Source organism: Bombilactobacillus sp. ESL1187 (genome assembly GCF_058107155.1).
This window is the reverse complement of the sequence record NZ_JBYLTZ010000001.1, coordinates 1,672,469-1,725,017: the sequence shown is the minus strand read 5'-3', so window position 1 is coordinate 1,725,017 and position 52,549 is coordinate 1,672,469. Positions and strand designations below refer to the sequence as shown.

General features: G+C 34.6%; 56 protein-coding genes, 3 pseudogenes and 2 riboswitches (1 of these 61 only partly in view). Of the genes and pseudogenes, 24 read left to right on the top strand and 35 right to left on the bottom strand.

Annotated features, from left to right (window positions below; translation table 11 throughout):
- Nucleotides 1-424: 424 nt before the first annotated feature.
- Nucleotides 425-1,153 (bottom strand): hypothetical protein, encoded by a 729-nt coding sequence (locus tag AC3B5B_RS08130; RefSeq protein ID WP_489758049.1) that lies wholly within the window; start codon nt 1,151-1,153, stop codon nt 425-427.
- 286 nt (nt 1,154-1,439) lie between these two features.
- Entirely contained in the window at nt 1,440-2,621 is a 1,182-nt protein-coding gene (gene cytX, locus AC3B5B_RS08125) for a putative hydroxymethylpyrimidine transporter CytX (protein ID WP_489758050.1), read from the bottom strand.
- 87 nt (nt 2,622-2,708) lie between these two features.
- Nucleotides 2,709-2,809: riboswitch (TPP riboswitch) on the bottom strand.
- A 1,666-nt stretch (nt 2,810-4,475) separates the two neighbouring features.
- Nucleotides 4,476-4,576, top strand: a riboswitch (TPP riboswitch).
- A gap of 87 nt (nt 4,577-4,663) precedes the next feature.
- Here cytX (AC3B5B_RS08125) and cytX (AC3B5B_RS08120) point away from each other — a divergent pair.
- A complete protein-coding gene (gene cytX / locus AC3B5B_RS08120; protein WP_489758050.1) occupies nt 4,664-5,845 on the top strand; it encodes a putative hydroxymethylpyrimidine transporter CytX in 1,182 nt (393 codons plus the stop codon).
- A 286-nt stretch (nt 5,846-6,131) separates the two neighbouring features.
- Nucleotides 6,132-6,860 (top strand): hypothetical protein, encoded by a 729-nt coding sequence (locus tag AC3B5B_RS08115; RefSeq protein ID WP_489758049.1) that lies wholly within the window; start codon nt 6,132-6,134, stop codon nt 6,858-6,860.
- Nucleotides 6,861-7,089: 229 nt separating this feature from the next.
- Here AC3B5B_RS08115 and AC3B5B_RS08110 read toward each other — a convergent pair whose 3' ends face one another.
- Nucleotides 7,090-7,257: a hypothetical protein gene (locus tag AC3B5B_RS08110; RefSeq protein ID WP_489758048.1), complete on the bottom strand. Its 168-nt coding sequence runs from the start codon at nt 7,255-7,257 to the stop codon at nt 7,090-7,092.
- Nucleotides 7,258-7,501: 244 nt separating this feature from the next.
- Here AC3B5B_RS08110 and AC3B5B_RS08105 point away from each other — a divergent pair, with 244 nt between their 5' ends.
- The 3 genes from AC3B5B_RS08105 (at nt 7,502) to AC3B5B_RS08095 (ending at nt 10,446) form a co-directional block, all read left to right on the top strand.
- Nucleotides 7,502-7,786, top strand: coding sequence for an ArsR/SmtB family transcription factor (locus AC3B5B_RS08105; protein WP_489758047.1), 285 nt, complete (start codon nt 7,502-7,504; stop codon nt 7,784-7,786).
- Nucleotides 7,787-7,864: 78 nt separating this feature from the next.
- Nucleotides 7,865-9,013 carry an MFS transporter gene (locus AC3B5B_RS08100; protein ID WP_489769837.1) on the top strand — a complete coding sequence of 383 codons (1,149 nt, stop codon included), beginning with the start codon at nt 7,865-7,867 and terminating at the stop codon, nt 9,011-9,013.
- Between the two features lie 326 nt (nt 9,014-9,339).
- Nucleotides 9,340-10,446: a hypothetical protein gene (locus tag AC3B5B_RS08095; RefSeq protein WP_489769836.1), complete on the top strand. Its 1,107-nt coding sequence runs from the start codon at nt 9,340-9,342 to the stop codon at nt 10,444-10,446.
- Between the two features lie 392 nt (nt 10,447-10,838).
- On the opposite strand, the gene AC3B5B_RS08090 is transcribed toward AC3B5B_RS08095, so the two are convergent.
- Together AC3B5B_RS08090 and AC3B5B_RS08085 are read right to left on the bottom strand one after the other, a co-directional pair.
- Nucleotides 10,839-11,333, bottom strand: coding sequence for a WYL domain-containing protein (locus tag AC3B5B_RS08090; RefSeq protein ID WP_489769860.1), 495 nt, complete (start codon nt 11,331-11,333; stop codon nt 10,839-10,841).
- A gap of 9 nt (nt 11,334-11,342) precedes the next feature.
- Nucleotides 11,343-11,750: a helix-turn-helix transcriptional regulator gene (locus AC3B5B_RS08085; RefSeq protein ID WP_489769835.1), complete on the bottom strand. Its 408-nt coding sequence runs from the start codon at nt 11,748-11,750 to the stop codon at nt 11,343-11,345.
- An 87-nt stretch (nt 11,751-11,837) separates the two neighbouring features.
- Between AC3B5B_RS08085 and AC3B5B_RS08080 the strand changes: the two genes are divergently transcribed.
- The 3 genes from AC3B5B_RS08080 to AC3B5B_RS08070 all read left to right on the top strand — a co-directional run bounded on the left by AC3B5B_RS08080 (nt 11,838) and on the right by AC3B5B_RS08070 (nt 13,116).
- On the top strand, nt 11,838-12,290 hold the full coding sequence (locus AC3B5B_RS08080; protein WP_489769834.1) for a VOC family protein: 453 nt from the start codon (nt 11,838-11,840) through the stop codon (nt 12,288-12,290).
- A 199-nt stretch (nt 12,291-12,489) separates the two neighbouring features.
- Nucleotides 12,490-12,831, top strand: coding sequence for a type II toxin-antitoxin system RelE/ParE family toxin (locus AC3B5B_RS08075; protein WP_489769833.1), 342 nt, complete (start codon nt 12,490-12,492; stop codon nt 12,829-12,831).
- Nucleotides 12,832-12,834: 3 nt separating this feature from the next.
- The gene (locus AC3B5B_RS08070) at nt 12,835-13,116 is read left to right on the top strand and encodes a helix-turn-helix domain-containing protein (RefSeq protein WP_489769832.1); all 282 of its coding nucleotides are present in this window, start codon (nt 12,835-12,837) and stop codon (nt 13,114-13,116) included.
- Between the two features lie 129 nt (nt 13,117-13,245).
- On the opposite strand, the gene AC3B5B_RS08065 is transcribed toward AC3B5B_RS08070, so the two are convergent.
- The 3 genes from AC3B5B_RS08065 to AC3B5B_RS08055 all read right to left on the bottom strand — a co-directional run bounded on the left by AC3B5B_RS08065 (nt 13,246) and on the right by AC3B5B_RS08055 (nt 15,218).
- Nucleotides 13,246-13,566, bottom strand: a complete 321-nt coding sequence (locus AC3B5B_RS08065; RefSeq protein ID WP_489769831.1) for a type II toxin-antitoxin system RelE/ParE family toxin — start codon at nt 13,564-13,566, stop codon at nt 13,246-13,248.
- Nucleotides 13,566-13,862, bottom strand: coding sequence for a type II toxin-antitoxin system RelB/DinJ family antitoxin (locus tag AC3B5B_RS08060; protein ID WP_489769830.1), 297 nt, complete (start codon nt 13,860-13,862; stop codon nt 13,566-13,568). Before AC3B5B_RS08060 ends, AC3B5B_RS08065 begins: the two co-directional genes overlap by 1 nt.
- Nucleotides 13,863-14,132: 270 nt before the next feature.
- Entirely contained in the window at nt 14,133-15,218 is a 1,086-nt protein-coding gene (locus AC3B5B_RS08055; RefSeq protein WP_489769829.1) for an MFS transporter, read from the bottom strand.
- 649 nt (nt 15,219-15,867) lie between these two features.
- On the opposite strand from AC3B5B_RS08055, the gene AC3B5B_RS08050 reads away from it, so the two are divergent.
- The 3 genes and pseudogenes from AC3B5B_RS08050 (at nt 15,868) to AC3B5B_RS08040 (ending at nt 19,026) form a co-directional block, all read left to right on the top strand.
- Nucleotides 15,868-16,614, top strand: a complete 747-nt coding sequence (locus AC3B5B_RS08050) for a hypothetical protein (protein WP_489769828.1) — start codon at nt 15,868-15,870, stop codon at nt 16,612-16,614.
- Between the two features lie 53 nt (nt 16,615-16,667).
- Nucleotides 16,668-17,384, top strand: a complete 717-nt coding sequence (locus AC3B5B_RS08045) for a hypothetical protein (RefSeq protein ID WP_489769827.1) — start codon at nt 16,668-16,670, stop codon at nt 17,382-17,384.
- A gap of 797 nt (nt 17,385-18,181) precedes the next feature.
- Nucleotides 18,182-19,026: pseudogene (locus AC3B5B_RS08040) on the top strand (PhzF family phenazine biosynthesis protein).
- A 23-nt stretch (nt 19,027-19,049) separates the two neighbouring features.
- On the opposite strand, the gene AC3B5B_RS08035 reads toward AC3B5B_RS08040, so the two are convergent.
- Together AC3B5B_RS08035 and AC3B5B_RS08030 are read right to left on the bottom strand one after the other, a co-directional pair.
- Nucleotides 19,050-19,547, bottom strand: coding sequence for a zeta toxin family protein (locus AC3B5B_RS08035; protein WP_489769826.1), 498 nt, complete (start codon nt 19,545-19,547; stop codon nt 19,050-19,052).
- 170 nt (nt 19,548-19,717) lie between these two features.
- Nucleotides 19,718-20,299 carry a PBECR4 domain-containing protein gene (locus tag AC3B5B_RS08030; protein ID WP_489769825.1) on the bottom strand — a complete coding sequence of 194 codons (582 nt, stop codon included), beginning with the start codon at nt 20,297-20,299 and terminating at the stop codon, nt 19,718-19,720.
- 225 nt (nt 20,300-20,524) lie between these two features.
- Between AC3B5B_RS08030 and AC3B5B_RS08025 the strand changes: the two are divergent.
- Nucleotides 20,525-20,608 (top strand): annotated as a pseudogene (locus tag AC3B5B_RS08025) (helix-turn-helix domain-containing protein); the annotation flags it as partial.
- A 388-nt stretch (nt 20,609-20,996) separates the two neighbouring features.
- Here AC3B5B_RS08025 and AC3B5B_RS08020 read toward each other — a convergent pair.
- From AC3B5B_RS08020 to AC3B5B_RS07990, 7 genes are all read right to left on the bottom strand, one after another.
- Nucleotides 20,997-21,269 carry a DUF5344 family protein gene (locus AC3B5B_RS08020; RefSeq protein WP_489769824.1) on the bottom strand — a complete coding sequence of 91 codons (273 nt, stop codon included), beginning with the start codon at nt 21,267-21,269 and terminating at the stop codon, nt 20,997-20,999.
- On the bottom strand, nt 21,269-21,604 hold the full coding sequence (locus AC3B5B_RS08015) for a hypothetical protein (RefSeq protein WP_489769823.1): 336 nt from the start codon (nt 21,602-21,604) through the stop codon (nt 21,269-21,271). Before AC3B5B_RS08015 ends, AC3B5B_RS08020 begins: the two co-directional genes overlap by 1 nt.
- 48 nt (nt 21,605-21,652) lie before the next feature.
- On the bottom strand, nt 21,653-22,513 hold the full coding sequence (locus tag AC3B5B_RS08010; protein ID WP_489769822.1) for a hypothetical protein: 861 nt from the start codon (nt 22,511-22,513) through the stop codon (nt 21,653-21,655).
- A 4-nt stretch (nt 22,514-22,517) separates the two neighbouring features.
- Nucleotides 22,518-23,237 (bottom strand): DUF3114 domain-containing protein, encoded by a 720-nt coding sequence (locus AC3B5B_RS08005; protein ID WP_489769821.1) that lies wholly within the window; start codon nt 23,235-23,237, stop codon nt 22,518-22,520.
- 37 nt (nt 23,238-23,274) lie between these two features.
- Nucleotides 23,275-24,150: a hypothetical protein gene (locus tag AC3B5B_RS08000; RefSeq protein WP_489769820.1), complete on the bottom strand. Its 876-nt coding sequence runs from the start codon at nt 24,148-24,150 to the stop codon at nt 23,275-23,277.
- A 4-nt stretch (nt 24,151-24,154) separates the two neighbouring features.
- Nucleotides 24,155-25,777: a DUF3114 domain-containing protein gene (locus AC3B5B_RS07995; protein ID WP_489769819.1), complete on the bottom strand. Its 1,623-nt coding sequence runs from the start codon at nt 25,775-25,777 to the stop codon at nt 24,155-24,157.
- A 239-nt stretch (nt 25,778-26,016) separates the two neighbouring features.
- The gene (locus AC3B5B_RS07990; protein ID WP_489769818.1) at nt 26,017-26,847 is read right to left on the bottom strand and encodes an Rgg family transcriptional regulator; all 831 of its coding nucleotides are present in this window, start codon (nt 26,845-26,847) and stop codon (nt 26,017-26,019) included.
- Between the two features lie 97 nt (nt 26,848-26,944).
- Here AC3B5B_RS07990 and AC3B5B_RS07985 point away from each other — a divergent pair, with 97 nt between their 5' ends.
- From AC3B5B_RS07985 to AC3B5B_RS07975, 3 genes are all read left to right on the top strand, one after another.
- Entirely contained in the window at nt 26,945-28,156 is a 1,212-nt protein-coding gene (locus AC3B5B_RS07985) for an MFS transporter (RefSeq protein ID WP_489758036.1), read from the top strand.
- 112 nt (nt 28,157-28,268) lie between these two features.
- Nucleotides 28,269-28,499, top strand: coding sequence for an AbrB/MazE/SpoVT family DNA-binding domain-containing protein (locus tag AC3B5B_RS07980; RefSeq protein WP_489758035.1), 231 nt, complete (start codon nt 28,269-28,271; stop codon nt 28,497-28,499).
- A gap of 26 nt (nt 28,500-28,525) precedes the next feature.
- Nucleotides 28,526-28,738, top strand: a complete 213-nt coding sequence (locus AC3B5B_RS07975) for a type II toxin-antitoxin system PemK/MazF family toxin (protein WP_489769817.1) — start codon at nt 28,526-28,528, stop codon at nt 28,736-28,738.
- A 187-nt stretch (nt 28,739-28,925) separates the two neighbouring features.
- On the opposite strand, the gene AC3B5B_RS07970 is transcribed toward AC3B5B_RS07975, so the two are convergent.
- The 6 genes and pseudogenes from AC3B5B_RS07970 to lpdD all read right to left on the bottom strand — a co-directional run bounded on the left by AC3B5B_RS07970 (nt 28,926) and on the right by lpdD (nt 32,808).
- On the bottom strand, nt 28,926-29,144 hold the full coding sequence (locus tag AC3B5B_RS07970) for a hypothetical protein (protein WP_489769816.1): 219 nt from the start codon (nt 29,142-29,144) through the stop codon (nt 28,926-28,928).
- Between the two features lie 427 nt (nt 29,145-29,571).
- Nucleotides 29,572-29,907 (bottom strand): annotated as a pseudogene (locus tag AC3B5B_RS07965) (hypothetical protein); the annotation flags it as partial.
- Nucleotides 29,897-30,178 (bottom strand): type II toxin-antitoxin system RelB/DinJ family antitoxin, encoded by a 282-nt coding sequence (locus AC3B5B_RS07960; protein WP_489769815.1) that lies wholly within the window; start codon nt 30,176-30,178, stop codon nt 29,897-29,899. The gene AC3B5B_RS07960 and the pseudogene AC3B5B_RS07965, both read right to left, overlap by 11 nt.
- A 329-nt stretch (nt 30,179-30,507) precedes the next feature.
- Complete coding sequence (locus AC3B5B_RS07955) at nt 30,508-31,359, bottom strand: Cof-type HAD-IIB family hydrolase (protein ID WP_489769814.1); 852 nt, start codon at nt 31,357-31,359, stop codon at nt 30,508-30,510.
- A 117-nt stretch (nt 31,360-31,476) separates the two neighbouring features.
- Nucleotides 31,477-32,148, bottom strand: coding sequence for an MBL fold metallo-hydrolase (locus tag AC3B5B_RS07950; protein WP_489769813.1), 672 nt, complete (start codon nt 32,146-32,148; stop codon nt 31,477-31,479).
- 240 nt (nt 32,149-32,388) lie between these two features.
- Nucleotides 32,389-32,808: a prenylated flavin chaperone LpdD gene (gene lpdD / locus AC3B5B_RS07945; protein WP_489769812.1), complete on the bottom strand. Its 420-nt coding sequence runs from the start codon at nt 32,806-32,808 to the stop codon at nt 32,389-32,391.
- A gap of 275 nt (nt 32,809-33,083) precedes the next feature.
- Here lpdD and AC3B5B_RS07940 point away from each other — a divergent pair, with 275 nt between their 5' ends.
- The 5 genes from AC3B5B_RS07940 to AC3B5B_RS07920 all read left to right on the top strand — a co-directional run bounded on the left by AC3B5B_RS07940 (nt 33,084) and on the right by AC3B5B_RS07920 (nt 36,634).
- Nucleotides 33,084-34,556: a UbiD family decarboxylase gene (locus AC3B5B_RS07940; protein ID WP_489769811.1), complete on the top strand. Its 1,473-nt coding sequence runs from the start codon at nt 33,084-33,086 to the stop codon at nt 34,554-34,556.
- Nucleotides 34,557-34,563: 7 nt separating this feature from the next.
- The gene (locus tag AC3B5B_RS07935; RefSeq protein ID WP_489758028.1) at nt 34,564-35,127 is read left to right on the top strand and encodes a UbiX family flavin prenyltransferase; all 564 of its coding nucleotides are present in this window, start codon (nt 34,564-34,566) and stop codon (nt 35,125-35,127) included.
- A gap of 175 nt (nt 35,128-35,302) precedes the next feature.
- Nucleotides 35,303-35,491: a helix-turn-helix domain-containing protein gene (locus AC3B5B_RS07930; protein ID WP_489758027.1), complete on the top strand. Its 189-nt coding sequence runs from the start codon at nt 35,303-35,305 to the stop codon at nt 35,489-35,491.
- Nucleotides 35,457-36,104: an XRE family transcriptional regulator gene (locus AC3B5B_RS07925; protein ID WP_489769810.1), complete on the top strand. Its 648-nt coding sequence runs from the start codon at nt 35,457-35,459 to the stop codon at nt 36,102-36,104. The genes AC3B5B_RS07930 and AC3B5B_RS07925 overlap by 35 nt, the downstream gene beginning before the upstream one ends.
- Before the next feature lie 98 nt (nt 36,105-36,202).
- Nucleotides 36,203-36,634 (top strand): SRPBCC family protein, encoded by a 432-nt coding sequence (locus AC3B5B_RS07920; protein ID WP_489769809.1) that lies wholly within the window; start codon nt 36,203-36,205, stop codon nt 36,632-36,634.
- A 141-nt stretch (nt 36,635-36,775) separates the two neighbouring features.
- On the opposite strand, the gene AC3B5B_RS07915 is transcribed toward AC3B5B_RS07920, so the two are convergent.
- The 6 genes from AC3B5B_RS07915 to AC3B5B_RS07890 form a co-directional block, all read right to left on the bottom strand.
- Nucleotides 36,776-37,648, bottom strand: a complete 873-nt coding sequence (locus AC3B5B_RS07915; protein WP_489758024.1) for a GNAT family N-acetyltransferase — start codon at nt 37,646-37,648, stop codon at nt 36,776-36,778.
- A 296-nt stretch (nt 37,649-37,944) separates the two neighbouring features.
- Nucleotides 37,945-38,244 carry an MTH1187 family thiamine-binding protein gene (locus AC3B5B_RS07910; RefSeq protein ID WP_489758023.1) on the bottom strand — a complete coding sequence of 100 codons (300 nt, stop codon included), beginning with the start codon at nt 38,242-38,244 and terminating at the stop codon, nt 37,945-37,947.
- A gap of 133 nt (nt 38,245-38,377) precedes the next feature.
- Nucleotides 38,378-39,037: a ribulose-phosphate 3-epimerase gene (gene rpe / locus AC3B5B_RS07905; protein ID WP_489758022.1), complete on the bottom strand. Its 660-nt coding sequence runs from the start codon at nt 39,035-39,037 to the stop codon at nt 38,378-38,380.
- A 42-nt stretch (nt 39,038-39,079) separates the two neighbouring features.
- Complete coding sequence (locus tag AC3B5B_RS07900; RefSeq protein ID WP_489758021.1) at nt 39,080-39,823, bottom strand: DeoR/GlpR family DNA-binding transcription regulator; 744 nt, start codon at nt 39,821-39,823, stop codon at nt 39,080-39,082.
- Nucleotides 39,824-39,896: 73 nt separating this feature from the next.
- A complete protein-coding gene (locus tag AC3B5B_RS07895) occupies nt 39,897-41,300 on the bottom strand; it encodes a PTS transporter subunit EIIC (RefSeq protein WP_489758020.1) in 1,404 nt (467 codons plus the stop codon).
- A gap of 17 nt (nt 41,301-41,317) precedes the next feature.
- A complete protein-coding gene (locus AC3B5B_RS07890) occupies nt 41,318-42,253 on the bottom strand; it encodes a sugar phosphate isomerase/epimerase family protein (RefSeq protein ID WP_489758019.1) in 936 nt (311 codons plus the stop codon).
- Between the two features lie 319 nt (nt 42,254-42,572).
- Here AC3B5B_RS07890 and rpiB point away from each other — a divergent pair, with 319 nt between their 5' ends.
- Together rpiB and AC3B5B_RS07880 are read left to right on the top strand one after the other, a co-directional pair.
- Nucleotides 42,573-43,070 carry a ribose 5-phosphate isomerase B gene (gene rpiB, locus AC3B5B_RS07885; protein ID WP_489758018.1) on the top strand — a complete coding sequence of 166 codons (498 nt, stop codon included), beginning with the start codon at nt 42,573-42,575 and terminating at the stop codon, nt 43,068-43,070.
- Between the two features lie 73 nt (nt 43,071-43,143).
- A complete protein-coding gene (locus AC3B5B_RS07880; protein ID WP_489758017.1) occupies nt 43,144-44,163 on the top strand; it encodes a LacI family DNA-binding transcriptional regulator in 1,020 nt (339 codons plus the stop codon).
- 12 nt (nt 44,164-44,175) lie between these two features.
- On the opposite strand, the gene AC3B5B_RS07875 is transcribed toward AC3B5B_RS07880, so the two are convergent.
- The 4 genes from AC3B5B_RS07875 to AC3B5B_RS07860 form a co-directional block, all read right to left on the bottom strand.
- Nucleotides 44,176-46,116: an FtsX-like permease family protein gene (locus AC3B5B_RS07875; protein WP_489758016.1), complete on the bottom strand. Its 1,941-nt coding sequence runs from the start codon at nt 46,114-46,116 to the stop codon at nt 44,176-44,178.
- Nucleotides 46,113-46,871 (bottom strand): ABC transporter ATP-binding protein, encoded by a 759-nt coding sequence (locus AC3B5B_RS07870; RefSeq protein WP_489758015.1) that lies wholly within the window; start codon nt 46,869-46,871, stop codon nt 46,113-46,115. The genes AC3B5B_RS07875 and AC3B5B_RS07870 overlap by 4 nt, the downstream gene beginning before the upstream one ends.
- An 82-nt stretch (nt 46,872-46,953) precedes the next feature.
- Nucleotides 46,954-47,955 carry a sensor histidine kinase gene (locus AC3B5B_RS07865; RefSeq protein WP_489769808.1) on the bottom strand — a complete coding sequence of 334 codons (1,002 nt, stop codon included), beginning with the start codon at nt 47,953-47,955 and terminating at the stop codon, nt 46,954-46,956.
- On the bottom strand, nt 47,948-48,634 hold the full coding sequence (locus AC3B5B_RS07860) for a response regulator transcription factor (protein ID WP_489758013.1): 687 nt from the start codon (nt 48,632-48,634) through the stop codon (nt 47,948-47,950). Before AC3B5B_RS07860 ends, AC3B5B_RS07865 begins: the two co-directional genes overlap by 8 nt.
- An 816-nt stretch (nt 48,635-49,450) precedes the next feature.
- Here AC3B5B_RS07860 and AC3B5B_RS07855 point away from each other — a divergent pair.
- Entirely contained in the window at nt 49,451-50,335 is an 885-nt protein-coding gene (locus tag AC3B5B_RS07855; RefSeq protein WP_489758012.1) for a LysR family transcriptional regulator, read from the top strand.
- 19 nt (nt 50,336-50,354) lie between these two features.
- Here the strand turns inward: AC3B5B_RS07855 and AC3B5B_RS07850 are convergent, their stop codons facing one another.
- Together AC3B5B_RS07850 and AC3B5B_RS07845 are read right to left on the bottom strand one after the other, a co-directional pair.
- On the bottom strand, nt 50,355-50,825 hold the full coding sequence (locus tag AC3B5B_RS07850) for a cyclophilin-like fold protein (RefSeq protein ID WP_489769807.1): 471 nt from the start codon (nt 50,823-50,825) through the stop codon (nt 50,355-50,357).
- 12 nt (nt 50,826-50,837) lie between these two features.
- On the bottom strand, nt 50,838-52,019 hold the full coding sequence (locus AC3B5B_RS07845) for an MFS transporter (RefSeq protein WP_489769806.1): 1,182 nt from the start codon (nt 52,017-52,019) through the stop codon (nt 50,838-50,840).
- 221 nt (nt 52,020-52,240) lie between these two features.
- Here AC3B5B_RS07845 and AC3B5B_RS07840 point away from each other — a divergent pair, with 221 nt between their 5' ends.
- Nucleotides 52,241-52,549 carry the 5' end (the start) of an SDR family oxidoreductase gene (locus AC3B5B_RS07840; RefSeq protein WP_489758009.1) on the top strand. The gene runs 444 nt beyond the window's last position, so only the first 309 of its 753 coding nucleotides appear in the window; it begins with the start codon at nt 52,241-52,243; its stop codon lies beyond the right edge, outside the window.

Sequence of the window (52,549 nt, the reverse complement as noted above, 5' to 3'; positions counted from 1 at the left end):
TGAGGTAGTTCACGGAAGGAAAGTAAAAAATGTTCAAGAAAATTTATGATTATGTCAAAGGAAACTATGAAGCTGGCAATTATGATGATGTGCAATTGGCATATATGGCTTGGCAGCAACAAAAGCCCACAAGAATAATGCATCAATGACAGATTTTGCCATGGGCGAACAGCAGGCTCAAAACGATTATCAGTAGCATGGATCTTTTAAAGTTATCCTCAATTAGCAGTTGATGTTTTAAACAAACTCTTTGATCATCGTGCGGATGATATTGCGGAGTTTATTATATTAAAGGTTATAATTCGTACAAATTAAAAATGAAGTAGTTTTAAAAGCCAAAAACAGTCTTACATATCAATATACTAACTTGATAATTCAAAGCGATATATTGATATATGATATATAAAGACTGTTTTTTACATAATTAGTTAGTGTGAGCTTCACTTAAGTTAGCCCATTGTTTGTTGGTTCCTAATTTGACATAATTTTGTCCGTTGATGTTTTTAATACCATAAACTTTGTAAAAGTCGTCAGCTTGGATTTTAGTCGTTGGTGTTCCAAACTGGTTAAACAGTTGAGTCCCCTTTTCAAAAATATATAGCGAACGCACGGCCACTACGTCATTAGTGGCATCCACCCATTGGTTAGCTCCTAAGTCCACCCGCGTAATGGGATTTCCGGTGGCACTGTTACTAGCATACTTACTGATTTTCCAATCAGCAATGTTGGAATTCAAATAACCGGTAATGTGCCAAAGTTGTGGCGAATCATAAATTGGCACCCGTTGGTAGTTAGAATAGGCTTCTAATAAGTTATTTGGCTTTTGATTTTTAACGACACCACCTAAAAAGACATCGCTACTTTTGACCCAGGCCTTGGCCCCTAGTTTATAAGATAAGCGCTGAGCATTGGCTGCTGGACTAGCTTGGCCAATGGCGAAGACTTGCCAATTGTTGATTTTAGTTGATAAAGTGGCCCCGGTTGGTTGCGTGCAATCAGCATCACTGTATAAGGGTACTGCAGTATTGCCGGAACTAACTTGTAAATTAGTAGCTGATGTCACGTAGTTTTTTGCTTGAACTGGTTGTACAGCTAACATTAAACAGCCGATTAGGGCAAGTAAGAAGCTGCTACTGGATAACTTTAGTTTCATTTTTAATTTTCATCCTTGTCAAATTAAATTTTATGTTGAAATCTTAACTTGGTTCTTTCAGTGTGTGATCTGGCTTTTAATGATATCAACTCCTTTAGCTTTGTTCATAAAGATTAATTTAAATATAGCATAAATCAGTACTAGTGATTGCAAATAATGACTATTATTTAATTAATTTTTAATAAAATTTAATAGATATCGCAACAACTAATCAAAAATTGAGATTAAATTTGATAGAAATCTTACTTTTGAAAAATGCTACTATTAATTAATGTAACAGCATTAATCATTTAAAATCATACTTTTTACTGAAAGTCGCCGTGATGAGCAGTGCGCTGGTGATGATCACCAGTAATAATAAGGTAGTGCCGCCAATGAAGTCTAATTTTTGCAGCAAGTAATATGCTACAACGCCCACTAACCACCACCAGAAATTCCAGAAAAAGTTGAGCCTTTGTTTAATTAAGAAGACACTGACAAATAAAATGGCAAATAATGGCGTAAAAATAGCACCGATAAAGTTTAAAAAGTTTTGGTAGTACTTTAAAGAAACATTGAGTGCAATTAATAAGCCTAAGATCGTAATACCAACAGCCCAATAATTGACATGGTTTAAATGCCAGATATTATCTAAACTGGTTGCTGCAGAGTAAGCATCCATAAAGGTTGTGGTAACGGTCGCGAAGATGATAATTAATAAAGCGATGATGCCCAAATTGGTTTGTGCTAGGGTTTGGTTAAAATTAGTTTGTCCAGACTTTAAAACGGCTAATAATCCTAGGACAAACATGGCACAGCTACCGAGAAAGTAACCCAGGACGCTCACTAAACTTTCCTTCACTGGCTGCTGTCCTTGATAGGTATAATCACCAATCAATGGTAGCCAAGATAAGACCATCGTCACGTTGAGTTCTACCGCACTGCCAAAACTGATCGGAGTGAGTTTTAGCTGCTGTGCATGAGGGAAAGAATGTGTCAGCAAAATTCCTGCTACTAAAAGCATCCCGATAGCTAAGAGAATAACTACTAAATTATTGATTCGAAAGAGCCATTGATGGTTCAATAATAGCCAAATAATAATTAATCCCGCTACAATTACTGCCATGACCACGGTATTATGATAATTAAATAACTTCTGTGCCAGACTATTTAAAGCCAATTGCGCATTGACGATCATCACTGCCGTCCAGCCGAGTAACTGTAACGCATTTAAACCAGAGAAAATTTCAACTCCAGCCTTACCAAAGATACTTTGCGTGACGGCAATAGCTGGTTGTTGTTTAATTGCTGAAAGATAAGCTGCAGGTAATAAAAATAAAAAACAGCCAATCAAGTGCCCGATAATAATGGCACTAATACCTTTTCCCCATCCTAGGGGAGCCATTAAGGTTCCAGTAACAATTTCAGCAATTGAGATTGCTGTTCCCAGCCACAATAAAAATAAACTACTCAACTTTGTTTGTTGCATTTTGCACACACTTTCCGAATAAATACTTGGTTGTGGCAATAAAAAAGTATTCTTTTACGATTCAGCAACAATTTCGCAAAAAGAATACTTTCAATTGATCACAATTCCTACGTTTGTCTTAACAAAACAGGTTCGAAGGGTCTGATTTTCATCATTCTCAGCACAGATAGGCTCCCCTTTGCGATAATTATATGTTTACAGATGCTAGTTTATAACGTTTACATAAAAAGTACAACATTTAATTGATATGTATTTGGGCATGAAACCAATGTTGGAAAAAGAATAGATATCCGCAACTTGCTTATCCTGTGTGAAAATTAAGCAAGAAGCTTCTGCTATGTATTTTTTAACAAAGAACGTGACTTTAAATATTAATAATTGGTTCACTGACTTTATTTGAATATTTAAATGGTGATAAAACTATATTTTTTAAATTATTATGCCTTATTATTTAATAATAGTATTTTTTGACCATATAGATCTACATAGATCTACGTTTAAAAGAACTTATATATATATATTTGGAATCTAATTTCTACAATAAGTAAAATACATTATAGTAATAAATGCTAATTAACTAAACAAAATAATTTGTTATCAAAGCCTTATATATTTAAGATATATTATTATTTTTAATGCTTAAAGAATTATTTCGATTTATAATAAAATAATCCATTTGATTAACTAATTGGTTTTAATAATTATAATTTGAAATGAAAATAATTTGTATTAATAAATAGTACTGATGTTTAATGATTAACATATTTAATACTTTCTTTAAAAATAAAAGGTAAACTTATAAGCATCTAAATAATTATTTATTTAGAGCCTTTTTTAACTTTGATAAGTATCAAACAATTTCAAAATTTAAATAACAACTAAAAATATGTTACGTGAAATTTAGATTATTAAACACTTAATCAGTTTTTTTACTGAACGTTAGCTCATAGGACTTGTACCTTTGGGTATCATTTTGATACCCAAAATACATTTGCCTAATTTTTTATAGAAACTGAACTTTAGTATTTTTCAAATTTATCTAAAGTATTTTTATTGCATTAACATTAAGTGAAAAATACATCCAAATATATAACCGTGTTCAACGTTCAGTAAAAAAACTGATTAAGTGTTTAATAATCTAAATTTCACGTAACATATTTTTAGTTGTTATTTAAATTTTGAAATTGTTTGATACTTATCAAAGTTAAAAAAGGCTCTAAATAAATAATTATTTAGATGCTTATAAGTTTACCTTTTATTTTTAAAGAAAGTATTAAATATGTTAATCATTAAACATCAGTACTATTTATTAATACAAATTATTTTCATTTCAAATTATAATTATTAAAACCAATTAGTTAATCAAATGGATTATTTTATTATAAATCGAAATAATTCTTTAAGCATTAAAAATAATAATATATCTTAAATATATAAGGCTTTGATAACAAATTATTTTGTTTAGTTAATTAGCATTTATTACTATAATGTATTTTACTTATTGTAGAAATTAGATTCCAAATATATATATATAAGTTCTTTTAAACGTAGATCTATGTAGATCTATATGGTCAAAAAATACTATTATTAAATAATAAGGCATAATAATTTAAAAAATATAGTTTTATCACCATTTAAATATTCAAATAAAGTCAGTGAACCAATTATTAATATTTAAAGTCACGTTCTTTGTTAAAAAATACATAGCAGAAGCTTCTTGCTTAATTTTCACACAGGATAAGCAAGTTGCGGATATCTATTCTTTTTCCAACATTGGTTTCATGCCCAAATACATATCAATTAAATGTTGTACTTTTTATGTAAACGTTATAAACTAGCATCTGTAAACATATAATTATCGCAAAGGGGAGCCTATCTGTGCTGAGAATGATGAAAATCAGACCCTTCGAACCTGTTTTGTTAAGACAAACGTAGGAATTGTGATCAATTGAAAGTATTCTTTTTGCGAAATTGTTGCTGAATCGTAAAAGAATACTTTTTTATTGCCACAACCAAGTATTTATTCGGAAAGTGTGTGCAAAATGCAACAAACAAAGTTGAGTAGTTTATTTTTATTGTGGCTGGGAACAGCAATCTCAATTGCTGAAATTGTTACTGGAACCTTAATGGCTCCCCTAGGATGGGGAAAAGGTATTAGTGCCATTATTATCGGGCACTTGATTGGCTGTTTTTTATTTTTATTACCTGCAGCTTATCTTTCAGCAATTAAACAACAACCAGCTATTGCCGTCACGCAAAGTATCTTTGGTAAGGCTGGAGTTGAAATTTTCTCTGGTTTAAATGCGTTACAGTTACTCGGCTGGACGGCAGTGATGATCGTCAATGCGCAATTGGCTTTAAATAGTCTGGCACAGAAGTTATTTAATTATCATAATACCGTGGTCATGGCAGTAATTGTAGCGGGATTAATTATTATTTGGCTATTATTGAACCATCAATGGCTCTTTCGAATCAATAATTTAGTAGTTATTCTCTTAGCTATCGGGATGCTTTTAGTAGCAGGAATTTTGCTGACACATTCTTTCCCTCATGCACAGCAGCTAAAACTCACTCCGATCAGTTTTGGCAGTGCGGTAGAACTCAACGTGACGATGGTCTTATCTTGGCTACCATTGATTGGTGATTATACCTATCAAGGACAGCAGCCAGTGAAGGAAAGTTTAGTGAGCGTCCTGGGTTACTTTCTCGGTAGCTGTGCCATGTTTGTCCTAGGATTATTAGCCGTTTTAAAGTCTGGACAAACTAATTTTAACCAAACCCTAGCACAAACCAATTTGGGCATCATCGCTTTATTAATTATCATCTTCGCGACCGTTACCACAACCTTTATGGATGCTTACTCTGCAGCAACCAGTTTAGATAATATCTGGCATTTAAACCATGTCAATTATTGGGCTGTTGGTATTACGATCTTAGGCTTATTAATTGCACTCAATGTTTCTTTAAAGTACTACCAAAACTTTTTAAACTTTATCGGTGCTATTTTTACGCCATTATTTGCCATTTTATTTGTCAGTGTCTTCTTAATTAAACAAAGGCTCAACTTTTTCTGGAATTTCTGGTGGTGGTTAGTGGGCGTTGTAGCATATTACTTGCTGCAAAAATTAGACTTCATTGGCGGCACTACCTTATTATTACTGGTGATCATCACCAGCGCACTGCTCATCACGGCGACTTTCAGTAAAAAGTATGATTTTAAATGATTAATGCTGTTACATTAATTAATAGTAGCATTTTTCAAAAGTAAGATTTCTATCAAATTTAATCTCAATTTTTGATTAGTTGTTGCGATATCTATTAAATTTTATTAAAAATTAATTAAATAATAGTCATTATTTGCAATCACTAGTACTGATTTATGCTATATTTAAATTAATCTTTATGAACAAAGCTAAAGGAGTTGATATCATTAAAAGCCAGATCACACACTGAAAGAACCAAGTTAAGATTTCAACATAAAATTTAATTTGACAAGGATGAAAATTAAAAATGAAACTAAAGTTATCCAGTAGCAGCTTCTTACTTGCCCTAATCGGCTGTTTAATGTTAGCTGTACAACCAGTTCAAGCAAAAAACTACGTGACATCAGCTACTAATTTACAAGTTAGTTCCGGCAATACTGCAGTACCCTTATACAGTGATGCTGATTGCACGCAACCAACCGGGGCCACTTTATCAACTAAAATCAACAATTGGCAAGTCTTCGCCATTGGCCAAGCTAGTCCAGCAGCCAATGCTCAGCGCTTATCTTATAAACTAGGGGCCAAGGCCTGGGTCAAAAGTAGCGATGTCTTTTTAGGTGGTGTCGTTAAAAATCAAAAGCCAAATAACTTATTAGAAGCCTATTCTAACTACCAACGGGTGCCAATTTATGATTCGCCACAACTTTGGCACATTACCGGTTATTTGAATTCCAACATTGCTGATTGGAAAATCAGTAAGTATGCTAGTAACAGTGCCACCGGAAATCCCATTACGCGGGTGGACTTAGGAGCTAACCAATGGGTGGATGCCACTAATGACGTAGTGGCCGTGCGTTCGCTATATATTTTTGAAAAGGGGACTCAACTGTTTAACCAGTTTGGAACACCAACGACTAAAATCCAAGCTGACGACTTTTACAAAGTTTATGGTATTAAAAACATCAACGGACAAAATTATGTCAAATTAGGAACCAACAAACAATGGGCTAACTTAAGTGAAGCTCACACTAACTAATTATGTAAAAAACAGTCTTTATATATCATATATCAATATATCGCTTTGAATTATCAAGTTAGTATATTGATATGTAAGACTGTTTTTGGCTTTTAAAACTACTTCATTTTTAATTTGTACGAATTATAACCTTTAATATAATAAACTCCGCAATATCATCCGCACGATGATCAAAGAGTTTGTTTAAAACATCAACTGCTAATTGAGGATAAACTTTAAAAGATCCATGCTACTGATAATCGTTTTGAGCCTGCTGTTCGCCCATGGCAAAATCTGTCATTGATGCATTATTCTTGTGGGCTTTTTGTTGCTGCCAAGCCATATATGCCAATTGCACATCATCATAATTGCCAGCTTCATAGTTTCCTTTGACATAATCATAAATTTTCTTGAACATTTTTTACTTTCCTTCCGTGAACTACCTCAGCTCTATAGTAACAAATTCTTTGGTGGCAGTTTAATCATGTTCCAAAGCCAATATTAGCACATTTCAACTGAGCAGCGAGGTGATTTTTTCCCAATTCAATTACTCGTTAATCTATGCCATCAGTTTCAATTTAAAATTTGACATTTCAGCTTGATAATGTTTTAATACAAATCGTTAATTCGATATTTCCAAAAATACAAACAAGGAGTAAAAAATGAATTCTGACGAAATTAGAGTAAAAATTCTTAAAGCTTTAGCCGACGAAGGACGCTTAAAAATTATTCGAATCCTGTCTAACAGTCACCGTGAAATGACCTGTGGTGAAATTGCAGCGCATTTAAACTTAAGTGATTCCACCGTTTCATATCATTTACGAGCTATGCGGGAGGCCGGTTTAACCAAGACCCGTAAAGATGCACAAACACGTTTGATTAGCATCAACGAAGCCACCTTTGCGCAGTACTTGCCCGGATTTTTAACAACTTTGACAGACCACTAAAAAATTTTAGAGCTAATTTCGATATATTTAGAAATAGCGAATTACAACTTGATTAAATGAAACGGAAGTCTTCAATAGATGAAAAAATATGCTAGTTTATTCTTTTTAACAATGTTTTTAATTGGTACGGATACATTTTTAATTTCGCCATTATTACCTACTTTGAGCCACATTTATCATATTCCAACTGCAATTTCCGGTTGGTTAGTGAGTGCCTATGCCATTGGTTATGCAGTCTTTGCTTTAATTTCCGGCCCTATTTCTGACGGCCATGATCGCAAAAAAGTCATGTTATGGGGCTTATTAAGTTTTGCCCTCGCAACTTTACTCTGTGCGTTTGCTAACAGTTTTCCTTTAATGCTAATCTTTCGCTTTTTGGCTGGCGTCAGTGCTTCTTTTGTGACACCACAAGTTTGGGCCTCAATTCCCGTAGTGATTCCGCGAAAACAAGTAGTAAAAGTCATGGGTTACGCCACGGCAGGGATCTCTGTTGCGCAAGTCATTGGGATTCCCATTGGCAGTTATTTAGCCGCTAGTTCTTGGCACACTCCATTCTATGTTATCTCAGGAGCAGCTTTCTTGTTATTACTATTGTTATTTTTCACCTTACCCGAATTAGAAATTAAGTCCCGCCAACATCTCTCCTTTATTCAAATCTATCAACAAATTTTAACTAATCACCAAGCTCTAAGCCAATTAATCGTTTACTTAATTTTCCAAACAGGCGCGTTTACGGTCATGACCTTTGTTTCAACTTGGTTTCAGACTACCTTTCAGCTCTCTTTATCAACAATTGGTACAGCACTCTTGGTCGCTGGCCTGGGTAATTTAATTGGCTCTCTCATCAGCGATAAAATCGTTCAACATTTTGGTCTGAAAAAATCGTTCATGAGTATTGCATTACTTTTAATCATTGTAGATTTACTAACCATTACTGCCGCTAACTTTTGGTTCGCAGAAATTATTTTAATCTTAATTTATTTGTTAAACGGACTAATTTTGCCCTTATTCATGACCATGTTTCAAACTACGGTGCCCAATGCTGGCAGCACTATTTCTTCATTATCCAATTCTGCTATGTATTTAGGCGAAACCTGCGCTGGTATAATCGGGGGCCTCTTATTCAAAGCCTTTAAAAACTATCTCGGTATTGGTTTATTTGCCGCCATGATGATCATCATAGCCTTAACTATCCGTTGGGCCTTAAAATTAAGAACAGAACGTTGAGTGAAGACCTGAACATCAGCACTATTTATTTTTACTACTCAAGAAGTGTTTATAATTACGCGGGCTTCATTACTATCCGTAACCGGAATGGTAGCAGCACCTCAGCTTATAAATACAAACCGCTGAAAAGTAATGTTCGTATCTATACGAACATTTTCTTTTTACATAAATTTCTTAATTAGTCTTTATATAATCAAAAGACACATTTTAAAGCGTTTGTGCCTTTTGATTACCTTTGATAACGCTTGTAATGGTCATTATAGTATACTATTTGAACTAGCAACCTACAATCCACCAATTAAATCATGTGAAAGGATATAATAACAATGACTCAAGGAAAAACTCCATTACACTTAGCCAAAAGTACTGCAGAATACCGTTTATTAGGACAAGCAAAAAATAAAATTAATCCGTGGGAAGAGCACGTTCATTTCGACGGCTTAAAAGGATCATTTGAATGGTTTTTTACTAAAGTTGATACCACCGAAGCTAGTGTTGTGATTGGCATTACGACGGCCCCCTTTTTTCAAGGTGAGTTAGGTCTGAAACCCACTTTAGATGTGATGATTAATTTTCCTAACGGTAAAAATATTATGAAACACCTTGAATTCGATCCTGCAGACTTTTCCATTTTAAAAAATAACTCTGGGGTGGCCATTGCTCAGAATTACTACCAAAGTACTCAACTGCAACAATTTCATGCACACGCTGAAGTTGATGATCTTGTGATTGACTTAGAGGTTACACCACAAGCACCAGTCTGGCATCCTGAAACAGGACACTTTCTTTTCGGACAAGAACAAGAAAATTATTTTGGCTTTTTTGTAGTACCACCAACTCCCACAGCTCATGTAACAATTCACAGTAAAGAATTAAACCTGGATACTGATGGAACCGGCTACGTCGATCGGGGTTGGATGAATAAGCCCTTGGGGGAAATCTTAAATAACTGGAATTGGTATTACTGGAATTTCAACGAGTACACTGTGATGGCTATTAACATCACTTTTGAAAAAGAATACGGCTATCCTGAATACCCACTTTTTATGGTATATAAAAATGGTGAACTATTAGCTGGCGGGCCAGACACTCAAAATAATGAGCATTTACAATATACTGTTAATCAACAACATTACGATGCAAGTATCCAACGGAACGTGATTGATGCATTCACTTATTCCTATCATGAAGCAAACAAAAGCTTTACTTTAAATGTCCACAATGATCAACAAATCGAAGTACAAAAATGGTTTAATGCCTTACCAGGATCATTGACACAAAAGCAGGCTTCATCAGTTTGTGATGGTGCGGAAGCTCGTTTTACTGGCCGCGCAACTTTTACTTTTGAAAAGGATGGGCAAGTCATTGATCAAATCTCAATTGCTAATGGACCATTTGATGAACTGCAATATATGGGGCATCCTAAAAAATAATCCTCTGACGACCAACATATTTCTCTAAATTATACGGCTTTTTAACTGGAGCTCATCTACGCATTGTTATCTTGTTCTTATGATCCACATTGAACAGGAGACAATGCTTTTTTTATTCAAAGTACTAATCAAATGAACATTCAACGTTTTAAAATTTATGCTTTTTTACAAATTATATTAAAGTTTTAAATTTCTAATTTGATAGTGTACATCACCTATTTTTTTCAGCTAGAGATTATCATAATGAACTAACGGTTTAAAACAACATCGTTTCCACAAACTATCGTCAATGCTCCATAAATTAGCATCAATAGTTTAGTTTCCAATCGTTGAAACAACAGCATTCCTACTGGCGAGTTAAAGACATTGCCTACCAATTACTTGATAGAACTCTACAATTGATTAGCAAGCGCAAGCACGTACGCCCGAAAATCGGTTTTAAATTGCGACTGATTTAAAATTTGAACTCCCTGTCCCAGACCTAACAAAAACCGGAAACTTTCTTCATTATTAGGCAGGCTTATAGTTGCATGAAAGATCTGCCCATCCGTTTCGTTGATTACCTCCGGACCAAACCGTTCCACAAACACGTCCCGAAAACGTTCCGCAACAGCTAACCAGACTATCGTTTCCCGTTGCGGTTTAACCCCGCTATATAAGACAAGCTTCTCAGCACTAATAGATCGCGGTTCAAATGTTTCTGCTGAGTACTCGATCATGGAGAGTTTTGCAAGAGTAAAAGTTCGAAATGCCTGCCGAGTCATGTCGAAACCTTGAAGATACCAGCGCTGGGCTTTGAAAACGATGCGGTATGGTTCCAATGTCCGCTGGCTCATTTGACCACTTCGGTCCGTATAGGTAAACTTCACGATATGATGTTGCCGAATCGCAATTAATCATGCGGTTGCTCGTCTCCGCAGGACGACCGTTCCTGGCCAGCCTTGATATTCAATGACCACTGGCATCAGTCCTTCAGATATAGTAGATAATCCCTTGATCCGATTCAAAGTTTCTCGAAGTTCTGGGGTTGCTAGTAGCGTAGTCGTACCAGATAGCGCAACGAGCAGATTATCAAGATCTGTTTGAGTAAACAACTTTTTGTCCACCTTATAATCTGACATGATGCCAACGCCACCATAACGACCCTGTTTGGTAAAAATCGGAATACCAGCCTCATTTAACGTATCCAAATCTCGATAAATGGTACGAACACTGACTTCAAATAACGTTGCCAACTTGGTTGCTGGGACTATTTCTTGTCGCAGCAGTAGGAAAGCTAGACTAATTAAGCGACTTATTCTCATTCTTTCTCCAATCCTGACATAATTGTGTCATATTTTACTTGCTATACTACGTTTGTTAAATCAATTAAACAATTGGAGGTTGTAAATATGACAAAAACAGAACTAATTCCCTTTCTATCGTTAAACGGACAAGCAAATAAAGCAATCGCCTTTTACGAAAAAGTATTAGGAGCCGAAGTCATTTTTAAAAAGACACTGCTTGAGGTCCAACAAATGGGTGCTCCCCTGAAGCTGACACCTGAAATTGAAAATCAGGTCAGTCACTGCGTATTGGTATTTCCTACCGGTGGCGAATTAACGTTGAATGACGCACCTGTTGATAATGTACAATTTGTGATTGGCAATAATCAGAGTATTTGCCTACAATCAACGGACAAAGACCAGATTACGACCCTTTACCAGAGATTAGTGACAGCCAGTGAACAGGTTGACATCATCACACCGCTGACCAGTAATGTCTTCAGCCCCGCTTATGGGATCGTGAAGGATCCCTTCAATATTGTCTGGCAACTGACAACTTCAATTCACAATGATTTCTAATTAATCAAATACAGTATTGTATTTATAAAACTGTGAAGACCGTCTTCCTTATAGAATAGAGCGGTCTTTTTTTAAACTGACTATGCTGCAAAATCGTTAAAATAAAGTACACCTTAAAAAAGCACTTAACTAAAAAAGTTGAAATTTTAACTCCTGTAAACTATTGCTTTTTGAACGCTAATTTGCTATCATAATAAATATGAAGAAGATAGAGTTTGGCTATTACGATTATGACGAATTTGAATCATTTCTAGACAGTTTAAATTATAAAGATGCTGCTAAATTAGTTACTACCATTCAAAAAATTGAACAATACGGATTAAGCATTGCTATTCGTCAAGAATGGATTAAAAAATTAGAAAACAATTTATATGAAATACGTTCTAAAAGAGCTTCTAACGTTCAAAGGGCAATCTATTTCCAGGTAAAAGACGACCATTATATAATTACTAACGTTTTTACTAAAAAATCTCAAAAAACTCCCAAACGTGAAAAAAAGATTGCCAAAAATAGAAGAAAAAAATTTTTAGGAGAGGAATAAATAATGTCAAAAATTGATGAATATATTGAGAAAAGAAGTACTACCGATCCAAAATTTGCAAAAGCAGTAGAGCAAGAAGATATTAATTTAGAAATTGCTGTTAAAGTTCGTAGTTTGCGTGACAGTTTTGGCATGAGTCAACGAGAATTTGCTAAATTAATAAATAAACCGCAGTCCACGATTGCTAGAATTGAAAGTGGCAATATGAACGCTTCAACAAAATTATTAGCAGAAATTGCTCAGGCTACAAATCAGCAATTATCAATTCAGTTTAATCCAATGTAATCAAAAAGATAATCAACATGACTAAAACAGTATTAGAGAAAAATTTATTTAATAGAAATACCCAAGTGTAGAAGTTCATGAATGATGGATAAATAAAAAAAACGATCACTGATCGCTTTTTTCTATTCGTTATTTTATTTTTCCTTGAAAAAGTTCTTTATGCGTTCCTATTCGAATTAACCTAATTACTGGATTAGTATTATGCGGCAGATAAGCGATTACAACGTCTACTTTGCCTTCTGATAAGTGAAAGTCTAAAGTATCATTATATAAACCACCCCTATTATCCAGTTTATGTGGACTGTAAGAATCAGGAACACGGCCATGAAGCTGTAACTCACTTAATGCAATCCTAAATTCTGAAATTAATTCTTGATGGTGTTTTTTAAATTTTTGATAATCCTTTTGAAACTGCGGTTCAATCTTAATCTTGTAATTAACGTTATTCATTATTGGCTATCACTATTCAAAAAATCCATAATCTGACTTGTCTCCTCAAATTCATGAGAGTTATCCGATATTAAACCCATTTCCTTAGCTTGTGCTTCAATCAAAGCCTTATGAGTTGTATCATTGGGTATTTCGTCAGGAACTATAATTTCAAATGGAATTTTATTTTGAATAACGAACTGTTTAATTGCCATGTTAATGTAACCATTTAATGTTAATCCGGCAATTTCTAGACGCGGTTCTACAGCTTTTTTTAACTGGTCATCTATCCGAATAGTAGTTGGAGTTGTTGTCATTATAAATCCTCCTTTGTATATTTGTATTCATTATAACATACTTAAGAATACAAAAACATAAATAACAATTATAATGAACAGTACAGGCTTCGTTTTTCAATTAAAAACCAAAACGATTTTATTGACATAGAAATTATTGATTACTATGGGACCGTTTTGTAAATAACCTTGAAAAAGTAATTCTTCCTTTTTGGAGTCGAATAAAATAAAACATTAAAGAAAGAAGTAATGCTGAGTTATTTTGAATTTTAATAACTACTCCAACAATTGCTAATTATTGTTTGATTTTCGTAAATAAACATATAACAAGCTATAACCTATTCCACAAACTATCGTCAACACTCCGTAAATTAACAGCAACAGTTTAGTGCCTGTTTGTTGAAACAGCAACGTTCCGACTGGTGAACCTAAGGCATCACCTACCAAAAAGCCCGACTGAGCTATGCCTAAATACAGAAAGCTTTCAGTTTTGGGAAACATATCGTATTCCATCAACTCTTTAAAGATAAAAAAGCCGGCGATACCAATTGCCATAATTGTATAAGCAATTAACGAAATATAAATGCCCTTGTCAAATTCTAAAAATGCTACCAACATACTACAACCAACAATGACTTCATTGATAAGAAAGGCCCATCCTGCAGACATCCGCAAATGTCGCCGTTGATAAAAAAGCGATGTTAAAACTGTTAAAATACTAAATATCGTCGTCCAAACAGTTACGGCACTAATTTTTAGACCAGTCTTCCGTAAAATCGCTGGTAAAATAGGATCAATCAAGGCGTTAGTTAACCCCAATAAGAACACCAACAAAAATAATAGTACCCCCGCTAACCGATTCGTTGGTAACGCCACAAACAGACTATGCGGCTTTTTTTGAACTCTACCGTCAGGAATGCTATTAGTCACTGACAGACTGCCCATCAATAAGGCCGCTATAACAATTAAAAACCAGTACATATAATTTGCAGCATGCACTACAGAAATCAACCAGCCGGCAACAATAGTGGCCATCAAAGTAGCAATTTGCATAATTGTATACCGCGACGAAACCAATGCTTCTTTAGCTGCTTCATCTTGGTCTGATTCAAAATAAATCCAAGAGCGAATTACTAGTAACGTAATACTAGCTCCGAGACCGGCAATAATACCCGAAATCAACGCTATAAAAGCGTTATTAGGAATCACTCTCAACAACATGCCCACAGCATAGATTGGCAAAAAAACTTTGACAATCTTTTTTAACCCCCAGTTGGCCAAATTGTTACTGATTAAAAAGGAAAATGAGCCCGCCACTGCCATGGCCGAATAAGAGATGGAATAATTCAGCAGACCATGATTTTGTTGAAAGAACAAGATTTGAGCCTATTTGGAGACGCCCATTGCTAAATAGAAAATTAAAATAAAGACAAACATCTTCTGATATTTGTATTCATTATGGAAAAAACGTTGAAATAGTTTCACTGAACAATGACTCCTGAATCTTTAATTAACGGTATTAATGCATAACTTCAAGGCGAACATCAACCAAAAATACTTTTTTAGAAATCAAGACACTTTCTTTTGTCTCAAATCTGCTGACAAAGAATTTATTAATATCATAATCTACAAAATTAATTTTATCTATAAATCACAAAGAAATGCTCAGATAGTTTAACAACTTATCGTACGTTACTGTTAAATTATAGAAAACTGGTTAGCTAATCATAAATAAATTTTTGTGTTGTGCAAAACTATTATGTTGGATCACTCACGTTAGAATAGTAGTTCAAGACGTTTCTTCATTGGTGTTACCTACTATCTACATATTAATCCAATTTAAAGATAGTCAATATAACTTTAATAGAACCTAATCAACTATTGGATGAAAATGATCCCGGATCAAACTTCATGAACGCAATGTCACTGAGCGCAAACCTAAATTTTAAAATCAATTCCAACTGGTGTTTTCGAAACTTCTGATAACCTTTTCGTGCTACACTTAATATGTCAGAAAGAGGGGTAAATGATGCAAGCAAAATTAACGTTGATTGGCAGTTTAATTATGACCGTATTTGGTTGTTTATTGATAATTAGTCATTCGGTTAATGCCCAAGCCTATGTCACATCAGCCGCAAATTTACAAGTTAGCTCTGGAAAGGAAGCGGTACCAATCTATCGTGATGCTGCCTGTTCCCAACCAACCGGTACAACTTTAGCCACCACCATCAATGATTGGGCAGTCACTGCTGTTAGTCAAAGTAATCGTCCTACAGATGGTACAACGTACATTCCCTTTAATTCCTTTGACCTAGGGTTTAATCAATGGGTTAAAAGTAGTGATGTCTTTTTAGGTGGCGTCGTCAAAAACAAAAAGCCCAATAACTTAATAGAAGCCTATTCTAACTATCAACAAGTTCCCATCTACGACTCGCCACAACTATGGCACATCACTGGTTATTTAAATCCTCAGATTGCTGATTGGAAAGTAAGTCAGTATGCCAGCAATAGTTCAAGTGGCGATCCCATTACGCGGGTTGATTTAGGAGCTCATCAATGGGTGGCTACATCGAGCAACGTCCTTGCCGTGCGTTCGATCTATGCCTTTGAACAAGGAGCCCAATTGTTTAACCAGTTTGGAACGCCAACGACTAAAATCCAAACTGACGACTTTTACAAAGTTTATGGTGTTAAAAACATCAACGGACAAAATTATCTCAAATTAGGTAACAACCAGCAGTGGGCTAATTTAAATGCCGCTCATATCAACTAATTTAATTCAAATTATATATTTGGGAAAATTGCTAACGAAAGGGTGCAATTATTATGAAACCAACTCTAATATCTTTCAGTAGTCAATTATTGGCAACAATAATTACTGTAGCTAGTTTACCAATATTATCGACTCAAGCCGCTGTCGTTCCCAGTCATGATATTTATTATTCACATGGGCAGATGAACATGACTTACCAAGATCCACAGTTAAGTCAACCCATTGGCACGAGGCTCGTTCCCCAAATTAGTGCCTGGCAAACTTATGAAAAAGAAGTCGATAATACTGGGAAAATAACGGCTTATGATTTAGGTGGTCATCAATGGGTGAGCGCACAATTTAATGCTGTCAGCCATGAAGTTAAACCCGGATCATACATCTATCAAGAAGCTTTTTCGGCTGGCCAACCTATTCCCGTGTACAAAGATCCCCAACTGACCCAACCCATCGGAAAGTTAAGTAATAAAGTAGCCGATTGGCAAATCAATCGCGTCGACTTTGCCAATCAATCTGAATATGTTTATGCCGTTGATTTAGGCAATAATCAGTGGGCAGCAGCAGACGCTTTATATCTTTTACCCAAAGCCGTGACTGTCCATGCTAACAACACTTTAGTCAACCAAAACGGTCAACCCACTGGCCAGATCACTAACCTCAACGTGCCCTATGCAACTTATGGCGTTAAATCCATTAACCAACAAACCTATATCCGACTTGGTAGTAATCACCAGTGGTTATTAGCCAGTCAAAGCGATCCCGCACTTAATTAGTATTTCTTATAACTTCTAACTTCAAAGTAAATGACGCTAATAATAACTATATAAAATAAATTAAGATAGTATTGCCATCTATGTCAAAAGTCTATGTCAAAAGTTTTAAAGCAAGGACAATTAGATAGTAATACTATTTTTTAACGATAAAAACTTCATAAAAGTTCATGAACGGCAGAGCAATAAAAAGAGCTTTAACAAAAAGATTTTTAACGAGGACCTAACAAAACACACCCACTGCTACTGCTCATAATTTTTATGGTTCTTATTTTTTAAAGAGAGCTTTTTTAAATAGATCAATGTATCCTTTTTTACTAATACTGTCGTTGGTTTTAATCTCACTGGGCTAACATAAAATCCGAGTGTTCTAAAACCACGGTGGCCATAGTTATATTTTAAATTGGCATGTCGTTCATGAATTATCATTGTACTTCTTCCCTTTACGTTAAATTACAAACACTAATTTAAAATTAACAACACTTGTTTTAGGTGGTATTTTAACCGATATCTAAATGGGATCTGGCATGTCATACGCTTCAATAGCTTCTACTGTTTTCAACTTCCATGATCTTCTTCAATTAGTCCAATGTCTTGCCGTAATTCTCCATCAAGTACTAGATCACCAATGATATTTGGATGTAAAAATAATGTAATACTTCCAACTCCATTACGGATGTTACGCAAACACTATCTTATTTCAACAGTTATAAAACTCCTAGATAATATTGATGTTATACTGACAGCAGTTTATATTACACTAATAGCAATTTTAAGTAATCAGTGGGGAGGAATTACACATGGAAGTAAAAGTATATATTGCAAGTGCCTTTAGTAAAGATGGCGCCGGTGGTAACAAGGCGGGCGTAGTTTTCATGGATAAGATATTAAGAAAATCTCAAAAAAAGCGATAGCTCGTCAATTAGGCTATGCAGAAACAGCTTTTATTTCTGATTCAAACATTGCTGATTTTAAGTTAGAATATTTCACGCCTAAAGAAGAGGTCGACTTATGTGGTCATGCAACCATTGCAACTTTTGTCATACTCATGTATTTAAATAAACTATCAAAAAATCAATACAGAATTGAAACCAATAGTGGTATTTTGGTAATTAATTTAACAGATGACATGATATTTATGGAACAAAATAAACCTGTATTTTATGAAGAAATTTCTCCTGAAGAATTATCTAAATGCTTTGATATCAGTGCAATTGACACACAGTATCCAATACAAATTGCTTCCACAGGTTTAAAAGATATTTTAGTGCCCATAAAATCTGAAACTGATTTGCATGCATTAAAACCTCAGTTCAAAGAAATTTCACTAGTTAGTGCCAAGCACGATGTTATCGGGATGCATTTATACACAATTCAAAATAATCGAACTGTCTGTCGCAATTATGCCCCTTTGTATGACATTGATGAAGAATCCGCAACAGGGACATCAAGTTGTGCAGTAGCCGGATACCTTTATGAACACAATTATTTACGTAAAAATATGTATGTTTTTAACCAAGGATACTCTTTGAATGCCCCTTCAGAGATATTAGTTAAGTTAGAAACTGACCAAGATTATAAAATTAAACATATATACGCTGGTGGTAGAGGTTATTATTATCAAACAAAGCAACTAATTGTTTAATTATTAATTTATCACATTTCATGTTATAAATTATTTTCTGTTATATCCTGGATAATTTGCTTAAAAAAAGTTTTTGTGTCGCCATTTGTCAAACGACGGTCATTATATTCTAGATAATCATTAGCCCGCCACCATTTTTTTAAACTTGCTATTGGAAAGGGAAAATCTTTTGTTTGATTATGCTTAACTGTCAGAGAAAAAGGTACGTCCAAGTAATAGACAAAAGCATTACGACCAAAAAGTTGGATTAAATTTTCTAACATTTCACCATAAACATCTTTGCGTAAAATACCCTCTAAAATAATTACATGATAATGTTTAGACCCGTATTCGACTAATTCTTTTATTAAACTAATTGCTGGTGTACCTGGACGGTCGTTAGCATGCAATATATCACGGCGGATAACATCTTGATGAAGCAAAAAACAATTATCATAACCTAAATATTTTTGTAGATTATCAGCTAAAACTGTTTTGCCACTTCCAGAATTTCCTCGGATTAAAATAAAAATAGTTTCCATACTTTTAACTCCATTCCAAAAATATAGCAGCGTTTATGTCGGTAAGTTATAACGTATTTCAACGCCTTTTATTATAAGAGATAAAAAATAAGTCACAACTGTTAAGTTATGTCGCTTAATTTCAAAAAACAACTCTTAGAAAATATATCAAATTTTTATTAACATAGGATTCAATGATATGAATTACTTTTGTACAAAGTTATCTTATGATCTGCCATATCTACTAATTCCGTTTTAAGCAAGGTAAATCGTACTTGTCCCCTGCCATAATCTAAATTCTTTTTTGGAAATTGACTAATGCAACAATAACAACCAGGTTCTCTACGGATTTCCTTTATAAACAAATATCCGTGACTACTACTATCAATTATAAATTCGATTAAATAATTCCACGATATTCTACTAGAATTATGCAATTTTTGAAATTTAAAAATTGCATTCTTATCACTAAAAAGACTATAAATTTTAGTTAAGCTTAATATTCTTGTTTCAATTTTATAGTAAAAATCTGACCGTCTTAAATCAGATTCACTAATATTACCAGATATTATCTGATTCCATACTTCAGGAGCATTAACTCTATGTAAACTAAGATCAGTTAAATAGTGTAATCCTGCAAGATGATAAAAATGACGATCCTCAAACTTTATGCGTATGACTTCCAGTTTGTTTTTACGTCCTAGAGTAACGATTACTGTCTTATTAAGCAATTTATTGTACTCTTGAGCTGCACTTTGGAGTAAATCTAGCAAACTTCTAATCCTCCCCAAAAAAAAAGTCCCAATAGGGACTTTTGAATGTTTTAATGTTGACTCGAGGTGTTCACATACAACCCTTCAAAGACTACGTCATTCAGTGCGACAAAAATGTCGTTCAACCCACCAATATGACATCAAACATCTAACGGATACTCAAGTTACCCGTTTACTACTATCAGTAGTTTAAAATATTTTCTAAGACTTGTCAATTAATTATGTTCCAAATATATGCTAGCTAAAAAAGTAAATGTTCCAACTTCAAGAATACAGGATATTTTACATGATCGACGGAAAATTACCGTTAAACTAAATTATATGTATAACTCTCCCATAAAAAATGTACTGAAAAAAATAATATAAAAACTGAAGAAGTGATAACCAATATGACTAAAACAACATTAGAGCAAAGCAAATTTTGAAAAAAGATCCAAAGATTTCTAAAGCTCTAATTTAGATAAAAGTTCGTCCATTAACTTATCACAGAACTAATTTTATTACTAGTAACCACTTTTTAGATATGCCAATTAAGGTTAATCCGAGTTTAAAAACTGGATTAATTAAAACAAATTGAAAAAACCACTGAGCAATTAAGACTTGATGTCCAAATACTAAGTGGTTTTTATCCGGCTCGTTACAGCATTCAAAACTTTAGTTACAAATATAAAATAATCATTATTGGTTTGTTATTGGTTTACTGAAACGAATTTGCGACCTTGGTGTCTGCTGCTTCCAACTCACGGGATACCTGAGAATACTCCACTGTATCGTGTTCCGCAATTGTCCCATAACGTTTAATAACTTGTTCCAATTCTTTTTCTAATTTGATTGCTTGAACAAAAGGTTTTAAATTCGTTCCAGATATATTGGTAGCTGTTAAGGATTGGGCTTGTAATTGTTGAACTGAACTGCTTGCTTGGCTCACATTTTGGTTATAGTTAGCTTGAACGATTTTAATAGTAGTCATTATTTTTTCTCCGCACTCTGGGCTAATGCCAATTGGGCTTCTAGTTGAGTAATTTCGGCTTCTAATTGGCTAATTCTTTGTTGGATGGCACTTAAATTCTCGTCATTTTTACTTGCATTATTTTTTGTAACGGATAAGTTATTCGTCTGTAACTGTTCAAATTTATTCTTTCTCTGACCGTGCCATGGTGCTGCTGTTGCTTGACCTATTTGAATGTCTCTAACGATTTTTTGTAAGTCATCCACCTCCGCCTTAGCTTCTTGTTGTGCCTGGCGCAACTTTTTTAGTAATGCTTGCTTATGCTTAATTGCTTGTAAAATAGCGGCAACATCCATTTCAAATTATCTCCCATCCAAAAATTATTAGTAACTACCACTTTCTTTTTAATAACTACCGCTGGCTCGAAACTTGTTGATTAAATCTTCTGAAACTGAATCGGGTATTGGATAAACATGATCATACTTGTGAAGGTAGCCATATTTATAAGGATTATCGTAATACCTTTTAGATCCCTTAACATGCTTCCTTTCGCCAATCATTGGCTTCTGAACTTGCCAAGTGTTTCCCTTTTTTATCAATACATAACTACCAGCATTTGCTAACCTTTTAGCGTATCCTCTAGAATAGACACTTCGATAATATTCATATGAATTGTATAATTGCCTAATTTGATCAGGTGAAATCTTTTGTTGTATGTCTGTTGGTAACTGATCATACAATGCAGAATTTAAACTAATAGATTTCGGGGTTAATGACAAACTATTGATTCGTTTCAATGGAAAAATCTTATCTAAATCTTCTCCAATTGCCAAATAATCTTGAATAAATAACTTAATTTTCTTTTTTGACACCTTGTAATTTCCCGAAAAATTTTGAACATATAATTCATCTTCTCCACCTTCTTCCATTGTACGAACTTTGAAGGCATTATTGTACACTAAAATAAAAGTTTGATCAGGTTTTAATTTTAGAAAATATTCTCCATCTCCTTCTCTCGGAAAATATTCAAATTCTCTTGAATTAAACGAAAAAGATTTTCCTATTAAATCTTTAGACGTTTGAGATTTAATTTTGGGTGTTAAAACTCCACCCTCGTCTTTACGAGATTGCAGTTTTTTATCACTCATTTTTTGATATTTGAGTGTCATTTCCGATCTACTAGGCGGATTACTACTCAGTCCCATCGTGAAAATACTTAATCCCACTATCATCGCCAACAGAAAAGTCTTATAATTTTTTTTCATCGTCTTATTTACCTTGCTTTTTGCGATGATAATCCGAATAACTGTCTACAGGTTGATATTTATTTTTACCTTCTCTTTCAGGAGTTGTATACATTTTATTTTTATTTTTTAGAATTGCATTGCGATTAGGCATATCCATATTCCCATAAGAGTAATCATAATTAAAGTGTGAACTATCTACATTTGATAAGTTCATATCATTTTGATTGGCGTAATTATACGATGGTCCATTCACAAAACCCGCTAGATCATCGGTTTGCCATTCAGCTAAATTTCGCCCACTCTTGCCAATCGTGGTTGCTGAATCAACATGTAATAATTGTCCCGTTTGATTATTAATAATAAATTCCACATGGAAGTTGGATAGTAATTTGTAATTATTTTTGTCCAATTTATACAAATTACCCTTGGCTGCATATTTATTATGCGCTCTCGCACTTTCACTGCCGACTTTAAACTGCCCGGTTTGACTTAAATCATCTAAATACTCACCTGGAGTAACATGCAATTTCTTAGCTACTTGTTCGACATATTTAGCGTTGGAGTCCGAAATATAATAGCGCAATTGGTGAATCTCGGTAGCTAACGTACCACTGGCGTTGGCTAAACCTCCTTTCGTTCCCTTAGTAAACGGAAAAGCAGTTTGCACAATTTGGGGCAACAACGTTTGTAACAATTCATTTTCAAAGGGATTCAACATTGGAAAACCATGTTCCAATTTCAAATAACCCTTTTCTACGGTCGCACCTACGTTTACCCTATTAATAACTACCACTTTCCTTAAACTTATTTATTAAGTCTTCTGATACTGAATCCGGAATGGGATAAACATGATCATACTTATGGAGGTAGCCATACCGGTCAATCTTTTTAGAAAATATATACTTTCCTTCTTTTTTCGGATCGTCTTGCATATCTACTCCAGGCATTTGTACTTGCCAATAATTATGATATTTAGCGATTTCATAATTACCAGAATTTTTTAAATACCTTACATATTTTTTAGGATAATTCTTCTCCGCAAAACCATATTCTTTATTGTTATCATAATTGTAGTGAACTTTATCAAATGTGATCTTTTGTTGTACGTCTGTTGGTAATTGATTATATAATGCATGATTTAAACCAATAGATGTTGGTGTTACTGTCCAACTGTTTACTCTTTTTAAAGGGTGAATTTCATCTTCATTTTCTACTGTTATCCAATAATCTTGGATAAATAACTTAATCTTCTTCTCACTTATTTTATAATTACCCGCAAATGTTTGAATACTTATTCCATCTGGACTACCTTCTTGGTCAGTCCGTACCTTAAAAGCATCGTTATATACTAAAACAAAGGTTTGATCGGATTTTAACTTTAAAAAGTATTCGCCACTACCATTTCTCGGAAAATATTCAAATTCTGATGAATTAAAGGAAAAATATTGTCCTATTAAATCTTTAGCCGCTTTGGCTTTTATTTTGGGTGTTAAAGCTGCTCCCTCATCTTTGCACGCTTGCAATTTTTTAGCACTCATCTTTTGATATTTCGGTGTCATTTCTGATCTACTGGGGGGATTGCTACTTAGTCCCATCGTGAAAATACTTAATCCTACTACCGTAGCCAATAAATAGCTTTTATAGTTTTTTTTCATCGTCTTATTTACCTTGCTCTTTGCGGTGATAATCCGAATAGCTGTCTACAGGCTGATATTTATTTTTCCCTTCTTTGTCAGGCGTTGTATAAAGAGCGTATTTATTTTGGGAATTATCTGTAGTTAACATATCATTGCGATTAGGCATATCTAAAGTTTTTTCATAACCATAGTCATAATTAAAGTGTGAACTATATATATTCGATAAATTCATATCATTTTGATTGGCATAATTATACGATGGCCCATTCACAAAGCCTGCTAAATCATCGGTTTGCCATTCAGCTAAATTTTGTCCACTTTTGCCAATCGTGGTTGCTGGATCGACATGTAATAATTTACCCGTTTGATTATTAATAATAAATTCAACATGAAAGTTAGATAGTAATTTGTAATTATTTGAAGAGCCAATGCTCGGATAAAAATCCTCAGTTTTCGATTTATTATGCGCTCTTGCACTTTCACTGCCGACTTTAAACTGTCCCGTTTGACTCAAATCATCTAAATATTCTCCTGGAGTGACATGCAACTTCTTAGCTACTTGTTCGATATATTTAGCGTTGGAGTCCGAAATATAATAGCGCAATTGGTGAATCTCGGTAGCTAACGTGCCACTGGCGTTGGCTAAACCACCTTTTGTTCCCTTAGTAAAGGGAAAAGCAGTATGCACGACTTGAGGCAACAAGGTTTGTAACAATTCATTTTCAAAGGGATTCAACATTGGAAAGCCATTTGTTAACTTCAGATAACCATTTTCTACGGTCGCCCCTAAGTACTTCAGCATAATCGTTAATGCTGAACTGGCCGCTTTTTGACTAACTCCGGTTTGCGCATACGGGCGAAACAATGCATTAAAGGCAGAAGAGCCGACTTGACGCGCCTGCTTAAATAAATGATTTAATTGTTTAGATAATTTATTTCCTTTTAAGTTCTTGATACTATCATTCAAAAAGTGTTCATAACTGGTTAAAGCCGCAGTATTCCAACCATCATGTCCTAACTCTGTTAAAAAAGCCGCCATCTGAAAGTGATCTTTACCTTGACCTTTAATTCCCGCCGTCACTGCCAAATTGCTTTTAATATTTACCAAATTATGACTTAAATCTTTTAACGCTAATGGTAGGGTGCGATTATTATAATTTAATACTTTGCGCTTCGTTTGTTGTACCAATTGGATCGTTTCACCCAACGCTTCGTCAGCTTGATCATCGATTAATTGACAATCCGCGCCAGCTTCAAGCGCTAATTGGTAGGCTTTGTTCAGTCGAGCCATCGTTCTACTATTTAATTCTTTGGCCTTTGTCAGTATTTTTTCAATATCATCTAAGTTATCAGTATCAATTTTAGCTTGGCTACTACTATCAACATCTGCCTTAAAGTCATTAATTAAACGTTCCATGCCTTGCGCTAATTGATCTAACTCACTTGTTAATTGTTGCGGTTCACGACCATGCGCTGCTTCGACATACTCGGACATTTGTTGTTGCGTTTTCCCGCTGAAGCCTTCGGAATTCGGCACTGCTTTCATCTTGGCACTGGTATCTTGTAACGCACTTTTTAAAGTTTGAACTTGTTGTTGTAAGTGATAGTTATTTTCTTCTAACTTATTCATGTCAATTTTAACCATTAATTTCTCCATGTTCTGAATTATTTTGAAATTAATATATTATATTTATATATAATAATTTTTAATTTTAATGGCAATATATTAATTTGATAGTAAAATAACATATCCATCAAACATAGTAAAGCAGTAGTATTATGCCAAGCAAAAAATAGATAAAAGAACATGTAATTAATATAAAACCAACAATTGAGTAATGCTTTTAGATATATTTGTACCTAAATTAGCTAATCAGAATAAATTTAATTGGTTTTAATTAATTTATTAATTTCTGCAGCTAAAGATTGATCATTTAAAAATTCTGCAATGGTTTTAATTTGTAATAACTGCTGCTTACCCTGAAGCGGATCTTCTTTCAAGAATAAAATTTTAGCTAACTCATATTTTTGCAACAAATGAAATCCATTCAGGGTAATACCTACTACTAGCTCTGAACTCAATTGTAAAATTTGTTTTGCCTGATCAAAGTCACAGTGTTCAATCATCCGATCGGCACAATTTAATAATAATGTAGCAAAAATTTCATCACCATGTGGATAATGCTGGTAACGTTGTTGCACTTTGAGGGCTTCAGTCAATAAATTGATCATCAAATGATACGGCAAAATATAACAATTATTCGCAAAAAATTTCACATCCGCTAAAGTCCAAGTCGCTAAATTAGCAAAATAATTGGTAACTAACTGTAACTCTGCTTGCGGCAAAGGCTGCTTTTGTTGATAGCAATTTAATAAACGATAACTCGCTAATTGAATGCGTTGCATTTTACCGGGATTGTTCTCTAAGCTTTGTATAGTGCGCGCAAAATCTTGGACATCACCATTGTTAAATGCTCGCGTTGCTAGAAATTGATAATAAGCAGCTCTTTGTGGCCGATAACCCTGATCAATCCATTGAAATTCTTCCAAACTAATCATTAAGTTATCTAAAATTTGGTTAAATTTATCCGCAGCTATCATCCGCAGCCCTTTTTCAAATTGAATTGCGTTCGGCTTGGAACAAATTCCTAAATAAACGCTTTTGAGCGCCAAGTCTTTTGCCAAACGAATTTTTTTTATTGTTGGACCATACATTTCAACACCACCTAGTTAAGAAAAGTTAACTTTTTCAAGTTAAGTCTATTTAAGCATTGAATAATAACTTTATCAAAACTAAAGGATTGGTTGAAACATGCTTAAGTTTATTCGACAAAACATTAACTTTACACAAATTGCGGGCATCAATTTGCTTTCCAAATTAGGAGATCGTTTGTTTTACACGGCGATGCTAACAATTGCCGCAACCCTACCACAAAATCAAATCGCTGTTACTATCGTCTCTGTCAGTGAGACCTTACCAATTGTTTTTAGCTTCTTTTTAGGCAGTTTAGCTGATCAACAGGCCAATAAATTACGTTTACTGAGTCATAGTTCCCTCTTGCGCGCCTTTTTTTATAGCTTAATCGCTATTTTAGTCAGTCGACATGCCACCTTAATGCTATTAATCATGATGGCTAGTTTGAACTTCTGCTCTGATTTATTGGGTAACTACTCAGCTTCATTAGTCATCCCGTTCACGAAAAGTTTAGTGCGTTCACCAGATTTAGAACAGGCTCAAGGACTAGTCAGTTTGACCAACCAATTAGTTAGTGTACTTGCAACACTTTTAGGTTCAGTCTTACTAATTTGGTGGCCTCCTAAGTTAATAGCGCTCTTTAATGCGGGAATCTTTTTAGTAGTTAGTCTAGGTTATCAAATTTTGCAACCAACTTTAAAGGCAACCGAACGCCAAATACCTAAAAATAGACAAACTTCAACTTGGATAACTACTTTGCAAAATTTTAAATTATTAAAGAGCCAACCGCATTTATGGAACACTTTAGGTCAATTGGCTTTGCTGAATGGCTTCTTTGGTGGATTAACCCCCATTTTCGTCTTATTTCTCAAACACAACCACAATCTTTTATTAGTGCCACGTTCGATCAAAATTGCTTTACTATCTGGACTAACCACTTGTATGATGATTCTAGGTAACAGTCAAAGTAATAAAATACTAACCAACACTGCCATTAAAAAATTAGCTATCAGCGCCGATTGTTGGCTGAGTTTAACCGCAGTAGGTTTATTGCTGAATAACATCTATCTAATTTTCTGGAGTGTGGCCGGTGTTGCCTTTTTATTGGGCTTAATTTCACCACGTTTTTCTGCCCAAGTAATTCGCGTCTTTCCAGCTGCTCGTTTAGGGGGCATCGTCACTATTGCTAATTCACTTTTAGTTTTAGCCCCACCAATGACGAGTTTACTTTTTCCCACGCTAAGTAACTGGAGTCTAACTTTTAGCTACTTCAGCTTTGGAATTTATGGTTTAATCGCTATTCTTCTAGGTAGTCGGAAATGTAATTAGAGAGCTAATTAAGTACTACCATCCCTATAATCCATCATTAAGGAAGAATAGTTGAATTTCGTATCTACACAGAATACATTAAACTCGTAATAATAATTCAGGAGGAAAAAATATGGTACTTATTAAGGAAAAAACACGATTAGAAAAGTGGGGGAACTCTCAAGCTATTAGAATTCCTAACCAGATTATTAAACAATTAAAATTAGATGATAATCAAGACTTGACTGTAACAATTGAAAATGGATCCATTGTTTTAACCCCAATAAAAAAGAAGCCAACTAATATTCACGAACTATTCAAGGACTGGCAAGATGATGGGAAGCGGGAGCACGAACTTGATTGAGGAAAGTCAGAGGGCCATGAACTTCAATGGTAAGCCAAGGCGATATATTTTATGTTAACTTTAATCCAAGCCTTGGTCATGAACAGATGAATAAACGGCCAGCCATTGCTCTAAGTAATGATCTAGTTTATCAAACAAGTAATATGACGATTGTGGCCCCAATCAGCAGTATCGCACGTGCTTTTCCAATGTATCATCGACTAACTGCAAGCAAACAATATCTGGAAAAGTATTATTAGATCAAACAATAGCCTTAGATTTGCGAGCAAGACACGTCACTGATGAAGCAATTGTTGTTCAGTATTGATAATGAATAAAAAGAGTCATTTATTTTATTTATTATCATATAAGTAAAAAGCAGGTGATATCCTCTAACAAGGTTATCGCCTGCTTTATTTATTATTGAATATTAATACTATAAATGATTTACCAAACATCATTGATACTCGATACCACTCCCATGTCAAAATCTTCAGCGGATAACTTGGTTATCTGCTGAAATCTGTTAACTACAGTCGGTTGTGGTAATTTAGTTCTTAAAAGCAATCTAGATTCAATCTTGGTTGGCACCCAATATCCTAAATCATTGAGATCAGGATATTTATTGACATCAATTTGAATATTATTTCTTAGAACAAATAACATAGTGACCTCTTCCAAAGAACTAGACATAGTTTTTAAAAACTTTTTCATAAATATTACACTTTCTTACTCAACTAATAGATTTCAGAAAACAGTAATTTGATTTTAAACACATAAATAATTTACTATATGAAATTCAATTCTTGTTTACCTATTCAAACTTTAGTATCTAGTTTAATCTAAATAAATTGCATTAACTTCGATCTTGAAAGCTAAAGTTTAATTATTTGATTAAGCTTTTACAATTTATTCAATGACCATTGAAATTAACATTTTTTCTAGAGTTTTTGACTTCTGGTTATACACAATAAGATACAATATTCAAAATTTCTAACTAACCAGAATTATTATTATCACTAATTACAACATAAGACAACTAACCTCTGTAAATACCAATGTCATTTTGCATTATCATGTGAATTCTGTTTTACTTTCTTTTTGATTTAAGGTTAAGAGCAAAAGTAATAATTTTATTTTGATCTAGCTTACTTAAATGACCGATTTCTTTAAATTTTAATCCAACTTTCGGAAAACGATAGAGATGCCCCAGATCAACCCATGAAGGCTTTTTTAATCCAGCAGACTGCCAATCCTTAATTGGATAATATTGTTGCTTGATATAAACCGATTTATTTTGATACTTACTAGTAATTTTAAAAGCTTCAACCGTTCGCATTGATACTCTACGAATTAATACGGGGCGCGACTTGCCACCGTTAGTTTCTACAAAACTAACATATAATGTGATTAAATCATTAGTCCTCATCTGAATCGTTAAGCCAATCGGCCACCTCTTTAGCATCTTTAAATTCCGTAACTGGTGTCTCTTCTGTAGCCTTAAGAAAACGTAAATTGGATTTTTCTTCCGAATTTAAGGCAGGTTTAAAAGGCAAAGCACCATCAGCCACAATTCTCTTATAAAACATATTAATTGCCGTGGTTGGATTTAATCCTAGCTCATCTAAGACTGCTTCAGTATTCTCAGCCAAATCCTTATCAATCTGAACTTGAATCCGTTTCTTTTCTTTAACTACCATGTTTTTCTTGCCTGCCTTTCTTTTTGTACTCAAATAATAATACCTTTTGAGTATAAATTCAATCAATTTACGCTACTAAAGAATACTATTAGCGAATAAAATCCTGACATAAAATAATTGTTTCATGTCATGTATCTAACAAATAAATGTAAAATTGATGACGATTATCCTACCCAATAAAACTAACCAAAAGTTGCCTAAATATTCCTATGATATTACTTCTAAATAAAGCTAGAACAAAAATAGTTTTTTTATCTTTATGCCAATTAGCCACCTGTTAAAGATGATTATCATAATTTATCGTTATAAGCTAACAAGCTATTTTTTAATTATGCCTTTAAAATTCGTTCAATGGCCACCGCTACTCCGTCAGCAACGTTCGTCGTAGTTACAAAATCGGCTTGCTTTTTAATAGCTGCCGCAGCATTGGCCATCGCAATACTTTGACCAGCAACTTGAAACATTGCCAGATCATTTTCACCATCACCAATGGCATAACACTGCGTTAAATCCAATGACAATTCTTGGCTTAATTGTTTCAAAGCTTGTCCTTTACTACAATTTGCTGCCATCAGCTCTACATTCCGTGACGAAGAAGAGACCACACTCAATTCCTGATTCATAGTTCTAATTTTTTGCAACAACGCTGATTGTTCACTAAAAACTTCAAATTTAAGCATCTGCTGCTGTTTTGTTTTCATGATATTCACATCATCAACCGGTTGATTAACCTGATAAAAGGCATGATTATAAAATTGCTGTGCTTGCCGTACCTCAGCCGGATCCAAACTAGCACTACGTGCTTGTGCTATCTTCCATAAACTAGCATTAGTTTCCGGATAACGCCGCGTATAAGCACCTTGAGGATTATAAATTGTATAAATTAATTGCTGCTGTTCACACAAAGCGATGGTTTTCTCTAACGCCGCTGTCATTGGAAATCCATGACTAGCAATGACTTGATCATTTTGGTCAACCACCAACGCACCATTCAGTGCGATAATCGGGCCACGCAACTGATACTGACGTAACATTTGTCTGATATTCGTCACAAATCTGCCCGAAGCAATCACTAATAAATTCTGCTCCAACCACTTATGTAAAGCTACAACATTGGGCTGTGAAATTTGCCCCTGCGCATTAAACAACGTCCCGTCTAAATCACTTACCAAAACTTTCACACTGCTCGCCTCTTTGATTAATTTATAAAAAAACTAGCTTGCCCTTTTCAAGCATCAGAATCTAAAAATCTATTGCTTAATTATTCCAGGATCCTACTTGCTTTTTAACAAGGTATGTTACTTAAATTTTAACAAATGCTTTTGATTAGGACGTTCTCGAAAATTAATAAACTGCGCTAAAGTTTTAAATCGTAAATAAATATTGCGTTCCTTAATATACTGTAAACTACAGCCAGGCTGACGCCGATAAGTATGGCCCGGATAAACTAATAAGTCTGGCGCTAAAGCCTTGATGTGCTGCAAGGAAGCAAACATTTCCTGATTAGCTTGATCATAGTCACCACACAAGCCACAGCCTTCCACAAATAACGTATCTCCCGTCAACAAATACTGGTCATTAATCACAAAACAACTGGAACCCACCGTATGCCCCGGAGTTAACAAACACTTAATCTGTACGTCAGCAAACTGATAACTTTGTTCATTCTCAAATGTCGTCACTGCAATCGTTGGCTGGCGTCCTTCTTTAAGCCATTGCTGCCATTCTAGCTTAGCAACATACAAGTGACAGTTAAAATGTTGTTGTAAAAAAGGCAATCCTTCCACGTGATCGTGATGCCGATGGGTTAAAAAAATAGTCAAAGTTTGACTAGTATTTTGCTGTAAGAGCGGATAACTTTGTTCAATATCAGCTGGCGGGTCAATTACCAACAGCTGGTCAGTTTTAGTTTTGATAATGAAATAATTGTTTTTACCCCAAGAGGTACTTTTTTGTATTAAAAATTGCATGCTTTGAACCTACAATCAAAAATTTTGTGACAGCTTACTTTTTATATTATATACCCTTAATATACATTACAAATAAACCAATAGTGATAATCCATAAAATTATTAATAATATTTTGTTTGTATAATTCATAGAATGACTTTCCTTTCAACAAGATCTATCAGCATCAATAGTTTAAGTATATCATCGATAAATTATTGCCAATCAAAAAATTATTTTTTCAAATGTTGACTCCTCCGCCATTATTGGGGACGTTCATCTTTTCCGTAATATTGTGGTTCAGTGACGTTCAGATTTGTATTATCCAACCATTTCTTTAACCGTTGTCCTAATTTAACGGTCATAGGCCCGGTTGCTTGTAACTGGGCTTGACTAATGTGATCAACATGCACGCCCGCCGAAACAACGCCAACTCCCGGTAAACTGGACTTAATAATATGAATAATTTGCCGCGCAAGGACACCATCTTTATGTACTCGTCCATCATGACTAGGAAACGCTTGGTTCGTTATTGTTCCCGTTTGGTCAATCATGGTCAGTGCTCCAATATGTGGATGATCGCCACCAGTTAAATTAACCAAGAGATCCTTACCGATAAATTTTGCTTCAATTTGCAATGAAAAGTCTAACCGTGTGACTACAGAAGTATATTTTTTACTCATTTTCTTTCTCCTACCCAACTCATTGAATTTTATCACTGCGCTCTTTGTCAAAAAATCATAACTGAGCGTCAAGTCAAGTTTAATTATGTTATGCTATTCTAGCACGGTAAAATCACCGAGTTCAAATTGATCTCTACTGACCATAATTATTATAATAACTGTGAAGATCAGGTCATATTTGAAATAATTAAAATTTGGCACGAAATCACTACTATGAACTAACAGCAAGTGCAAACTTTATTAATCATAAATTATTCCCTAGGAGTTGATGATACATGACTAAAGAAAAATGGGATCTACGCAAGGTTCTCTCCGAGATTCAAGATGATCCGCAAAATTATCATGAAACTGATGTTGCGGTTGATCCAAATGCGGAATTAGCCGGTGTTTATCGCTATATTGGTGCTGGCGGTACAGTTGAACGGCCTACGCAAGAAGGACCAGCCATGATGTTTAACAATGTGACTGGTTTTCCCGATACCCGTGTCTTAATTGGTTTGATGGCGAGTCGCAAAAGGGTCGGTAAAATTTTACACCATGACTACAAGACGCTAGGTCAAATGTTCAATGAAGCTGTTTCACAGCCAATTGCCCCTGTAGTCGTAGCTGAAAAAGACGCTCCTGCTCATGAAGTTATCCATCGCGCAACCGATAAGGATTTTGATATTCGCAAATTAGTGGCTGCCCCCACCAATACTCCACAAGATGCTGGCCCATATATTACCGTTGGGGTCGTTTTGGGTTCTAACATGCAAAAAAGTATGTCTGACGTGACCATCCACCGGATGTGTATCGAAGGTAAAGATACACTAGGAATTTATATTATGCCTGGTGGTCGCCACATTGGGGCCTTTGCCCAAGAATACGAACAGGCAAATCAGCCCATGCCAGTTACGATTAACATTGGACTTGATCCAGCGGTCACGATTGGTACTACTTTTGAACCACCAACAACTCCATTAGGCTACAATGAATTAAGCGTAGCCGGTGCCATTCGCCAACAACCAGTCGAATTAGTTAATGGCGTTTCAGTGGATGAAAAGGCCATCGCTAGATCCGAGTATACCCTAGAAGGATATATCATGCCTAATCAACGGATTCAAGAAGATATTAATACCCACACTGGTAAGGCTATGCCTGAATTTCCAGGTTACGACGGCGATGCCAATCCCGCAGTGCAAGTAATTAAAGTAACGGCCGTAACTCATCGCCAAAATCCGATCATGCAAAGTGTCATTGGTCCCAGTGAGGAACATGTTAGCATGGCGGGAATCCCCACCGAAGCTAGCATCTTGCAATTAGTGAATAAAGCCATTCCGGGCAAAGTACTCAATGTTTACAATCCCCCTGCAGGCGGTGGCAAGCTAATGACAATTATGCAAATCCACAAGGATAATGAAGCGGATGAAGGAATACAACGACAAGCAGCTTTATTAGCCTTTTCAGCGTTTAAAGAGTTAAAGACCGTCTTTTTAGTTGATGAAGATGTGGATATTTTTGACATGAACGACGTTGTTTGGACAATTAACACCAGATTTCAAGCTGATAAAGATCTGATGATATTACCAGGAATGCGGAACCATCCATTAGACCCTTCTGAACGGCCAGAATATGATCCCCAGTCGATTCGTTTTCGCGGCATGAGCTCTAAATTGGTTGTTGATGGTACTGTTCCGTTTGATATGAAAAAACAATTTCAAAGAGCACAATTCATGAAAGTTCCTGACTGGAAAAAATATTTGGAGTAAATACCTAATGAAAAGAATCGTTATTGGAGTAACTGGAGCTTCGGGAACAATTTATGCAATCGACCTTTTACAAAAGCTTCAGCAAATTACTGACGTTGAAACACACTTAGTCATGAGTAAATGGGCTAAACAAAACTTAGCCTTAGACACTGATTACCAGCTCAATGATGTCACTTCCTTAGCCGATTATGTCTATGATAATCGCAATCAAGGAGCAAAAATTGCTAGTGGGTCCTTTTTAGTTGATGGTATGGTCATTGTACCAGCTAGCATGAAAACCGTGGCCGGAATTGCACACGGCTTTTCAGACAATTTGATTGGACGCGCCGCCGACGTCATGTTAAAAGAACAACGTAAGTTGATTGTCGTTCCTCGTGAATCGCCGTTAAGTACCATCCACTTAGAAAATTTAACTAAACTATCCCAACTAGGAGTACAGATCATTCCTCCTATCCCCGCATTTTATACACACCCTTCATCAATCCAAGATCTGCTCGACCATCAATCAATGAAAGTTTTAGATGCCTTGGGCATTCCAAACGAATTCTCCCAACGCTGGAATGGCAAATAGTTCTGATAATCATCATCAATCTTATATTTTGACTCTTGAATCTACCAAAGAAGCTGCAGTCTTTCAATTAAGATTTTGCTGCTTTTTTTGTGTTTCAAACAAGAAAAGCTTACGTGCAGCCACTATTAACAATAATGTCAAATAACAACTTTACTTTTACGAAAGGCTTTTTACTATGGAAAATTCCTTAGGACCATTAATCAAAGCTGCCCGCCAAACAGCTCACCTCTCACAAAAACAAGCTTGCCTCAATATCTGTAGTCAACCAATGCTCTCAGCCATTGAGCATGATCGTTATACTCCTAACGCCCAATTACTCTTCGCTTTATGTGACCGGCTACAAATCAACCTCTTACGGCATTAGTGCCGATCAACGGCTCAATCAAACTTTGGAACAATTATGTAATCAACATAAATATCAAGAATTAGCTAACTTCTTAACCAAGTCCACAACTATTAATCAAGTTGGTACTATCTTACAAGAACAGTCATATTACTATTATCTAGGTGTTGCTCAAGTCAATACCCAACAACTTGACGAAGGCTTACAAAGCTTAAAATTAGCCCTGGCTGAATTGCAGCCTACCCCTAACCCCACCACTTTGACTCGCTTATGTCACATAGCTTTAGCTTATACCTACTCATGCAAATACAACTGGCAGCTAATGAAAAACTATCAAAAATTAGCCTGGCAAAATTTTGGCGCTGCTCCTTATGAAGAGAATTTGAACATTATTGGTTATTTGACGGCTTTAATGACTTATAATCAAGCTGATTACGTCAAAGCTAGTCAGCAATTGACCCAGGCCATTGCCTTTATTACTCAGAATAACTCTCATTATATGTTGCTAAATTGTTATTATTTACTAGCTCAGAGTGCGGAACATTTAGAGCAAAAAAATCAAGCTCAAGAAGCTCGTTTCCGCCAAAATATTTTGGCGGAATGGTTCCCTGAAGATTTACACCATGTCAATTAAGATTCTGAGATAAGAATTAATTAGTTTTTATTAGTATTATTATTTTTGTCAAAAATTGATTTCTCCTATACTGAAAGCATCACAAGGAGGAAATTATTATGAACCAAGTATTATTTTCAAACATGGCTTTAGCTCAAGCCAACTTAGCAAGTGTGCATCATATTTTGGATCATCCCCAAGAGTTATTACAGTGGGTGCCAGAAATTGATACTGTCCAAATGGGAGAAGCGTCCGATCGCTTTCAAATCAAGCGCGCCGATTACGCTTTAAATGATCAAGAAACCATTCAAGTGGTGGTTACTCCAGCACAAGTGAAGTATCTCAGCAGTCAAGGGCGTTTAGCCTATCAATTAATCTTTAACTTAACAGAACAAAACAAGCAAGTACTGATTCAAGAAGAATTAAGTGTTGACCCTCAAGCAACTAAGCACTTACCCATAAAGTTATTAACGCCAGTTGCCAAACATGATTTTCAAACTAATTTAGCCAACTTAGTCCAGGTCATCGAACAACAGCCTGGACTAAGTTAAAACCCAAAAAGGAAGCCTTCGTTTAATAATGACGAAGCGTTTCCTTTTTAGTTTGGTTTTAAATCATTGAACTAATAGCAATTAGCATTCAGCTTTTTAACTTATGCTGGGCTGTCCTAAAAAATTGTATTGCCGATTATTTTAAACAATTAGGTCTGTCAAATATAGTATTTTAGTATCTTGGATAAACCCAGCATTCTTATAGAGCTGCAATGCCGGTAAATTATCACCCATTACGCCAATAACACACCGTTTATTACCTAATTGCTTCAGCTTTTGTAAAATCTGAGTAATAAAAATAGTTCCATATCCTTGTTTTTGGTATTGTGCAGCTATAAATAAATCAAAAAAATAATATTCAGTTTCAAAATTAATAGCACAATACCCAATAATTTGATTATTTTTATGCAAGACGTATTGGATAATATTGGTATCTAAAAAACTATTGCGAATATAATTTTCACTAATCGTTGAATCATTATCAAAAACTATGCTTTCCATTTTAGAAACAGTAGATATCTCCGCATCAGTTAGTTCTGATGTAAAAATATTTTCATCAAACTTTACCGAGTGGAACTCTTTTAAATCCAAACTTAATTGATATTCCGTATTAGAAATAGATAATTGGTTGTGTGTCAAAAATTCAGGATAATTTTTTAAAAAGTTTTGTTCCGAAATATATTCCCATTTAGTGTAATTATAATTATGCAAAATTTTCTTAACATAGGACAATAATTTTGTTGCCACCCCTTGTTTCCGCGCATCAGGTAAAACATTAATATAAAGATCTACTATACCGTTACTTGGTTTTTCATCCGCATAGATCATAACCATACCAACCAATTTTTGCTTTTGATAAGCCAATAAAAAAGTTGGCATATCCGGAAAAAAATTAAATTGATTACTCAGATAAGGATCACGAAAAGTATGATCATATTGATGAACCTTCTGTAACAATTGCTTTACTGCATTGATTTGCTCAACATTTAATTTCTTCAAAATCTTAATATCCATACAAACACCCTCTATGCGTATACATTAAATTTTGTAAAATCATCACATTTAACTCATTTTTAATAATAACGGTTATTGTATATTAACTTTCTTCAGAAATAAATTAAGTATGGGATAAAAATTTACTTGAATCTTTTCTCTTTATAGGTAGCTTTAAAATAAGACGGGCTAATACCTCATTCTGGATCTAATATAAAAGGACTGATTAATTAGTATACGAGCTTACCCATATCTAAATTAATCAGTCCTACTTAAAAATCTTTATCTCAGAATCAAACAGACACTTCTGTATTCAATTAACCTTCCAATTTATGATGAATTTTCTGTAGTTTCGTTTCAATTGTGTCCGTATGACCTGGTCGAATATCAGCATTTAGCGAAACATAAGCTCTAATTCCCTGATCAGTTAAGGTTTGGACTGCCTTTTGTACAGTAGCCATCACTTCGGACCATTCGCCTTCAATCTCGGTACCCATTGCTGTTGTTTTATACGTCAAACCAGAAGCTTCAATCACACCGATAATATCATCAACGTAACCACTTAAATGCTCACCAACGCCCAAAGGCGCAATTGCTACTGAAATTAAAGTATTCATTCTAATGTCTTCTTTCTAAGAACTTTCTATATAAGTTATTATAGCATCATTTTAGTATGATAAAACTGCTTAAGAGAGAATCGTATGCAACACGCAGAACAGCTTACAGATACTCTATTTAAGATTTTTGTTGTTATAGCCATGCACGAGTTTTGTGTACGTTTTGTGTTAAAGAGCTTCCGGAATGGTAAATAGAACTGGTTCCGCCAACAAACCAATCAGCTCCCGAAGCTACGCAGCGTGGTATTGTTTGTTGGCCTAAATTGCCATCTACTTCAATGGCAACATCTAATTTGGCAGCTTGGATTTTCGATTTTAATTGTTCAATCTTAGAATACATTTCAGGAATAAATTTTTGACCAGCAAAACCGGGATTCACAGTCATTAAGACTACATAGTCAACTACTGGCAAAACATAATCTAGCACATTCAAAGGGGTCGCGGGATTAATCGCCACTCCGGCTTTCATACCAGCATTTTTGATAGCTACCAAAGTTCCTTGCAAGTTATTGGTTGCTTCAGCATGGATGGACATCATATCAGCACCAGCTTGTTGAAATAAAGTTACAAAACGCTCCGGTTGTTGGACCATTGTGTGAATATCTAGCGGTTTAGTTGTTAACTGCCGCACTGCTTGTACAAAGTCCGGACCCAAAGTAAAGTTGGGGACAAAACTACCGTCCATAATGTCGATATGATAATAATCAACACCAGCAGTATCCAATTCTTGTACATCACGAGCTACATTACCTAAATTGGTACACATTAAAGATGGTGCAATTTTTTTATTCATCTCTTAACCTCCGCCAAGAAGTTAAGCAGCAATATTATTATATTAATTTTTAGGAACAATAAACGGCACATATTGACTTAATGATTGATCCTTTTTGTCTGAAATTAATGTAACATCAGCTAGATCGAAAACGTGAACTGTCGATATTCTATGAAATTTACTACTGTCGCAAAGAAGATAAGTTTTCTGTGAATTATTCTTTACAATTCTCTTTTTCTCTGCTTCATTGATGTTTGGAGTAGTTACACCCTTGTTCTCATCAATTCCATTTGCACCTAAAAAAGCACAATCAAAATATAAATTCTTTAAATTATTGCGCGTCAAGCTTCCACTTAAAGAAGAAATAACTGGATTATAGTAACCGCCTAATAAAATAATATCAGCTTGAACTTCATTATTAATATTCAAAACTTTAGTATTAGTAGTATAGATAGTTATCTTTTGGTCAATAATTTCATTTAACAAAAGAGCATTATTCGATCCAGAATCAACATAGACACTATCGCCAACAGAAATTTGTTCAGCAGCTAATTGAGCAATTATCTTTTTTTTCTTAGAGTTTAAAGAAGTTTTTCTTGCAATTGAAAGCTCACCAGTTGGCGATGTCATCGTAAAAGCTCCGCCTGATAAATGCTTAATTTTACCATCAACTTCTAGCTTCTTTAAATCTCTTCGGAGAGTAGATCCCGAAACATTAGAAAAATCTTGTTGTAATTCATCAAACTTAACTATTTCTTTATTGGATAGATAATCAATAATTTCTTTTTGTCGTTCGTACGGGATCATTTATGATTTCACCTAGTTATACATTAATATTTAATTCTGACCACATATTAATGATAACATTGATGCTGAAGTTTTAACTCAATTTTTCAGTACGCTGGGTAAACAAATAGCCTAAAATAGCAGAAACAATAAAGGAAATTCCTAATCCAATAATGGCATTAATAAAATTACCAGCATGCTTCGTAATGAAAGCGGGACAAGTTGTTACACTACCAAACACAAATGCATTCGTAACTACTTTCGTCAAACCAAGATATGCACCTCCGACCATGCCACCAATGATTTGCGAAAGCCACAGTTTTCTGTTTTTTACTAATAAACCAAATAAGGTTGGCTCAATAATTGCTGATAAAGCAATGGTAATAAATCCAGTTAATGCAAAACCACGTAGCTTCGGATCTTTGGCTTTCAACCAAACGCCGATAGTAGTTCCAATGACTGCAAAATTGCAGGCAAACGTCCATGGACAAATATAATCAAATCCATAATTAGCTATATTATTAATCATAATCGGATTAACAGCCCAATGAATCCCCATACTTACAAGTACACTCCAACCGCCACCAACAACCAATCCTGCAATAGCGCTACTCTTGCCGATTAACCAATTAACCAGTGCAGCAATAAATTTGCCACTGTAAACACCAATCGGTCCAATCACAATGATTGTTAGCGGTACCATTACAAGCAGAGAAATTAATGGCAATAAGACTAACTTCAAATTTTCTGTAATGTGCTGATCTAACCATTTATATAAATAAGAATATGCCCATATACTTAAAATAATTGGTACAACTGTAGAATTATAATTCATTAAAACTGCTGGTATCCCAAAGAAATGTGTAATGAATCCGTTTCCCGTTTTTCCCATTAACGAAATTAAATCTGGATAAAGTAACGAAGCACCAATTAAAGCTGAGATATAAGGACTTGCACCAAAACGTTTAGCTGAAGTAAACGCTAACAAAATTGGCAAGAAATAAAATACACTCATAGAAGCTGCATATAAAATGACATAAGTTCCGGATTTTTCTTTGATCCAACCAAGTTGTGTACATAAAATTAATAAACCACGCAAAATTCCCGAACCTGCCAAAGCTGGTAATAATGGTGCAAAAATGGCTGAAATGGCCGAAAAGATTCGTGATATAATACTGCCTTTTTCTTGATTGCCAGCTTCTTTTTTTACATCATTATTCACATTATCAGTCTGATTTCCTGATTGAAGTTGAACTTGTTTTTCAAATTCTGAATATAATTTGGGAACCTCGGTTCCGATCAAAATTTGATATTGACCAGCTTGATATACGACATCAATCACTCCGGGCAAGTTCTTAATTTGTTCATCTTTGGCCAAAGATCGATCTCGCAAATTTAACCTTAGGCGTGTGGCACAATGTGACATGTTACTAACATTAGTAACACCACCGACATTTTTTAAAATACCAATCGCAGTTTGCTTAAAATCGGTTGCCATAGTTAATTCTCCCCCTTTTATTTAGGATTGTTTAAAAAACTTAGCAATAGTTTTTGGATTTGAATTGGATCACTTTGTTCAATAATTGATTGAATTTTATCAATACCAACTTCAGTAATCATTTGATCCAATTGATGAATCATTTCAATATTTTGTTGACACTCTGCTGCACTATCTTCAACTACCGGAAAAGTATCAAAATAAATAACTCCATCGTAATTATGCTTTTTTAAATAAAACATAAATTCTAACGTTTTAAATGGACTGGATGTGGCTATCATTAATCCATCATCATTTAATCCATATCCATCATTTAAATGAACTCCGAATAATTGTTTCCTTCCAGCAAAAATATCAGCCGCCATTGCTGGATTTTCGTGTTTCATCAACATGTGGCAATAGTCCAATGTCACACCAAAATTCTTGCGATTAATTTCATGTAATAACATTCCATCCATGCCCAAACTATCAGCAAAGGCATAAGCTCTAGGTTGAAAAGGCTTATATTCTAGACTAAATTTTAAATCTGGAGCGTAATCACACATTTTTTGAAATGCGGTAACTATTTTATTCAACATTTCTGAATAATTAACTTGGAAACTATAGTCAAAGCCATCATGTGCCATCCAAACTGTCACTATTTGCCCACCAGCTGCTCGACAAAAGTCGGCTGCTTGTAAACAAAGATTCAATGCATCCTCTGACAATCGCGGATCAGCATTTCCCAAATCGCCATTAACAAATTTGTCGTTAAATCTCATCTCTAATCCATTAAGCTTCAAATTATTCTTTACTAGTAAATCATGAAGAACTTCTGGTGTAATATCTTGCACCTGTTCTGGAAAATTGACATCCACATATTCCAAACCTAATTGAGAAAAATTTTGTAAAGTTTCACTTAAACTCAACCTTTCTTTTTGTCGAAAAGAATTTACTCTTGATGCTAACTTCATTTAAAATCCCCCTTTTTGTGTTCAAGCCGAGTATATCACCACATTTTTTCATTATCAATCATTTTTTATCATAAATTATCATTTATTTTCAGTGAAACAAAATTGACCATTTAAAACAAAGTGAAGGATTTTCTTGAGAAAACGTTTTCTCTATTATTATAATACTTTGTTTTTTTTAAAAACAAACCAAATCATCAATAATTGTCTTAAACAGCTAATTTGTAGCCAGACTTGAAATCAATAATAGAAAGATATATCATTCTATCTGAGAAAACGTTTGTTCAAAAAGAATGTATTTTTACTACAAGGAGGTTCTTTAATGACTAAAATTGCTTTTGGCTCTGACCATGTTGGCATCGAATTAAAGCCAATTATTATTGAGTATGTAAAATCTTTAGGCTATGAAACAATTGATTTAGGTACTTATACAAAAGAAAGAACTGATTACCCTATTTACGGTAAAAAAGTCGGTGAAGCAGTTGCACAAGGAAAAGCTGATTTAGGAATTGTTATCTGTGGTACGGGTGTAGGAATTTCCTTAGCTGCCAACAAGGTGGCTGGTATTCGTGCTGCTTGTGTGAGTGAACCATATTCCGCTGAATTATCTCGACGTCATAATAATAGTAACGTCTTGGCTTTTGGCGCCAGAGTGATTGGTAGTGAACTAGCGAAAATGATCGTCAAAGCTTGGTTAGAAGCACAGTATGAAGGTGGTCGTCATCAACGAAGAATTGACGAATTAATCGCCGAAGATAAAAGAAATAATGAACTTTTTCAACAAATAGTTAATTCAACTGCTAAAAAATATCAAGACTAACCAAAATAAAAAACTTTATGCTAAAGTAGATTAATATGCTTAACATAAAGTCTTTTATTTTGGAGTTACTAAAATGACAAATCAAACCAAAGTTTCAATTAGAGACATCGCTAAATTAAGCGGTGTTTCCGTTTCCACGGTATCACGGGTGATTAACAATAACGGTCGCTTTTCAGAACAAACCCGAAAAAAAGTTCTTAAAGTAATTAATCAATATCATTATCAAACTAATACTGCTGCTAAAACTTTACGCATGAACAAATCTAATACCATCGGCATTTTGGTGCCAGATCTTTCAAATTCCTTTTTCGCAGATTTAGTTGAAAACATCGAAAAAATTTTATTTCAAAATAATTATGCTACAGTAATTTGTGATACTAATAAAAATATACAGCGAGAAAATACCTATTTACAAATGTTAGAAGCAAAATTAGTTGATGGAATTGTCATGATCTCAGGTCAGCAATTAGATAATGATATTCATATGAATATATCGACACCTGTTATTTATATTGATCGTAACGAAAACACCAAAAACATTTACGTTGGTTCTAATAATGAGCAAGGAGCTCATCTTGCTACAAAGCATTTGATTCAAGCCGGCACCATTCCCGTAATGTTCACTTCATCCAATCAGAAAATTTCTTCTAATAATGATCGTATTAAGGGATATCGTGAAGAGATGTTAAAAAATAATTTCGATCACAGTCAACAAATAGTTATTGATATCAAAACTGAACGTCAAAAAATTAAGCAGCGAGGAATTGAAATTCGTAGTATTTTACGTAATCTGATGTCCAAAAAAAAACTACCCTTAGGAATTTTTGCAATTAGTGACACCATTGCTGCCGAAGTTATTTTAGCAGCTCACGAATTAAATCTTAATATCCCACAAGATTTAAAAGTAATTGGGTTTGATGATGCTCCGATTGCCCGCTATTGTTACCCGCAATTAACAACGATTAAACAAAACACCGCAGCTATTGCTCAAAATGCCAGCAACTATTTATTACAACTAATTCAAGGTAAATTAGACAATTCCGATATTACCAAAATTGTTGATGTTCAGTTGATTGAACGAGGAACTGTTTAAATTGTAGGATGATTAATCTGTCTCATTTTTCTTATTAGAACAATTAACGATATTAGTATAAACTTTCGCCGTAATTCCATAGATTATTCCGTAATAGGCAGCCACTAATACTATCAGCGTCAATGAAATAATGGCAAGTAATTTAAAGCTATAAACAAAGAGCATTACTAAGACGCTTTTTATTGCCGGCAATGCAAAAAGTAAATTAATAATAGCTCCAATCAACGGTAACATAAACAACAATAAAATTTGACTATGAATAGCTTTTTTAGTTTCTAATTTACTCAGTCCTACTTCTTGCATAATTAGAAAGCGTTTTTGATCAGCATAACCTTCTGACAATTGTTTATAATAAATCAGTAGGGCCATGACAATAATCATACTTAAGCTAATTAAACCACCAACAAACAAGACGCTGCCTACTAGCGAATTCATATATTGCTCCATTTGTACTTTAGCCGAATATTTATCACTATCCAATTTTAGTAGTGATGGTATTTGGCTTGCAAATTTTAATTTATGCTTTTGTGCCCCTTGAATATTTTGTCCCTGAACATATAACCAAGGTTGAGGATTAATCTGATGTGCTACTTGCTGATTAGCTGTAATAATAAAAATTGGTCGATAAATTGAACGCTGATAACTAAATCCTAACTTAAATTGTGGAATAACTTTAACCTGATAACTTTGCTGATTGAAATTCAAAGAATGCTTTAAAGCTAAATTATCAGCTGAATACACTAAAATTTGGTGCTTTTTTAAATGCAAGGAAGTTTTTTGAATTCTATTATAATCACTAACACTAATTGTACTGACTTGATAAATAATATGCATGCCACCAGTCATTGGACGTAGTTGTCCATCTTGAATCACCGACGGTATTGGAGTAGTCATTTGCATTTGCTCTGATTGTCGTAAATTAATTTGATTTTGCTTAGCTGCCCGGTGCAATATTTGTTGTTGTTGGTACGAAAATGGATGCTGTTGAACCAGCATTAAATCGGCGGGATTATAAGTGTTAACTAACTTTTCTTTACCTAAATATAAGCCAGTGCTCCCCACCAAACTGACTAAGATAGCACTACACAATAAACAGATAGAAGCCAAACTTAACGCGTTTTGTTTCATTCGGTATGATAATCCAGATAAAGCAATAAAATGTGACGGCTGGTAATAAAAATGTGGTCGTTGCTGTAAAAAATTTAATATCCAGACGCTGGAAACTAAAAAGACCAAGTAAGTTCCCAAAACAACAAATACTACTGCCACTAAAAATTGTGAAAGTGAAGCAACCGTAGGTTTGGTTTTAACAGCCAGATAGTAACCTACCGCTAAGAGCAACACACCTAAACCACCTAATAAGCCATTACTTCTAGGCTTAACTTCGACCTGATTAGTTTGTTGCCATAAAACTACCGGTTGTAATTGACGAATTTTCCAAAAGTCACTGAGTAATAGCCATAAAAATAGCAAACTAAAAATTGCAATAACGACTAACAAACCAGTTTGCGAAAATTGTTCAACAATTGCTTTGGTTTGGAGCAGATTACATAAAATCAAGAAAAATAATTTGTTAAACACTAAGCCACTAACTAAACCACCTACCAAACTAACAATCAATAAAAATAAGACTTCGATTGTTAGAATTAAATTCAAATCTTTAGTAGCTAAACCTAACATTTTATACAATGCTAACTCATGAACCTGTTGTTTAATCAAAAAACGATTAACATAAATCATTAAAAAAAGAGTTAATAAAGTAACAAAAACGGTACCCAAGATCATTAAATAAATGGTTTGTTGACCCAACGCCAACTTGTTCAAACTAGTATTAAAACAGGTATTCCAAAAAATATAATTGACGGCAACCAAAGTAATACTAGCCAAGATAAACGGTCCGTATTGTTCACGGTGGTGCGTTAATGCATGCCCAGCCAATTTAAAGTGAATCATTGCTGTTCACCTCCAACCAGTAAGGTGGCACTTGCAGTGATTTGTTGCAAATATTGACTAGCAGTTTGATTACCGCGAAACAGTTCATGAAAAATCAAACCGTCTTTAATAAATAAAACGCGTTTGGAATGACTGGCAGCCAAAGCACTGTGCGTGACCATTAAAATAGTTTGTCCTTTAGCGTTAACTTGTTCAAATAAATCCAACAATAATTCAGAATTATGTGAATCCAAGGCACCTGTAGGTTCATCAGCTAAAATTAATTGTGGTTGTGTGATTAAAGCCCTTGCTGCTGCCACTCTTTGTTGCTGCCCACCAGATATTTCGTAAGGATAGCGCTGCAATAAATCAGTAATTTGTAAAACCTTAGCCAGTGGTTGTAAGCGCTGTTGTAGAATTTTAGGTTCAGTTTTAGCTAGTACCAACGGTAATAAAATATTGTCTTGATTATTAAATGTATTAAGTAGATTAAACTTTTGAAAAACAAAACCTAAATGTTGTCTACGATATAAAGCGGCTTGATTTTCTGTTAGTTGAGCTAAATTTTGCTCATTTATTTGAATGAAACCACTAGTTGGCTTATCTAAAGTAGCAATCAAATTTAAAAGCGTTGATTTGCCAGATCCAGACTCACCCATTATCGCTACATATTCCCCCGCTTCAACTGTCAAAGAAATATCTTTCAAAGCTTGTACTTCAACTTGATGAGGTTGTGTAAACTTCTTTTGCACATGCTGTAATTGTAATAAACTCATCGTTTACCCTCCCTAAGTTATTCGATAAGTTTATTTTAAAAAGCTTTCACTTTAACAACAAGTTACAATCCCTGCCGTTAAGTTACAATTTCGCAACCTCTTTAATTTGATCTACTGGAAAAATCAGACTAACTACCGTTCCTTGCTGATATTTGGACGATATCGTTAACTGGTCGTGAAACTTTTGACTAATTTGTCGGGCCAAATATAACCCCATTCCTGTTGCATTAGGATTATTCCGGCCATTAACTCCAGTAAATCCGGCTTCAAATACGCGTGGCAAGTCACTAGCCACAATCCCAATACCCGAATCAACAACCCTTAAGCAATTGTGTTCCCAAACCAATTTAATTTCACTTCGATCGTCCGAATACTTCCAAGCATTAAAAATTACTTGTTCCAATATTACTTGCAGCCATTTAGTATCTGTCAAAATCTGAACCGCTGGAACTTGAATACGTGGAGAAATTTGGCGTTGAATAAACAGCGGCGCAAATTTTTGTAAAACAGTTTCTATAACTTGTGTCAAGGAGACCCAATTAAAACGTAAATCATGTGTTAAATTTAAAAAACGATCATAATCTAACATCGAATCTAATTGCTGCTGAATCAACTTGGTTTGCGTTCGAACCGCGATAGTATTCAGCTGCTCAATACTCTCACTCATTAATAACAGATCCGTAACTGGAACTTTGATTTCATGAGCCCAATGTATTAAATAATCTTGTTGATACTGAGCCTTTTGCTTTTGCACTTTTTGGTCAGACTTTACTTGCTGCTGCAAAGTTTGTAATTTGTGCAATAAAAGATAGTTTTCCCAATCACTAGCCGATAAATCTTGAAACAATGTTGGCTGGGAAAAATCTGTTTGCTGCAACTTTTGCCCCTTACGCCACTGATAATAAGTTTTCAAACCGCAATAGACCCCTACAAATAGTAAACTAAAGCGAATAAAATCACCCAAAATAATTATTGGTAAATGATACAAAACAAATAAAATACTTAGTAAAACTAACAAGCCACAATAGCTCAGTAAGCTTAGCAATGCCGGTTTAATCAAGAGCCACATTTCCTTTTTATTCATAAGCACATAACCGATAGCCACTACCAGGTTCAGTTACAATATATTGTTGCAGGTCAATTGGCTTCAGTTTGCGGCGCAATCGGCTAAAATTAACTCGCAAAGCTTGCTCATCCAAAAACAGACCTCCCTGCCAAAAAGTCTCCAAAAAGTGTTGCGTAGAAATTACTTGATTAACATTTAAAAATAATAATTGTAAAATATCGCCTTCAGTCGGTGACAAATTAACACGTTGCTGGTTAAAAACTACTTCATTTCCTAAAGTGTAAAGAGTATAAGGTCCAAACTGTAATTGACCACTTTGAACTTGTTGATCATAAGTCTGTAATCGCCGTAACATCGCTTGAACTTTAGCAAGTAAAATGCTAATCGTAAAAGGCTTAATAACATAATCATCTCCACCTTCAGCTAATGCTCGCAACATACTGGTTTCTTGATCAATAGCTGACAAAAATAACAATGGTACTGTCGAAATTTGACGTAACTGTTGTGCCCAATAGAAACCATCAAAATATGGCAAATTAATATCCATAATAACCAAATCTGGCTTTAATTGTTTAAATTCTGCGATAATCTTTTGAAAATCTGAAACGCCAACTACTTTCAACGACCACTTAGCGAAGTTTTTTATTACGGTTTGCAATAAAGTATTGTCATCATCGATCATCATAATTGTTTGCATCTGGATTGCCTCTCCCCCAAACTTAAGTATTAACGTGATAATTAGCTTTAATTTACCATAAATTGACTAAAATTAACTCTGAATTAACAAATATCTTTCTTAGAAATCTTTCCGCAAATTCATAATGTATTTAAACTGTCATAACAATTTTTAATTTCTAGTCATTTTTCCGTAAGATTTTCTTTAAATTTCACCAAAACAATGAGATCTTATATGATATAATTTTAATCGGCAACTCGCCCCGTAAGGGGGTGATACCGTGTTTCAGACATTTTTCGTAACTGTTGTTGCACCGATTATTGTTAGAGTAACAACACAAGTGCTTGTTGATTGGTTACACAGCAAGCATAAAAATAGCTGAGTTGCTAAGTAACTACACATAAAAAAGCCATTCCTATCTCCAGTAGGAATGGCTTTTGTGTTATACCATGTTAGACACTTTTCGTACTTACAAGGATAGTATATCATAATTGTGTTAATATTCAAATTAACCAAGCTGCCTCTTTATCATATAAGTATCTTTTATACTATCTACTAAAATTAGTTTTTTCGTTAAAAATTTGTGATAATCTGTTTCTAACCATTAAAATTTAACTTGAACTTTTTTTAAAGCTGTAAATTCATCCAGCATAGCCCCCACAATTAAAACCAGCTTCCGAATCAAGCTCTAGATTTTTCTTTCGTGGTGGATAAATTTACAAAATATCGTCACTAAGTACCGAGTATTACTCACAGTAATAATTTAAAGAAGTATAATTCATCATAATTGTGCTAGTATTATTCCAGATCTAAAAAATATCCTCCTAAGGAGTAATTATGGAAGTCCATAGTTTACGTTATTTTTTGGCAGTTGCTCAAGAACAAAATATTTCCCGAGCGGCCAAGTACTTACATATTTCACAGCCTGCTTTATCTCGCCAAATTAGTGAATTAGAAAAAGAATTGGGCGTGCAATTATTTGATCGCAGTTCCCACAACATTAAGTTGACTAACGATGGTTACTATCTTAGAGAGCATGCTCAACAAATCATCGCTTTAGTCGATAAAACTACGTCAACTTTGCAAGCTAATCACTTACTCATCAGTGGTGAATTAGACATTGGATGCGGCGAAAGTTTGGGCATGCGCCACGTCATGCAAGTGATTGGACAGATTATGGATGAATATCCAGCCGTCAAAATTCATCTCCACAGTGGAGATGCAATGGAAGTAGAAAAACAATTAGTAACCGGTAACCTAGACTTTGGCGTCATTATGGGTGAATATAATTTTCATAATTATCAAACCTTACAACTACCTGAAAAAAATTACTGGGGCATTCTCATGGCCGCTAATTCACCCTTAGCGCAAAAACCATTCGTGACCCCTGCTGATTTAAGTCGCCAAAAATTAATCATCTCCGAACAAGTCCAACACAGCTCTCATTTACAAACTTGGTGGCAAAATGTGTCCGAACAAATTCAAATTGTTGGTACTTATAATCTAGCGTATAACGCTGCACTGCTAGCCCATAATCCACATTATTTAGTTTTAGCATTTGAAGATGTAGTCAAAAATTATCATGATGGTTTAGTTTTTCGGCGACTACAGCCACAACTATCTGAAAACAATACTTTAATTTGGCAAAAGAATCGAATCATGTCGAACATTGCTAAACTATTTTTACACCAATTGCAAGCAAATCTTGCGCATAATAATTAATCAATTATCAGTTTAAAAACTAATTTTTGGTAATCTTCACTGTAAACGCATGTCTCTGATGTTTCCAAGCCGAAATAGCTCGCTGTGAATTTTGAAAATGGCCAAGCACATGAATTCCTTGAAAATACGCAACAGGGCCATAATACAGAACTAAACGTGGTTGCGGCGACCAATAACCTAAATCACCAACTTTAGGATTAGCTCCAACTGGCATCTGTTTAATAGACAATGGTTGTTTCAAGTCGGAAATTTTTTCTGCTTGGTTAAAATCACGAAACCGCAGCTTTAATGGCAGTCGCTTTTGTAAGCTTTTGGCAGCAGCACTCTGATTTAAGTATGCGCGATATTTGTGATGATGCATTTTGATAATTATTTGATTAGTAGTTTTGTCACTAGCTTGAATTGATTGTAACGGTGCTAAATAGCTCAATAAAATAATGATTAAAAAGCTGATAACTATCATGCCCCAGCCGCTTCTATTTTGTTTCATTAGAAAAAATCCTTACTTATTCATAGTTGAACGTCTATGAACATTAAACTGTTGTAAAACAATAATCAAAATTCCTCCTAATAAAAATAACTCAGTCCCTAATAAGGATCCTGAAACTCCTTTAGCCACAATGATCTGACCACAAATAGCTGAACCTAACGTCGTGCCCAGATTAGCGCCTGTAATAAACAAGCCATTGGCCAAATCAGGCGTTTGTTGCAAGGCAGTATTCATAATATACTGATTCAAATTAGCTTCCATTCCTGCCAATGTCCCCAGCAAAATAATCAAAATGATAATGACACTGATATTTTGATGATAAAAATACAGCAACAAATACGGCACTAACATTAATATTGGCAAGCCTACTAACACCTGTCGTGGCTTCACCGCCAATAATTTACCAGCAATTTCATTACCTAAAACATTAGTTAAACCATAGATTAGTAACAATACACTAATTAACCAACTGCTTAAAGAACTAGCTTGACTTAAAAAATCTGATAAATAACTATAAAAACCAAAAACACCACCATTTAAACAAATGATAATTACTAAACTAACTAGCGTCGGCAATTTAATTAGAGTCAACATTTGTTGTTTAAAATTAAGTTTTTGTGGCATAGCAACCGGCACTAAGTAAAAAGCGCTAGCACATAAAATGAGCAAATTAATTAAGCCAAAAGTTAACATCACCAATCGAAACGATCCATAACTCGCTAATAAATTAGCTAGTGGCACGCCTAACACCATGCCCGCAGAGACGCCCATGAAAACTTTTGCTACATATTGTGAAGCTTGCTGTTGATCACTGGCAATGACCGTGGCAGTGGACATGGCATATGACACGAATACCGGATGTAAAAAAGCTGGTAAAACGCGGACAATTAATAACCAGGTAAAGTTCGTAATAAATGCTGACGCAAAGCAGCTGATCACAAACAGGCTAATAGCTAATAACATCACTCTTTTTTTATTAAACCGCCCTAGCAGCGCTGGTAAAAACGGCCCACTGAGCGCAATAATTAAAGCAAATAAACTTACTAATTGGCCCGCAGATGCAATGCTCACATGATACTGGTGAGCAATATTGGGTAAAATGCCCATAATCCCCATTTCTGTGTTAGTAATACTAAAAGTACCTAATGCTAATACCCAAATTAAAATATTTTTTTGTTTTTGACTAAGTGGCATAGTTTTTCTCCTCAGCGTTTAAAATCACCATCAATTTTAAAATGCTGCTGGTCACCTGTCTAATGCCAATAATGGATAACCAACTATCTAATTGCGTTATAATTGCAAAATTAATATGTATAACTTGATCTGATACTAAACTATTTAAAATAACTATTGGTTATTTTTGATCGCCGTCGTTACAATTAACTAATATTATTAATTTTTAAAGGAGAGCAGACATGACTGTCAAAGATAAGGTTGTTATTATTCTTGGTGCCTCTTCAGGTATTGGGGCCGCTACCGCTCAACTATTAGCTGCTAGTGGCGCCAAATTAGTCTTAGGGGCCCGGCGTGAACAAAGATTAAAAGAGTTGATTCAGAATTTAGATGCCCCAAGTGAGGCTTATTATCAAGTAACTGATGTCACTCATCAACAACAAGTTCAAGCCACTATTGATTTAACCTTGGAAAAATTTGGTCACATTGATGTTTTATATAATAACGCAGGCATTATGCCCCAAGGTTATCTAGCTGATCAAGAATTTGCT

What these genes read in the sequence shown, in the direction of transcription:
- cytX (WP_489758050.1), bottom strand. Translation starts at nt 2,621, where the DNA reads ATGCAACAAACAAAGTTGAGTAGTTTATTTTTATTGTGGCTGGGAACA.
- AC3B5B_RS08065 (WP_489769831.1), bottom strand. Translation starts at nt 13,566, where the DNA reads ATGAATAACGTTAATTACAAGATTAAGATTGAACCGCAGTTTCAAAAG.
- AC3B5B_RS08000 (WP_489769820.1), bottom strand. Translation starts at nt 24,150, where the DNA reads ATGAAAAAAAACTATAAAAGCTATTTATTGGCTACGGTAGTAGGATTA.
- AC3B5B_RS08115 (WP_489758049.1), top strand. Translation starts at nt 6,132, where the DNA reads ATGAAACTAAAGTTATCCAGTAGCAGCTTCTTACTTGCCCTAATCGGC.
- AC3B5B_RS07860 (WP_489758013.1), bottom strand. Translation starts at nt 48,634, where the DNA reads ATGCAAACAATTATGATGATCGATGATGACAATACTTTATTGCAAACC.
- AC3B5B_RS08010 (WP_489769822.1), bottom strand. Translation starts at nt 22,513, where the DNA reads ATGAAAAAAAATTATAAGACTTTTCTGTTGGCGATGATAGTGGGATTA.
- AC3B5B_RS07940 (WP_489769811.1), top strand. Translation starts at nt 33,084, where the DNA reads ATGACTAAAGAAAAATGGGATCTACGCAAGGTTCTCTCCGAGATTCAA.
- AC3B5B_RS07900 (WP_489758021.1), bottom strand. Translation starts at nt 39,823, where the DNA reads ATGATCCCGTACGAACGACAAAAAGAAATTATTGATTATCTATCCAAT.
- AC3B5B_RS08050 (WP_489769828.1), top strand. Translation starts at nt 15,868, where the DNA reads ATGATGCAAGCAAAATTAACGTTGATTGGCAGTTTAATTATGACCGTA.
- AC3B5B_RS08105 (WP_489758047.1), top strand. Translation starts at nt 7,502, where the DNA reads ATGAATTCTGACGAAATTAGAGTAAAAATTCTTAAAGCTTTAGCCGAC.
- rpe (WP_489758022.1), bottom strand. Translation starts at nt 39,037, where the DNA reads ATGAATAAAAAAATTGCACCATCTTTAATGTGTACCAATTTAGGTAAT.
- AC3B5B_RS07930 (WP_489758027.1), top strand. Translation starts at nt 35,303, where the DNA reads ATGGAAAATTCCTTAGGACCATTAATCAAAGCTGCCCGCCAAACAGCT.
- AC3B5B_RS07880 (WP_489758017.1), top strand. Translation starts at nt 43,144, where the DNA reads ATGACAAATCAAACCAAAGTTTCAATTAGAGACATCGCTAAATTAAGC.
- AC3B5B_RS07970 (WP_489769816.1), bottom strand. Translation starts at nt 29,144, where the DNA reads ATGTTATTTGTTCTAAGAAATAATATTCAAATTGATGTCAATAAATAT.
- AC3B5B_RS07910 (WP_489758023.1), bottom strand. Translation starts at nt 38,244, where the DNA reads ATGAATACTTTAATTTCAGTAGCAATTGCGCCTTTGGGCGTTGGTGAG.
- AC3B5B_RS07985 (WP_489758036.1), top strand. Translation starts at nt 26,945, where the DNA reads ATGCTTAAGTTTATTCGACAAAACATTAACTTTACACAAATTGCGGGC.
- AC3B5B_RS07990 (WP_489769818.1), bottom strand. Translation starts at nt 26,847, where the DNA reads ATGTATGGTCCAACAATAAAAAAAATTCGTTTGGCAAAAGACTTGGCG.
- AC3B5B_RS07895 (WP_489758020.1), bottom strand. Translation starts at nt 41,300, where the DNA reads ATGGCAACCGATTTTAAGCAAACTGCGATTGGTATTTTAAAAAATGTC.
- AC3B5B_RS08085 (WP_489769835.1), bottom strand. Translation starts at nt 11,750, where the DNA reads ATGAGAATAAGTCGCTTAATTAGTCTAGCTTTCCTACTGCTGCGACAA.
- AC3B5B_RS08045 (WP_489769827.1), top strand. Translation starts at nt 16,668, where the DNA reads ATGAAACCAACTCTAATATCTTTCAGTAGTCAATTATTGGCAACAATA.
- AC3B5B_RS07950 (WP_489769813.1), bottom strand. Translation starts at nt 32,148, where the DNA reads ATGCAATTTTTAATACAAAAAAGTACCTCTTGGGGTAAAAACAATTAT.
- AC3B5B_RS07850 (WP_489769807.1), bottom strand. Translation starts at nt 50,825, where the DNA reads ATGAAACAAAATAGAAGCGGCTGGGGCATGATAGTTATCAGCTTTTTA.
- AC3B5B_RS08095 (WP_489769836.1), top strand. Translation starts at nt 9,340, where the DNA reads ATGACTCAAGGAAAAACTCCATTACACTTAGCCAAAAGTACTGCAGAA.
- AC3B5B_RS08080 (WP_489769834.1), top strand. Translation starts at nt 11,838, where the DNA reads ATGACAAAAACAGAACTAATTCCCTTTCTATCGTTAAACGGACAAGCA.
- AC3B5B_RS08020 (WP_489769824.1), bottom strand. Translation starts at nt 21,269, where the DNA reads ATGACTACTATTAAAATCGTTCAAGCTAACTATAACCAAAATGTGAGC.
- AC3B5B_RS07890 (WP_489758019.1), bottom strand. Translation starts at nt 42,253, where the DNA reads ATGAAGTTAGCATCAAGAGTAAATTCTTTTCGACAAAAAGAAAGGTTG.
- AC3B5B_RS07875 (WP_489758016.1), bottom strand. Translation starts at nt 46,116, where the DNA reads ATGATTCACTTTAAATTGGCTGGGCATGCATTAACGCACCACCGTGAA.
- AC3B5B_RS08035 (WP_489769826.1), bottom strand. Translation starts at nt 19,547, where the DNA reads ATGGAAACTATTTTTATTTTAATCCGAGGAAATTCTGGAAGTGGCAAA.
- AC3B5B_RS07995 (WP_489769819.1), bottom strand. Translation starts at nt 25,777, where the DNA reads ATGGTTAAAATTGACATGAATAAGTTAGAAGAAAATAACTATCACTTA.
- rpiB (WP_489758018.1), top strand. Translation starts at nt 42,573, where the DNA reads ATGACTAAAATTGCTTTTGGCTCTGACCATGTTGGCATCGAATTAAAG.
- AC3B5B_RS07980 (WP_489758035.1), top strand. Translation starts at nt 28,269, where the DNA reads ATGGTACTTATTAAGGAAAAAACACGATTAGAAAAGTGGGGGAACTCT.
- cytX (WP_489758050.1), top strand. Translation starts at nt 4,664, where the DNA reads ATGCAACAAACAAAGTTGAGTAGTTTATTTTTATTGTGGCTGGGAACA.
- AC3B5B_RS08075 (WP_489769833.1), top strand. Translation starts at nt 12,490, where the DNA reads ATGAAGAAGATAGAGTTTGGCTATTACGATTATGACGAATTTGAATCA.
- AC3B5B_RS07845 (WP_489769806.1), bottom strand. Translation starts at nt 52,019, where the DNA reads ATGCCACTTAGTCAAAAACAAAAAAATATTTTAATTTGGGTATTAGCA.
- AC3B5B_RS08130 (WP_489758049.1), bottom strand. Translation starts at nt 1,153, where the DNA reads ATGAAACTAAAGTTATCCAGTAGCAGCTTCTTACTTGCCCTAATCGGC.
- lpdD (WP_489769812.1), bottom strand. Translation starts at nt 32,808, where the DNA reads ATGAGTAAAAAATATACTTCTGTAGTCACACGGTTAGACTTTTCATTG.
- AC3B5B_RS07865 (WP_489769808.1), bottom strand. Translation starts at nt 47,955, where the DNA reads ATGAATAAAAAGGAAATGTGGCTCTTGATTAAACCGGCATTGCTAAGC.
- AC3B5B_RS07935 (WP_489758028.1), top strand. Translation starts at nt 34,564, where the DNA reads ATGAAAAGAATCGTTATTGGAGTAACTGGAGCTTCGGGAACAATTTAT.
- AC3B5B_RS07870 (WP_489758015.1), bottom strand. Translation starts at nt 46,871, where the DNA reads ATGAGTTTATTACAATTACAGCATGTGCAAAAGAAGTTTACACAACCT.
- AC3B5B_RS08060 (WP_489769830.1), bottom strand. Translation starts at nt 13,862, where the DNA reads ATGACAACAACTCCAACTACTATTCGGATAGATGACCAGTTAAAAAAA.
- AC3B5B_RS07855 (WP_489758012.1), top strand. Translation starts at nt 49,451, where the DNA reads ATGGAAGTCCATAGTTTACGTTATTTTTTGGCAGTTGCTCAAGAACAA.
- AC3B5B_RS08100 (WP_489769837.1), top strand. Translation starts at nt 7,865, where the DNA reads ATGAAAAAATATGCTAGTTTATTCTTTTTAACAATGTTTTTAATTGGT.
- AC3B5B_RS08070 (WP_489769832.1), top strand. Translation starts at nt 12,835, where the DNA reads ATGTCAAAAATTGATGAATATATTGAGAAAAGAAGTACTACCGATCCA.
- AC3B5B_RS07920 (WP_489769809.1), top strand. Translation starts at nt 36,203, where the DNA reads ATGAACCAAGTATTATTTTCAAACATGGCTTTAGCTCAAGCCAACTTA.
- AC3B5B_RS07960 (WP_489769815.1), bottom strand. Translation starts at nt 30,178, where the DNA reads ATGGTAGTTAAAGAAAAGAAACGGATTCAAGTTCAGATTGATAAGGAT.
- AC3B5B_RS08110 (WP_489758048.1), bottom strand. Translation starts at nt 7,257, where the DNA reads ATGTTCAAGAAAATTTATGATTATGTCAAAGGAAACTATGAAGCTGGC.
- AC3B5B_RS07975 (WP_489769817.1), top strand. Translation starts at nt 28,526, where the DNA reads ATGGTAAGCCAAGGCGATATATTTTATGTTAACTTTAATCCAAGCCTT.
- AC3B5B_RS07915 (WP_489758024.1), bottom strand. Translation starts at nt 37,648, where the DNA reads ATGGATATTAAGATTTTGAAGAAATTAAATGTTGAGCAAATCAATGCA.
- AC3B5B_RS08015 (WP_489769823.1), bottom strand. Translation starts at nt 21,604, where the DNA reads ATGGATGTTGCCGCTATTTTACAAGCAATTAAGCATAAGCAAGCATTA.